The following is a 57,671-nucleotide window of genomic DNA, read 5'->3' as shown; positions in this document are numbered from 1 at the left end:
CAGGCCCGCGCGGTCGGCGACGATCGCCGCCTGCACGCGGTTGATGCCGCCCAGCTTGCCGAGCACGGCCCGGACGTGGTCCTTGACGGTGCTGGGCGCGAGCCCCATGCGTTCGGCGATCTGCGGATTGGCCAGGCCCGCGCCGACCAGCGACAGCACCTCGCGCTCGCGCGGGGTCAGCGCCTGGATCGCCGCGGCGGCCGTGGTCTCGGCCTCGGCGGCCAGATAGCCGCCGATGACCGCGCGGGTCACGCCGGGGTCGAGGACGCTGCCGCCGGCGGCGAGGGTGCGCACGGCCCGTACGAGCTGCTCCGGGTCGGTGTCCTTGAGCAGGAAGCCGGCGGCGCCCCCGCGCAGCGCGGCGGCGAGGTACTCGTCGGCGTCGAAGGTGGTGAGCATGGCCACGGCGGGCGGCTGCGCCAGGGCGCGCAGGCCCCGCAGGACGGTCAGGCCGTCGACGTCGGGCATCCGGATGTCGAGGAGCACGACGTCGGGAGCGCACCGCCGGACGGTGTTCACGGCCTCGCCGCCGCCGCAGTCCGCGACCACGTCGATGTCCGGGGCCGTGCCCAGGATCATCCGCAGCCCGGACCGGACGAGCTGTTCGTCGTCCACCACCGCAACACGGATCACCGATCGCTACCTCTTCTTCCCTGTTCCGCCCGGGGCCGCGACCGGCCCCTGGCCCCTCCAGCCTGCCGCACCGGCGGAGAAAAGCGGAGTTGAGTACTCCACCCCTGGGCAGGCCGACCCCCGCCGACCGGCGGGGGTCGGCCTGGACTCACGGTGGATTCCATTCGGGTGATCCGACCGGCAGAGTGCTGTCCATGCTGCACCATGCGGGGGCCGGCCCCCGGATTCCGGCCCGAGCGCGGCGCGCCCGCGCGCTCGTGGCGGCCGGCGTCTGCACCGCCGCCCTCGCGACCGGATGCGGCACCCCGTCGCAGGCCGCCGCGCCCCCCACACGCGGCGGCCTGTCCGTCTCCTACCAGGCTCCCCGCGGCGGCGACGCCGACGAGCGGTCCTTCCTGCGCACGCGCGGGCTGGCCGAGAAGGTCGTGGAGGACCTCGGCAAGGCCGTGCGGCTGCCCGCCCGGGTGGAGATCGTCGGACGCTCCTGCGCGAAGGACGAGACGCCCGAGTACGACCCGGAGAGCGGGCGGATCGCGCTCTGCTACGGCTTCATCCGCGAGGTCCGCTCGATGTTCGAGGCCGACGGCGACGCCGACCCGCAGGGGCGGACGGCCGGCGTCGTCACCGAGACGCTCTACCACGAGGCGGCCCACGCCCTCATCGACAAGCTGAACCTGCCGTTCACCGGCCGCGAGGAGGACGTGGCCGACCAGTTCGCCGCGTACCGCCTGCTGCGGCAGGGCGCCGGCGGCCGCGCCGCGCTGCTGGCCGCCGCAGACAACTACGACCAGTACGCGCGCGAGAGCGACCCGGCGGACTCGGACCCCTCCGACGAGCACGCCCCCGACGCCGTCCGCAGCGCCAACTACCGCTGCTACCTCTACGGCTCCACGCCCCGGCAGGACCGGGCGAAGGAGCGCCGTCGGCTCGTCGACGGCAAGCGGCTCACCAAGGAGCGGGCCGAGCTGTGCGAGGAGGAGCACCGGAGCCTGCGGCGCGGCTGGGAACAGCTCCTCGCGCCCTACAAAGCCGACCGCTGACCGGCCCCCGTGAGGGGAGGGCCGGTCAGCGGTCCCATCCGCTGCGCGCCTCGGACACGCCCTACGGCCGCGGCCAGGGCGGCGGCGCCGTCGGCGCCGGGCCCAGCGTCGTGGTGCCGGGCGCGGCCCGGTGGCCCAGCCCCGTGCGGTAGGCGTCCAGGGCCGCCTCCGTGCGCCCCGTGCGCCGCAGCAGGTCGCCCAGCAGGCGGCACAGGTCGGCGAGGTCGCCGGCGGCTCCCGTGCGCTCCAGCAGGGACAGGGCGGCGCAGTAGTGCTCCTCGGCGGCCTCGGTGTCCGCGCGCTCCTCGGCGATGAGCCCCAGCAGGCGGTGCGCGCCGCCCGCGTGGACCGCGCCGCGCTCGGCGCCCAGCGCGGTGGGGGACAGCAGCGGGCGCAGCAGCTCCTCCGCCTCGGCGGCCTTGCCCCGGCGCCGCAGCACGTCCGCCAGCTCCACCTCGACCTGCACGGTGAACAGGGCGGCGCGCTTGGACGCCAGCATGTCGCGGGCGGTGCGCAGTTCGTTCTCGGCCTTGCGCAGGTTGCCGTCCTGGGCGTGGACGTAGCCGCGCATCCAGTGGCAGTGGGCCAGTTCGGTCCGTATGTGCAGCTGCTGGTAGAGCTCCTGGGCCTTGGCCAGGGAGGCGTCGGCGTCGGCGATGCGGCCCTCGGCGATCAGCGTGCGGGCGACGCCCCGGTGCATCCCGGCGACGAGGGCGGGGTTGTCCACCTGGGGTGCCAGGGCGAGCGCCAGCTCCGCGGCGTGCGCGGCACGCGCGTGTGCTCCCATGTCCATGTAGGGGGCGATGGAGGCGGTGTAGAGCAGGAGCAGGGCGTCGGGGTCGTGCATGCCGGAGGCGTTCAGCTCGTCGACGGCCGTCTCCAGCAGGTAGCAGGCGTAGCGCAGTTCGCCGGCCAGGAGGTGGGCGGTGGCCCGCCCGCGCAGGGCCGGGACGCGGCGCGGCAGCGGCTGGCCGGCTAGCAGGGCCTCGGCCTCGGCGAAGAGGTCGCGGGCGTCGGTGAGGTCGCCGGTCTCCAGGGCGCAGTCGCCGAGCCCGAGGAGGGCGGTGAACCGCTCGCCCACGAGCTCCAGGGCCGCCGCCTCGTCGCGCAGGGCGCGGAAGAGCGCGGCGGCGTCCTCGGCGTCGCCGGTGGCCAGGGTGCGCCGGGCGTCGGTCAGCCGCAGCCGCAGCTCGGTGGCCAGGTGCGGGGGGCGGCCGGTGGCGAGCTCCTCCACGGTGATGCCCAGGCGCCCCGCGAGATGCCGCAGGGCGGTCTCGGAGGGCCGGACCCGGCCGGCCTCCAGGGTGGAGACGTAGGCGGCCGTGTAGGCGGGCTCCGCCAGTTGCTTCTGGGTCAGTCCCTTTTCGGTACGCAGCCGCAGGACGCGGCGGCCGATGTCGGAGGGCTCGTCCGCCCGTATGCCGTGGGTGCTGTTCTCGGCCACTTCCGCCCCTCGGTACATTGCGCCGTGATTCAAGCCGTTGGGTAAATCTGCTTACGTGAGGATGTAACCGTGTCATCCGTGCCGAAGTTGCCCGGGGTCACCCGGGTGGGGGACGAGACCGTCGCCTTCCGACAGCCTGGCCTCGTCCTGACCGACCGCTTCTTCGACGTCCCGCTCGACCACGCCGACCCCGGGGGCGAGCGCATCCGCCTCTACGGCCGCGAGGTCGTCGCCGCCGGCCGCGCGCACGAGGACCTGCCCTGGCTGGTCTATCTGCAGGGCGGCCCCGGCTTCCCCGCCGGGCGGCCCGTGGGCCGCGAGAACTGGCTCGACCGCGCGCTGGAGGAGTACCGCGTGCTGCTCCTCGACCAGCGCGGCACCGGCCGCTCCACGCCCGCCACCCGGCAGACGCTGCCGCTGCGCGGCACCCCGGAGCGCCAGGCCGACTACCTCACCCGCTTCCGCGCCGACTCCATCGTCCGCGACTGCGAGTACATCCGCCCCCGCCTCACCGGCGGCCGGCCCTGGACCGTCCTCGGGCAGAGCTTCGGCGGCTTCTGCGCGGTCACCTACCTCTCGCTCGCGCCGGAGGGGCTGGAGCGGGTGCTGATCACCGGCGGCCTGCCCTCCCTGGACGCCGACGCGGACGCCGTCTACCGCGCCGCCTACCCGCGCATGGAGCGCAAGTGCCTCGCGCACTACGCCCGTTACCCCGGGGACGAGGAGGCGGCCCGGCGTATCGCCGAGCACCTCGCCGAACGGGAGGAGACCCTGCCGGACGGCTCCCTGCTGACCGTCGAGGCCTTCCAGCAGCTGGGCATCCTGCTGGGCACGGGGGACGGCTCGCACCGGCTGCACTACCTCCTGGAGGACGCGTTCGTGCCCACGCCCGGCGGGCCGCGCCTGTCCGACGCGTTCGGCGAGCAGGCCGCGGCGGTGCTCTCGCGCGCCGCCAGCCCTCTGTACACCATCCTCCATGAGGCCATTTATGCCCAGGACGGCCGGGCGACGCACTGGTCGGCGGAGCGGATACGGTCGGAATTCCCGCAGTTCGAACGTCACTTCGAGCCCGGTGGCCGCTTCCTCTTCACCGGCGAGACCGTCCACCCCTGGATGCTGCGCACCCAGCCGGCCCTGCGCCCGCTGCGCCGCACCGCCGAGATCCTCGCCGAACGCACCGACTGGGCGCCGCTGTACGACGCCGGGCGCCTGGCCCGCACCACCGTGCCCGTCGCGGCCGCCGTCTACCACGACGACCTGTACGTCGACACCGCGCACTCGCTGCGCACGGCGGGCTCCGTGGCGGGCCTGCGGACGTGGGTCACGGACGAGTACGAGCACGACGGCCTGCGCGCGGGCGGCCGCACGGTGCTGGACCGGCTGCTGCGGCTCGTGAACGACGAGGCGTAAGACACCACTTCGGCAACACCACACACCTCAGCCATTGTCATGAACCTCCCGAGCCTCTACGTTGAGCGGCACCTTAACGCGACTTAACTCGCCACTTGAGTGGCGGGTTTCGGTTTCGGGAGGAACCCCCCATGCACAGACGAATATCCGTCGCGGCAGGCGTGGCCGCCCTGGTCATGCTCGCCGCCGCCAACGGCGCCTCGGCGGCCGGTCCGACAGTCGGCCGGCCGCCGCAGCCCAAACCCACCCAACGGGTGGAGTACTTCCCCGACCCCGACGGCCACCCACGGCACACCACCGTCCCCGCCCCCAGCGGCCCGCCCCGCTCCCTGCGCCCCTGGACCAAGGGCGACGGCGAGGTGACGTCCATCGTCGACAACGGCCCGGTGGGCACCAAGCTCGACGTCGTCTTCATCGGCGACGGCTACACCGCCACCCAGCAGGACGCCTTCCACGCGGCCGTCCGCACCAAGTGGGCGAAGATGTCGGCGGTCGAGCCCTACGCCTCCTACCGCGGCCTCTTCAACGTCTGGGCCGTCGACGCCGTCTCGCACGACTCCGGCGTCTCGGGCGACCCGGTCCAGGGCGTCACCAAGGACACCGCGCTCCGCTCCGGCTTCTTCTGCGACGGCGTCGAGCGCCTGCTGTGCGTCGACACCGCCAGAGTCGAGTCGTACGCCGCCAAGGCGCCGGCCGCCGACCTGGTCGTGGTGCTGTCCAACTCCACCAAGTACGGCGGCGCCGGCTACAACGACGTCGTCTCCCAGGTGGGCTACGACGGCGTCGCCACCGCCTCCTCCGACCACGAGAAGTCCGACCAGGTCGCCGTCCACGAGACCGGCCACTCCCTGGGCAAGCTCGCCGACGAGTACCAGTACGACGAGTACGGCACCTACACCGGACCCGAGCCCGCCGACGTCAACACCAGCACGTTCGACTCCGGCCGTATGACCGGCGAGCGCGCGAAGTGGTACCGCTGGATCGGCCGGACCTCCCCCGACGGCGGCACCGTCGGCACGTACGAGGGCGGCGGCTACTACCCCCGGGGCCTCTACCGGCCCACCGAGGACTCGATCATGCGATCGCTGGGCCGCGAGTTCAACCTCCCCGGCCGCGAGGCGATGATCGCGGGCTTCTACCGGCACGCGAGCGTGCTCACCAAGGCGGCCGGCTCGGACGGCCCCACGGCCGGCCGCGGGCAGCGCGTCGCCGTCCGGCTCCCGGTGGCCACCACCGAGATCCGCTGGTACGTCGACGGCCGCGAGGCCCGCGCGGTCCGGGGCCGCACCTCGGTCGTCCCCCGCACGCTCGGCGTCCCCGCCGACGGCCGCCCGCACACCCTGACCGCGGGAGGGGCCGACCGTACGGACGCCGTCCTCGACCCGCAGCTGTCCAAGCGGCTGCAGGGCCAGGTGTCGTGGCAGGTCACGCGCTGACGGGGCGGAGCGCCCAGGCCGTCCCCGGGCGCGGTTCGCGGCCGGCCTAACGGACCAGCTCGCGCTCCAGCGGGGTGCGGAATCGCGGCGTGACGCGCGTTTCGCCGATCCACGAGGACAGCCGTCCGGCTTCCGCCGCGATCGCCGCCCCCGCCTCCCGTCCGGCGTCCTCCAGGAGCCGCCAGACGATCTCGCCGTTCGCCCGCTGGGCCCACCCGCCGACGACGCGGCCGTTCCACCACACCGTGGGCCCGACGTTGCCCGCTCGGTCGAAGAGGAAGGGGACGTGCTCCGGGTCCAGGTACCAGTCCCGCTCCCGCCACCCCATGGCCGTGGGGTCGAGTCCCGGAAGCAGCGCGGCCCAGTCCCCGGCGGGGGCGTCGTCCTCGAGGTCGCCGGGCAGCGCGAGGCCCGCGCCCGCCCCGAGCCGCACGTCCACCGCTCCCACGTCCGCCAGGGCCGTCCGCGTGTCCCGCAGCGTCCAGCCCGTCCACCACTTCAGGTCGGCCTCCGTGGCGGGCCCGTAGGCCGCCAGCCAGCGCCGCACGAGCTCCGCCCGAGCCTCGCGCACCGGCATCTCCGGCAGCGCCGGCGACGGCGCCCACGCGTAGAGGCTGCTGGTCCACGAGCCGCGCGGCCGGCCGCGCCGCACGTGCCCGTCCGAGGCCAGCATGCGCAGCACCCGGCTGCCGACGCTCTGCCGGGACTCGTAGGGCTTGCCGGGCGACATCAGGAGCGTCTCCTTGAGCGCGGGGACGTCCCGGCCCAGCTCGGCCGTCGTCGCCTCGCCGCGCGCGGCCAGCGCCTCGAGCGCCGCGCGTTCGGTGGCGGCCAGCCGGTGCTCGTCCCAGGGCGCGCCGCCCTCGGCGTTCTCGCGCAGGGACTTCAGCAGCGTCGCCCGTTCCCGCCGGGCGATCTCGCGGGCGGTGGAGGAGCCGACGCAGGGGGCGACCTCGGTGGTCACCGCGAAGAGCGTGCGCCGCATGGACAGCAGTTTCACCAGCGTGACGTGCTCGTACAGCGCCCGGTCCACCGCGCCGGGCGACGGCTCGGCCAGGCGGGCGCAGGCGGACAGGTAGACGGTCGCGGCGTCGGTGGCGTGCAGGGCGACCAGGGCGTCGGCCACGGCCTCGACGGAGGCGGCGCGGCGGGCGGGGGCCAGGAGGTGGCGGGTGCCGAGGCGGGCGCGGCGCTGCTCGTCGCCGATGCGGGGGCGGTGCTCATGGGGCGACCGTAGAGGGGGATCAGGTCGGGTGGTGTCCTACATCGGGACACGAAGAAGGGGAGCCGGATCGATCCGGCTCCCCTTCTCAGGATGTGCGCTCGGCAGGATTCGAACCTGCAACCTCTTGATCCGTAGTCAAGTGCTCTATCCGTTAAGCTACGAGCGCTCGGCCCCCGGTGGTTTTCGGCCATCCGGTCGGCGTTGCGGGAACAACTGTACATGAAATGTTCCGGTGCTCTTGCGCGTGCAGGGTGAAGCCGTCGGCACGACCACGGCTCGGCCCCGTGCCGTGGGGCAATATGTGCTCATGGGCACCTTCGCTGCACACGGCGGTCTCATCGCCGGGCGGTATCGGCTCGTCCGGAAGATCGGGCGCGGCGGGATGGGCACCGTATGGCGTGCCACCGACGAGCTGCTGGCCCGCGAGGTGGCGGTCAAAGAGCTGCATGTGGACGATCAGCAGTCCGCCGAGGCCGTCAGAGTCCAGTACGACCGCATGCTGCGCGAGGCCCGCGCGGTGGCGTTGATCAAGCATCCGAACGTGATCGTCATGCACGACATCGTCGAGCAGGACGGGCGGCCCTGGATCGTCATGGAGCTGATCGAGGGCCGGTCGCTGTCGGGCCTGCTCTCGGCCGAGGGCCCGGTCACCCCGCGCGAGGCCGCCCGGATCGGCGTGGCGATGCTGGGCGCGCTGGGCGCGGCGCACGCGCGCGGGGTGCTGCACCGGGACATCAAGCCGCCGAACGTCCTGATGGAGGCCGCGACGGGCCGGGTCGTGCTCACCGACTTCGGCATCGCCCGGGTGTCGGGGGCGACGACGATCACGGAGGCGGGCGCGTTCGTCGGCTCGCCGGAGTACACCGCGCCGGAACGGATGTCGGGCGGGCCCGCGGGGCCGCAGTCCGACCTGTGGTCGCTGGGGGTGCTGCTGTGCACGGCCCTCAGCGGGGAGTCGCCCTTCCACCGCGACTCCCTGGGCGGCATCCTGCACGCCGTCGTCTACGACGAGATCCGCCCGCCGGAGGCGGCCGGGCCGCTGCTGCCGGTCGTCCAGGGGCTCCTGGAACGCGACCCGGCCCACCGGATGAGCGCCGACGAGGCGGAGCGGCTGCTGCGGGCGTACCTGGACACCGGCCGCCTGCCCGCCGTCCCGGAGCGCCGCACCCCCACGCGTACGGACCTGCCGGCCGCCCCCGGCCCCCGGGGCCCGCCGGTGCCGCCCCGGCCGGCCTGCGGGCGCGTACGGCCCTGCTGGCGGCGGTCACGCTGGTGGCGCTGGCCGGCATGGGCGCGGGTCTCGCCGCGCTGCTGATCGACCGGGGCGCCGGTCCCGGCGCCGGGACCGACACCAAACCCGGCCGGTCCGTCGTCGCCGGGCCGCCGGAGCCGCCGAACGTGCCCGACGCGCCGGTCAGCGCGTCCGTCACCGCGCCCTCCGGCTATCACGCCGTCCAGGACCCGGCGGGCTTCGCGCTCGCCGTCCCCGACGGCTTCACCCGCTCCTTCGAGCCGCCCCGCGTCTTCTACTACTCGCCCGGAAAGGAGTTCCGCATCGGCGTGCTGATCCAGGACGTGCAGGAGGGCGGCCCGATCGGCGTGATGCGCAGCTCCGCGGCCCTCGCCCCGGACCGCTATCCCGGCTACCGCGACGGCAAGGTGGAGCGCACGGTGCACAAGGGACACCGGGCCGCCTCCTGGGAGTTCGGCTGGGACGGCTTCGACGAGGGCGCGACCAAGGCCCCCGCCGGAGCGCGGCACACCTACGACCTCGCGTGGGACGAGGGCGAGAAGATGTACGACCTGTGGGTGTCCTCCCCGGTGGACAGCGCGGCGGAGGGGCGCCGCCACTTCGACACCGCGCTGTCCACCTTTGTCAGGACGAGGCCGGTCTCGTCCCCCTGACCACCGGCTTTCGATGTGCGGCCGCGGTGGGGCGCTCGGTAATGATGGGGCCATGACGAACGACGGGGGATGGGCGAGCGGGCCCACCAGTTACGAACTCCAGCCGCCGGCACCCGCGGGCACCCCTCATGTCCCCACCCAGGCGAACACCGCCGCCCCCGAGCCCGGCACCGGCCGGGTCGTGGGCGGCCGTTACCGCCTCATATCCCGCCTCGGTCACGGCGGCATGGGCACGGTCTGGAAGGCCCGCGACGAGGTCGTCGACCGTGACGTCGCCGTCAAGGAGCCGCGCGTCCCGGACGGCGTGCCCGAGAGCATGCGGAAGAACGTCCACCTGCGCATGCAGCGCGAGGCGCGCGCCGCCGCCCGGATCGACCACCCTTCCGTCGTCACCGTCCACGACGTGGTCGTGGAGGACGGCCGCCCGTGGATCGTCATGGAGCTGGTGCGGGGGAACTCGCTCGCCGACCGGCTCGCCGAGGGCACCCTGGACCCGCGTGAGGCGGCCCGCGTCGGGCTGGCCGTGCTGGGCGCGCTGTCCGCCGCCCACGAGGCGGGGGTGCTGCACCGCGACGTGAAGCCCGACAACGTCCTGCTCGGGCGCAACGAGCGCGTCGTGCTCACCGACTTCGGCATCGCGCAGATCGAGGGCGAGCAGGGGCTGACGGAGACGGGCGCGTTCGTCGGCTCGCCCGAATACGTCGCTCCGGAGCGGGTGCTGGGCCAGCGGCCCGGCCCGGCGTCCGACCTGTGGTCGCTGGGCGTGGTGCTCTACGCGGCCGCCGAGGGCATGTCGCCCTTCCGCCGCTCCAACACGCAGGCCACGATGCAGGCCATCCTCTCGTCGGATCCCCAGGTTCCGGCGCGCGGCACGGGGGCGTTCTCCGAGATCGTCATGCAACTGCTGCGCAAGGACCCCGCCGCCCGCCCGACGGCCGCCGAGGTGCGGCAGGCGCTGGAGGCCGTGGCCCACCCGCAGGCCCCGCGGCCGGCGTTCACCGCCCCGGGCGCGCGGCCCGCCGGCAGCAAGTGGGTGCCGCCCGTGCTGCACGGCAACCGCAAGGCCCAGTGGGGGCTCGGGGGCGGCGTGGTGGCCGTGGCCGTCGCGGCGGCGCTGCTCGTCGTGAACCCCTTCGCGGTCGGGCCGGCCGTTCCGCTGCACTGGAAGGTGCGGGACGAGCCCGAGATCGTCAAGGCGTCGCTCGCGGTCCCCGAGGAGTTCACCAAGGAGGTGAACGCGGACGAGGGCTGGGTGGCGTTCCGCGACCCCAGCGGGGTGTTCAACATCGCCCTCACCCGTAGGACCGAGGAGCCCAAGAACAAGTACTCCTCCGAGCACGTGGAGATCGGCTCGGCGGAGGAGGAGGCCGGGAAGCTGGCCAAGTCCTACAAGGACGGCAAGGTGTCCGGGGTCAACGACCCCACGTCGAAGACGTCCGAGGCCGCCTCCTTCCAGGGCATGGAGGCGGCCGAGACCGTCACGGTCTATCGCAGGTCGGGAGACGACGAGAAGGACCCCAAGCGGGCCTACCGCGAGCGCGTCATCGTCAACAAGGCCGGGACCGCCTCCTGGACTCTGAGCCTCCGGATGCCCGCTGCCGGTCAGGGCCGCAAGGACGGCGACAAGCTCTTCGACGACGTCCTGAAATACCTCAAAATCCAGGAGCAGTGACCCATTTGATGTTACCGGCGGGTACCCAAAGCGTCCCACCCGTCATACGCTCACCCGCATGACGGACACGCAGGACACTGGAACAGTCGCCGATGGCAACCCCGTCGCCCCGACGGGTACCCGCACCGCCGCCGATGTCGTCACCCCCGAGCTCGTCGCCCGCCTCACGCGCGCGGTGGTCAGCTCCGGCGGCAGCACGGCCAACCACACGCCCTTCACCGGGCACAAGCTGGCCGATCTGCCGGAGTCGGGCCCCGAGGACGTCGCCACGGCCTTCGAGCGGGCACGGCGGGCGCAGCGGGCCTGGGCCGCGGAACCCGTACGGCGACGGGCGGCCGTCCTGCTGCGCTTCCACGACCTCGTACTCGCCCGTCAGCCGGAGATCCTGGACCTGATCCAGCTGGAGACCGGCAAGGCCCGGCTGCACGCCCACGAGGAGGTCCAGGCGGTCGCCGTCGTCGCCCGGCACTACGGTCTCGCGGCGGCGTCGTACCTGCGGCCGAAGGCCCACACGGGCGTCCTGCCGGTCCTCACCAAGGCCACCGAACTGCGCCTGCCCAAGGGCGTGGTCGGTCACATCGCACCCTGGAACTACCCCTTCGAGCTGTCGGCCGGCGACGCCCTGCCCGCCTTCGTCGCGGGCAACGCCATCGTCATGAAGCCCGACACCAAGACGGCCCTGACCGCCCTGTGGGCCCGTGAACTCCTCATCGAGGCCGGACTCCCCGAGGGCGTCTGGCAGATCGTGCTCGGCGAGGGCCCGGTCGTCGGCCCGGCGGTCGTCGCGCACGCCGACTACGTCTCCTTCACCGGCTCCACGCGCACCGGCCGTGAGGTCGCCCAGGCCGCGGCGGCCCGGCTCGTCGGCGCCACGCTCGAACTCGGCGGCAAGAACGCCATGCTGGTGCTGCGCGACGCCGACCTCGACAAGGCGGCGGCCGGCGCCGTCCGCGGCTGCTTCTCGTCCGCCGGCCAGCTGTGCATGGCCATTGAGCGGCTGTACGTGCACTCCTCCATAGCCGACGAGTTCCTGCGGCGCTTCGCCGACCGCACCAAGGCGCTGCGCCTGGGCACGGGTCTCGCCTACGGCGCCGACATGGGATCGCTGGTGTCCCAGCAGCAGCTGGACACCGTGACCCGGCACGTGGAGGAGGCCGTCGCCAAGGGCGCCACGGTCGTCGCCGGCGGCAGGCCCCGGCCGGACGTCGGCCCGCTCTTCTACGAGCCGACCATCCTGGACGGCGTCCAGCCGCCGATGGCGGTGTGCACGGAGGAGACCTTCGGCCCGGTCGTCTCCGTCTACCGCTTCGAGGACGAGGACGAGGCGGTGCGCCTGGCCAACTCCTCGCCGTACGGCCTCAACGCGAGCGTATGGACGCGGGACGGCCGGCGCGGCCGCGCGGTCGCCGCACGCGTGCGTGCCGGCACGGTCAACGTTAACGAGGCGTACGCGGCCGCCTACGGCAGCGTCGGAGCGCCGATGGGCGGCATGGGAGCCTCGGGCCTGGGACGCCGGCACGGCGCCGAGGGCATCCTGAAGTACACCGAGGCCCAGACGGTCGCCCAGCAGCGCATCATGCCGATGGGGCCGGCCTTCGGACTGGACGACGAGCAGTACGCGCGCGTGATCAGCGGCGGGATGCGGGTGCTGAAGGCCCTGCGGCTGCGCTGACCCACGGAGGGTGTGGCGCAGGTTGTGACGGAAGTTGTGATGGCACCGTACGGAGGTTGTCGTGGCACCGTTTGACTACGACGTCATCGTCGTCGGCTCCGGCTTCGGCGGTTCGGTCTCCGCCCTGCGGCTGACCGAGAAGGGCTACCGCGTGGGGGTGCTGGAGGCGGGCCGGCGCTTCACCCGCGAGACCCTGCCCAGGAACTCCTGGGACCTGCGCAACTACCTCTGGGCGCCCGCCCTCGGCCTCTACGGCATTCAGCGCATCCACCTGCTGGGCAACGTCATGGTCCTGGCCGGGGCGGGGGTGGGCGGCGGTTCGCTCAACTACGCCAACACCCTCTACGTGCCGCCGAAGGCGTTCTTCGACGACCCCCAGTGGGCCGGGATCACCGACTGGGAGCGGGAGCTGCGGCCGTACTACGACCAGGCGCGGCGCATGCTCGGCGTACGCCTCAACCCGACCATGACGCCGTCCGACGAGCACATGAAGGCGGCGGCCGGGCGGATGGGCGTGGGGGAGACCTTCCACCAGGCGCCGGTGGGCGTCTTCTTCGGCGACGGCCGGGACGCGGACGGCACGTCCCGCGCACGGCCGGGCCAGGAGGTGCCGGACCCGTACTTCGGCGGCGCGGGCCCGGACCGCACGGCCTGCCGCGAGTGCGGCGAGTGCATGACGGGCTGCCGGCACGGCGCGAAGAACACCCTCACCGAGAACTACCTCCACCTCGCCGAACGGGCCGGCGCCGCCGTGCACCCGATGACGACCGTCGTGGCCGTCACCGAGGACCCCGGCGGCGGCTATCGCGTGCTGACCGTGCCCACCGACCGGCGCGGCCGGGCCCGCAAGGCGCCGCCCCGGGTGCTCCGCGCCGAACGCGTGGTGCTCGCGGCCGGCACGTACGGCACGCAGACGCTGCTGCACACCATGCGGGACCGGGGCCTGCTGCCCCGGATCTCCGGCCGGCTCGGGGTGCTGACCCGTACGAACTCCGAGGCCCTGGTCGGCGCCGCGACCACGGGCCGCCGCTACCGCACCGCGCACGGGCGCGACCCGGACTTCACCCGGGGCGTCGCGATCACCTCGTCGTTCCACCCGGACGCCAACACGCATGTGGAGCCGGTGCGTTACGGCAAGGGCTCCAACGCCATGGGGCTGCTGTCGATCCTCCAGGTGCCGGCCGGCACGCGCGCACCGCGCGCGGTGGCCTTCGCCGCGCACTGCGCACGGCATCCGGTGCAGCTGCTGCGATCGCTGTCCAACCGCCGCTGGTCGGAGCGCACGATCATCGGGCTCGTCATGCAGTCCCTGGACAACTCGCTCACCACGTACCGGCGGCCCAGGGGGCCGGGCAAGGGCCTGCTCACCGCCCGGCAGGGGCACGGTGCGCCCAACCCGCGGCAGATCCCGCAGGCCGCCGAGGCGGCCGCACACGTGGCGAGCGAGATCAACGGCTTCCCCGGCAGCAACGTCGGCGAGCTGATCGGCACCCCGCTCACCGCCCACTTCATCGGCGGCTGCCCCATCGGCCCCGACGCGACGCGGGGCGTCATCGATCCGTACCACCGGCTCTACGGACATCCGGGCATCTCGGTCGTGGACGGTGCGGCGGTCTCCGCGAACCTGGGCGTGAACCCGTCCCTGACGATCACGGCCCAGGCCGAGCGGGCGATGTCGTTCTGGCCGAACAAGGGCGAGGCCGACCCGCGCCCCGCGCCGGGGAGCCCGTACCGCCGCCTGGCGGCGGTCGAGCCCCGCGAGCCCGCGGTGCCCAAGGACGCCTTCGCGGCGCTGCGGCTGCCGTTGCTGCCGGTGCCGGAGGTGCCGCCGAGGGGGCAGCGGCCCGAAGAGGCGTAGGAGGCGGCGCAGGAGACGTCGCGGTCACGGCGAAGGGCCCCGGGCCGGCTCCGCGGGGGCATGCGGGCGGCCTCGGGGCCCTTGACTGCCGGCACCGAGGTCAGGGCAGGGTCGGTGCCGCGGAGCGGCGCCGGGGGGAGCGCCGCGGGCTGGAGGGGTGAAACCTGGTGATTGAACTCTTGGTTGAACCGGGTGGTTGAACCAATGGCAATGCGGGACAAGGGATTTGGCGTGCCCCTGTGTTCCCTTTGCATCGTGCGGGATACCACGCTCCGGGCGCAACCGTTTCGACCGGATACGGTCGGTTCCAGGCGTCCCTGGAACCGACCGCCCCTTGGGGTGGCGGCCGGGCTGCTGTCCCCTGCTGACCGGTCGCCTCGCCGCCCGAGTGAGGTCCCACGACGCGCGTGCTCGCGCGTCTCGCACTCCGGCGGATCCGCCCTGTCGTGCCGGGCGCCCAGATGAACAGGGACGGAAGCCACGCGTGGATTTCGGTGGGCCGCTCCTGGCTGGTGCGGACACCGGAATCAACGAAGATGATCAGTTCGCGGTCACGCTCCGTACGGGTGACGACCGCCGAACTCGGGTGCGGCTGTTGATCAGACGCGCCCGCTGATCAGACGTGTCCGCGTGATCAGACGCGCCCGCGGCAGAGCTCCAGCAGGGTCATGGCGAGGGCGGTGCCGGGCTTGCCGAGCTGGTCCCGGTAGTGGCCGAGGATCTCCATCTCGCGCGAGAGGTTCACCCGGCGGCCGCCGGAGCCGATGCGCTCGCGCTGGATCACCGCCGATACGGCCATCCGCTCCTGCACGAGCCCGATGATGCGGCCGTCGAGATCGTCGATCCGCTCCCGGGCGTCGGTGATCACGCCGGCGGCCTCGGCCGTACGGGCGCCGGTGTCGGGGCTGACGGCGGCGGGCCGGGCGGTGGCGGGCTGGGTGGCGGCGGGCCGGGCGGTGGTGGTCTTGGCGCTCATGTGTGTTTCTCCAAAAAGGGGACGCGGCCCCAGGAGCGGCAGGACCCGGGAAACGACAGGCGCCCCGGGCCTTGTCGGCCCGGGGCGCCTGGGAAGTCGCTCGTCAGTTGCTAAGCAGCACAACCGCCTACGACACCCCAGCCGGCGGGCCGGGTGCCATAGGTAAAGACGAAGGTCAGCTGCTTGCGCATGGCGCACAGTATGGCCCCGGAGCGAGGCCGGGGCAAAGACGCATTCGGATGGTGAGACAAAAGCAAGCACCCGCGCCCCGGTAGAATCGACAAATACAGACCCCCAGCTCCGATCGCCGGAAGGCCGCTCCCGTGTCAGCAGCACCCCCCGCCGCCGCCCACGACAACACCGCGGAACCGGTGCTCGTTGTCGACTTCGGCGCGCAGTACGCCCAGCTCATCGCCCGTCGCGTCCGTGAGGCCCGGGTCTACAGCGAGGTCGTGCCCAGCACGATGCCCGTCGCCGAGATGCTCGCCAAGAAGCCGAAGGCGATCATCCTCTCCGGCGGCCCCTCCTCGGTCTACGAGGACGGCGCCCCGCGCCTGGACGACGCCCTCGGCCTCTTCGAGTCCGGTGTCCCCGTCTTCGGCATGTGCTACGGCTTCCAGCTGATGGCCACCACGCTCGGCGGCACGGTCGACAACACCGGAGCGCGCGAGTACGGCCGTACGCCCCTGCACGTCACCAAGTCCGCCTCGACGCTCTTCGAGGGCACCCCGGTCGAGCAGTCGGTGTGGATGTCGCACGGCGACGCCTGCTCGGCCGCTCCCGAGGGCTTCGCCGTCACCGCGTCCACCGACGTCGTGCCGGTCGCCGCCTTCGAGAACGACGAGAAGCGGCTCTACGGCGTCCAGTACCACCCCGAGGTCATGCACTCCACGCACGGCCAGCTGGTCCTGGAGCACTTCCTCTACCGCGGCGCGGGCATCGAGCCGACCTGGACCACGGGCAACGTGATCGAGGAGCAGGTCGAGGCCATCCGCGAGCAGGTCGGCACCAAGCGCGCCATCTGCGGCCTGTCCGGCGGCGTGGACTCCGCCGTCGCCGCCGCGCTCGTGCAGAAGGCCATCGGATCCCAGCTGACCTGCGTCTACGTCGACCACGGCCTGATGCGCAAGGGCGAGACCGAGCAGGTCGAGAAGGACTTCGTGGCCGCCACCGGCGTCCAGCTGAAGGTCGTCGACGCGCAGGAGCGCTTCCTCGCCGCGCTCGCCGGGGTCTCCGACCCCGAGGAGAAGCGGAAGATCATCGGCCGGGAGTTCATCCGGGTCTTCGAGCAGGCGCAGGCCGAGATCGTCGCCGAGGGCGCGGCCGACGGCGAGGACGTCGCGTTCCTCGTCCAGGGCACGCTCTACCCCGACATCGTCGAGTCCGGCGGCGGCACCGGCACGGCCAACATCAAGTCCCACCACAACGTGGGCGGCCTTCCCGAGGACCTGGAGTTCAAGCTCGTCGAGCCGCTCCGCCAGCTCTTCAAGGACGAGGTCCGCATGGTCGGCCAGGAGCTCGGCCTCCCGGACGAGATCGTCCAGCGCCAGCCCTTCCCCGGCCCCGGCCTCGGCATCCGCATCGTCGGCGAGGTCACCAAGGAGCGCCTGGACCTGCTCCGCGAGGCCGACGCCATCGCCCGCGAGGAGCTCACCGCGGCCGGCCTGGACCGCGAGATCTGGCAGTGCCCCGTCGTGCTCCTGGCCGACGTCCGCAGCGTCGGCGTCCAGGGCGACGGCCGCACCTACGGCCACCCGATCGTGCTGCGCCCGGTCTCGTCCGAGGACGCCATGACCGCCGACTGGACGCGCATGCCGTACGACGTCCTGGCCCGCATCTCGACCCGCATCACGAACGAGGTCGCCGACGTGAACCGCGTGGTGCTGGACGTGACCAGCAAGCCGCCGGGGACGATCGAGTGGGAGTAGTCCCACCGGTCCTGTCGTAGGGCCTCAGGTCAACGCCACCGCCGTCGCTCATTCGTTTGAGCGGCGGCGGTGGCGTTTGCGGTGGTGTTTTCGGAGGAGGAACCTGACCGCCGCTGTATACCTCTAGCCTCCTCCGAAACCCGGCGGTAGCTTCCGACCCGTAGCCACGGATCACGGAGGAGGCCCGTCATGCCCGAGGCCGGCGTCGGCGCCAGCACCCCCGAGCCCATACCCACCGACCAGCTGCACTTCGCCATGCCGCCGAAGCACGAGTCCGTCGAGGACGAGCGGCGGTACCGCAAGGAGCGGCTCGCGGCCGCGCTCCGGCTCTTCGGGCGGCTCGGGTTCGAGGAGGGCGTCGCGGGGCACATCACCGCGCGCGACCCGGAGTTCACCGATCACTTCTGGGTCAATCCCTTCGGGATGTCCTTCAAGCACATCACCGTCTCCGACCTGATCCTCGTCAATCACCGGGGGCAGGTCGTCGAGGGCCGGTACCACGTCAACCAGGCGGCGTTCGCGATCCATTCGCAGATCCACAAGGCGCGGCCCGACGTCGTGGCCGCCGCGCACAGTCATTCCACCTACGGGCGGGCGCTGTCCGCGCTGGGGGAGCTGCTCGAGCCGATCACGCAGGACGTGTGCGCGTTCTACCAGGACCACGCGCTCTTCGACGACTACACGGGCGTCGTCGTGGACGAGGAGGAGGGCCGACGCATCGCGACCGCCCTCGGGCCGCACAAGGCCGTCATCCTGCGGAATCACGGTCTGCTGACCGTCGGCGACTCGGTGGACGCGGCGGCGTGGTGGTTCATCACGATGGAACGTTCCTGCCAGGTGCAGCTGGCCGCGAAGGCGGCCGGCAAACCGGTGCCGATCGACCCGGCGCACGCGGCGCACACCCGCGAGCAGCTCGGCAACGACCTGGTGGCGTGGATCAACTACCAGCCGTTGCACCAGCAGATCACCCGCAGCGAGCCGGACCTGCTGGGCTGAGCGGTCGCCGCGTCGCGCAAGCCCTGTGGACAACCTCCGGCGGGCGCCGAGAGGGTTATCCACAGGGCTGAACGCGTTTTTCCCTCCGCACGTATCGTCGAGGAACGGCGAGAGGAAGGCGGTGGGCGGCATGTCACTCAGGACGGGGCTCAGGACGGGGCTCAGGACGGGGCTCGGAACCGGGCTTGGAACGGGGCTCGGGGCAGGCCCCGGGAGCGCGGGGGACGCGGAGAGCCGGCGGATCCGGTATGCGCTGATTCCACTGCGGCTCTTCCTGGGGATCACGTTCGTCTACGCGGGACTCGACAAGCTCACCGACCCCGCCTTCCTCGCGGCCGACGGTCCGGGCTCGATCGGCGAGCTGATGCGGGCGGCGCGCGACACCGCCGGGCTCCCGGGCCTGGTCGACCTGGCGTTGAAGAACCCGGTGGGCTTCGGCTGGGCGATGGCGCTGGGCGAGCTCGCGGTCGGCATCGGCACGCTGCTCGGGATATGGGCGCGGGTCGCCGCGGCCGGAGGCGCGCTGATCTCGCTCAGCCTGTGGCTGACCGTCAGCTGGGCCGCGACGCCCTACTACTACGGCAACGACCTGCCCTATCTCATGGCCTGGCTGCCGCTGATCGTCGCGGGCGCGCCCCTGCTCTCGGTGGACGGGCTGTCGGCCCGCCGCCGACGGGAGCGTGCCCGGCGCGACGCGTCGTTCAGCTGAGGCCCTCCGGCTGCCGGTCCGTGCCGCGGGCGCGGTGACGGCGGATGGCGTAGGCGAGGGAGGAGACCGCTCCGGCCACGCAGAAGCCGGCCACCATGACGGGAAGCAGCAGATAGGAGGGGAAGTGCCACCAGCCGTCCGCCGCTGCCAGATACGCCAGGCAGCCGCCGATGAGGACGAGTCCGACGACGACCTTTCCCGGCTCGAAGTCATGACGCCACACGGGTCACCTCCACCTGGCCGACACCGGCCTTGAGCTCGAGTTTCAGGGTGCCGTGCGAGGGCTGCCCGGAGGCCGGGGACAGGGTCAGCCGCTGGTGCCGGCGGGGCTGGACGTCGACGTCGTCGCGGGCCTCGCCCGGGAGGCGGATGTCGCCGACGCCGACCTCGATGTCCAGCTCCGCGGTGACGTCCTCGGGCAGGACGACCCTGAGCTGTCCGGCGCTGACCTCCGCGTGGACGGTGACCGGCGCCGCGCCGGGGTCGGGCGCCGTGCGGGACCAGGGGACGCCGGTCAGGTCCAGCGTCCCCACGCCGGTGCCCAGGGCGTAGTGGTCGCGCAGGGCGGCGCGGTCCGAGGGGCGCCAGGTGGAGTTGGTCCAGTCGGCGGTGACGGACTTGGGCAGCGCGGCGGCGCCCGTGAGCAGCGCACCGGTCAGCACGGCGGCGACGATCGTGCCGCCGCCCGTGCGGCCGTAGCGCGAACTGACCGTGATGCCCAGGCCGAAGACGCCCAGCGCACAGGCCAGGCCGATCTCGAGGGAGGTGCCCAGCGGCCGGTGATGCCAGGTCAGACCCGTGCCGAGGCCGAGGGCGGCCAGGGCCAGCAGGAAGGTCCAGCCGCCCAGGTGCCGGGTGGTGGGGGACACGGGGCGGGCGGCCGGTGTGCGGGCCGCGACGCCCGTCGCGTACGGCGCGCGGGCCGGGGAGTCGTCGGGTCCCCACAGGTATCCGGTGCCGTGGGCGATCGTGGTGGCGGCGGCGGTGTCCTTGGCCGGGTCGCGCCACCATGACGGGGAGCCGAAGGTGGGAGGGGCCTGCGTCTCCGGCGGCGCCTCCATGGTCTTGTGAGCGCGGTGCGCCTTCGGGGGCTTGTGCATGCCGTGGGCGCCCGGTTCGGCAGCGCCGTCCGGACGCTCGTCCTCGGCGGCCCCGTCCGGCCGGCGGTGCCGTGACCAGTACGTGGAGCCGGTGACGGCGAGCAACAGCAGCAGTGCGAAGGACATCACGCCGCTGTTGTTGAGCATGGACAGGAACAGTCCGCAGCCGACGAGCGCACAGAGCACCGCCGTGAGCGCCGGCCCCTCGACGCGGCCCGACAGCATGCGCCGGGCCTCGTTCTCGTCCTCGCCCTCGAGGGGGATCAGCAGCCAGGCCAGGCCGTAGGCGATCAGCCCCAGGCCGCCGGTGACGCCCAGCACGCCCAGCACCACGCGGAAGATGACCGGGTCCATGTCGAAGCAGCGGCCCAGGCCGCCGCAGACACCGGAGATCACCTTGTGCTCGCGGCTGCGGCGCAGCGGCGGGGTGGCCGCGTGCTCAACGGGGGGTGCGTCGGTCATGAGGACATCGTGTCAACCGGAACGCCTGTGCGGCATCCGTGGCGACCCTGGACGTTCCCTGAGATCGTCCCTGAGACCCGGCCGGTTAGGGTGGCGCATCGAACACCAGCGGGGGAACCGGAGGAACGTGCGGTGCACGGGGCAGTGCCTGAGACAGGTCGGCTCATCGCCGGGCGGTACCGGCTCGCCGAGCAGATAGGCCGCGGTGGCATGGGCACCGTCTGGCGCGCCGAGGACGAGTTGCTGGGCCGTCAGGTGGCGGTCAAGCGGCTGCACGTCTCTCCGGGACTGGAGGAGGACGAGCTCGCCACCCTCTACGAGCGCACCCGCCGCGAGGCGCGCAGCGCAGCCCGTATCGCCCACCCCAACGTCGTGGTCGTCCACGACGTGGTCGAGGACGGTGGCCTGCCCTGCATCGTGATGGAGTACGTGCCCTCCAGGACGCTCGGCGACGTCCTCAAGCGCGGCACGGTCACCCCCGAGGAGGCCGCCAGGGTCGGCCGCGGCATGATCGCGGCGTTGCGCGCGGCGCACGCCGCCGGGGTGCTGCACCGCGACGTCAAGCCCGGCAACGTCCTGCTCGGCCACGACGGCCGGGTCGTGCTCACCGACTTCGGCATCGCCCACTCCACCGGCACCTCGACCCTGACCAAGACGGGCGAGATGGTCGGGTCCATCGACTACATAGCCCCCGAGCGGGTCAAGGGCGCCAAGCCCGGACCCGCCTCGGATCTGTGGGCGCTGGGCGCGACCCTCTATCAGGCGCTGGAAGGGCACCCCCCGTTCCGTCGGGACACGGCGGTCGAGACGGCGTACGCCATCGCCATGGACCCCCTCCAGCCGCCGCGTCACGCGGGACCGCTGGCCAAGCTCATCGAGACCCTGCTGGCCAAGGAGCCGGACCTGCGGCCCCCGGCCGAGCTGGCGGAGCAGATCCTGCGCGAGCCGGCGGCCGAGCCCGAGACGGCGCACCTGGTGATCCCGCCGCTGGAGCCCCGCCCCGAGCCGCCGACCGTGCCCGCCTCCGTCGCCCCGCGGCCCGCGGCCGCCGGGACGGCCCGCCGGGGTCGTGCGGTGTGGTGGGTCACCGCCGCCGCGGTCGTCGGAGTGGGGCTCGCGGCCGGCGCGTACGTCCTGTTCCCGGGCGACGGCCAGGAGGACGACCGGGCCGTGCCGACGCCCGCCCGCGACGCCTCGGCACCGCCGACGTCCACCGCGCCGAGCGCACCGCCGCCCGTGCCGGAGGGCTATCACCTCGTCAAGGAGCCCCGGCTCGGCGTCTCCTTCCCCGTGCCCGACGGCTGGAAGCGCAAGGACGAGACGGACAAGGCGGATACCGAGGTCAACTACGTCGATCCGTCGGGGCTGCTCGGCATCAAGGTCAACGTCCTGGACTTCGCGAGCCCGAGCCACCTCCAGCACTGGAAGGACGTCGAGGAGCAGCTGCGCAAGAGCGTCAGCGGCTACGAACGGCGCCGGATGCAGGAGACGCGGTTCCGGGGCGAGCCGGCGGCCGTGTGGGAGTTCACCTTCAAGGGCAGGGCGCGCGACTGGCAGGCCATCGATCTGGGGTTCGGGCGCGAGGGCGGCAACGAGTACGCCATCTACCTCTCGGCGCCCAAGGCCGACTGGGACCGCCACAAGCATGTCTTCGACGTGGTCCGCGACGGCTTCCGCCCGGCCGGCACGTCCTGAGGCCCGTGGCCCGCTCCTGAGACCCGTGGCCCGGCCTCAGGCCCGTGGCCCGGGGGTTTCCCCGGGTCGGTTCAGGGACGACCCTGATGCCCGGAAGGACGCGCTCATGTGACGATCAGTGGCATGACCGCCCCGACCCCGCCGCAGCTCCCCGACGGCCCGCCCCTGCGCAAGCTCTACCGCAGCGCCGACGGGCGGATGCTCGGCGGCGTGGCGCGCGGCCTCGCCGGGCACTTGGGCGTGCCGGTGTCCTGGGTGCGGCTGGCATTCGTGGCGCTGATGATGACTCAGGGCATGGGGGCCCTGCTCTACGCCGTGTTCTGGTTCGTCGTCCCCCTCGGCATAGGCGGCGTGGAGGCCCCCAAGGCCGTGGCCGTGGAGACGTCCGCCGACGGGCGGCGTCCGCTCTTCGCCCGCAAGCCCGACCGCGGTCAGGTCTTCGCGCTGCTCGCGGTCGTCATCAGCGCGGCGATCTTCCTCGACCGGCTCCACCTCGGCCGCGCCAACGCCTACATCTGGCCGCTGGTGCTCATAGGGGCCGGCGTCGCCCTGGTGTGGCGGCAGGCCGACAACGCCCGCCGGGCCCACTGGATGGAGGTCGGACGCCGCAAGCGCGTCCTGCCGGTCGCGCGCGGCGCGGCCGGTGTGCTGCTGGTGGGCGTCGGAGCGACCGGCATCGTCGTCCTCCAGGGGTCCGCGGAGCACCTGGGCACGGTCCTGCAGGCCTCGCTGGCCGTGCTGGTGGGCATAGCGCTGCTGGCGGGCCCCTCGGTCGTCCGGATGACCCAGGACCTGTCCGCCGAGCGGACCATGCGCATCCGCGCCCAGGAGCGTGCCGAGGTCGCCGCCCACGTCCACGACTCCGTCCTGCACACCCTCACCCTCATCCAGCGCAACGCCGACGACCCCCGCGAGGTCGCCCGTCTCGCCCGCGCCCAGGAGCGGGAGCTGCGCAACTGGCTCTACAACCCCGAGGGCCGGGGCAAGGACGAGGCCGAGGAGCCGCGGACGCTGGCGGAGGCCGTCAAGGCCACCGCCGCCGAGGTGGAGGACCACCACGGCGTCCCCATAGAGGTCGTGGTGGTCGGCGACTGCCCCCTGGACGAACGCCTGGACGCCCAGCTCCAGGCCGCCCGTGAGGCCATGGTCAACGCGGCCAAGTACGGTGGCCAGGGCGGTGCCGTGCAGGTGTACGCCGAGGTCGAGGGGCGTACGGTCTTCATCTCCGTACGCGACCGCGGCCCCGGCTTCGACCTGGACGCGGTGCCGGACGACCGCATGGGCGTCCGCGAGTCGATCATCGGCCGGATGCAGCGCAACGGCGGCACGGCGCGCCTGCGCTCGGCGCCCGACGGGGGGACGGAAGTGGAGCTGGAGATGGAGAGGGCGGAGAAGGCGTCATGACGACCGAAGAGGTTACGGAGCGCCACGTCAGGGTCGTGCTGGTGGATGACCACCGGATGTTCCGCACGGGCGTGCAGGCCGAGATCGGCACCACCGCCCGCACGGGCGTCGAGGTCGTCGGCGAGGCCGCCGACGTCGACCAGGCGGTGACCGTCATCACCGCGACCCGCCCCGAGGTCGTCCTGCTGGACGTCCACCTCCCCGGCGGCGGCGGTGTGGAGGTGCTGCGCCGCTGCGCCGCGATGATGGCCGACCAGGAGGCGCCGGTCCGCTTCCTGGCCCTGTCGGTCTCCGACGCCGCCGAGGACGTCATCGGCGTCATCCGGGGCGGGGCGCGCGGCTATGTCACCAAGACCATCACCGGTACCGACCTGATCGACGCGATCTTCCGGGTCCGGGAGGGCGACGCGGTCTTCTCGCCCCGCCTGGCCGGCTTCGTCCTCGACGCCTTCGCCTCCACGGACGCGCCGCCGGTCGACGAGGACCTCGACCGGCTGACGCAGCGCGAGCGCGAGGTGCTGCGGCTGATCGCGCGCGGCTACGCCTACAAGGAGATCGCCAAGCAGCTCTTCATCTCGGTGAAGACGGTCGAGTCCCACGTCTCCGCCGTGCTGCGCAAGCTGCAGCTGTCCAACCGGCACGAGCTCACCCGCTGGGCGACGGCGCGGCGCCTGGTCTGACGCGGACGGCCCGCCGGGGTTCGGCGCGCACACCGGGCCGAACCCCTCGGGATCTCGCCGCACCTCTCGGGACCTCACCGGACCCTCGGGACGTCACGGAACGAACCTCTCCGGCCCTCACGGAACCTCTCGGCGAGCCTCGCCATCTAGCTCAGGCGAGAAGCACAGCACCCGAAACGAGAGCCGCCGCCCGATGAGCCTGACGGGAACACCGTTCTTCCTGACCACGATCGTCCTGGTCGTGGTGGCCCTGGCCCTGCCGCTCACGCTGTGGGGCAAGGTCGGCGGCCCGAAGCTCGTACGCCATGTCACGCGCTTTTTCATGCTGTTGTTCGCGCAGGTCACGGCCGTCGTGATGGTCTTCGTCGTCGTCAACAACGCCAACGGCCTCTTCGACACCTGGGCCGACCTGCTGGGCACCGGCAACCACGTCAGCGCGGCCGCCGACCTCGGCCCGGACGGCACCGGCGGCACGTCGCCGGACCAGCAGCCCAAGGTCGCGCAGAAGTTCAAGCCCGCCTCCGACAAGCGCATGGGGCCCGGGGTCCAGGAGACCCAGCTCAAGGGCCGTATATCCGGCGTCGAGGGCGAGGTCTACGTCTGGCTGCCGCCGCAGTACGACGACCCGGCGTACAAGAACAAGACGTTCCCCGTGGTGGAGGTGCTGCCCGGCTTCCCCGGGTCGGCCAAGGCCTGGTTCGGCACCCTCAACGTCAACACGCAGCTCAAGCCCATGATGGAGAAGGGCGAGGTGGCCCCGTTCATCATCGTGGCGCCCCGCACCACCCTCCTCGGCGACGTCGACACCGGCTGCGCCAACACCACCGGCAAGGTCAACGCGGACACCTGGCTCAGCGTGGACGTCCGCAAGATGGTCGTCGACACCTTCCGCGCCACCGACAAGCCCGACGGCTGGGCCGTCGCCGGCTACTCCGCGGGCGCCCACTGCGCGACCAAGCTGGCCATCGCCCACCCCGACCGCTACCGGGCCGGGGTGAGCCTGTCCGGCTACAACGACCCCGTCGGCGAGCCTGCCTCCCTCACCGCGAAGACACCGGAGCTCCGGGACGCGAACAACCCGCTGAAGATGCTGCAGCGCGCCACGACCCCGCCGCACGTGGCGCTGTTCCTCTCGGGCGCGGAGGGCGACGGCTACCAGGGCGGCGTGGCGATCAAGGAGGCCGCGAAGGCGCCGACGACCGTGCAGGTCAGCATGGTCCCGGCGGGCGCGGGCGGCCACGGCACGGCCGTATGGAAGCGGCAGGTACCCGACGTCTTCAGGTGGCTGACCAAGCACGTCGCCCACTGACATACCGGCGCCGGGACGCTCCCTGGGCAGGTCGGGACGCTCAGGCGGGCCGGGAGGCTCCCACGAAGGGCATCTCGTCGATCGGCGCGATCCTCACCGGAGCCCCGGGATGCGGGGCGTGGATCATGCGGCCGCCGCCGATGTAGAGGCCGACGTGGCTGACGCCGGGGTAGAAGAACACCAGGTCGCCGGGGGCCAGCTGGCCGCGGGCGATGCGTCGCCCGGCGGCGATCTGCGTATAGGTGGTGCGCGGCAGGGAGACCCCGGCCGCCTGCCACGCCGCCTGCGTCAGCCCCGAGCAGTCGAAGCCCGACGGGCCGGTCGCGCCCCACACGTAGGGCTTGCCGATCGCGGAGTAGGCGAAGGCCACCGCCCGCGCGGCGCGCCCCGAGACGGCGGCCGCCGGGGCCTGCTGCGCCGCGGAGCCCACGGAGGCGAGGGTGGAGTCCGCCGCCTTCGCGACGGTGCCCGTGGCCCGCTCGCCGGCCGCGACGGCCGTGCGCTCCTCCTTGGGCAGCTCGCGCAGCAGCCGTTCGGCCCGGCCGAGCTTGGCCTCGACCGCGCGCTTGTGCCGGGCGAGGGCGGCCTCCTCGTGCCGGAGCTCGGCGAGGCGGGTGTCGGCGGCGCTACGGACCTGCTGGACGCCCCGCAGCTCGTGCCGCACCCGGGCCACCGCGCCGGCCTGCCGTTCGCCCGCGCGGCCGGCCAGCGAGGCGCCCTGCAGGTAGCGGTCGGGGCTGGCGGAGAGCAGCAGCCGGACGCTGGTGGGCATGCCGCCGTCGCGGTACTGGGCGGCGGCGAAGGAGCCGAGGGCGTCGCGGGCGGTGTTGAGGCGCTCGGTCTTGCGGGCGGCCTCGTCCTGGAGCCGGTCGAGGGCGGAGCGCGCGCGGTCGGCCTTCTCCTTGGCGCCGTTGTACTTCTCGGTGGCCACCTCGGCCTGCTGGTAGTACCGGGCGACCTCGGCCCTGGCCTGCTCGGGGGTGAGGGCCGGGGCGGCGTGGCCGGTGCCCTCGAGAGCCGTGGCCGCGGCGGCGCCCGCGAGGGCGAGGGCCGCCGCCGCGCGGGCGGTGCCGCCTGCGAGGGGGCTCTGTTTGGGCTTGCGGTGGGACGCCACGATCGCCGTCACTTCCTTCCGGTCCGGCAGGGGAGCCGGGCGGCGGCCCGCACGAGGGGGAGGGGCGGGCCACCGCCGTTCTGGAGGAGGACGCTAGGCCTCGGGGAGATCCCGAAACGGCCATGACCGCTATTGCCCCTATTCGGCGGTTTGGTGACTGCTCGTGGTCGGGCGATCCCTCCCCGTGGAGAGGGATGCGGACGGCGACTGACCGAAGCCGTGTTCCTTCCCCACCTCCCGGCCGGGGGCTGGTATGGCCCCGGCTAGGGTCGGTCCCCATGGACGTACTGATTCACGCCCTCGTGGGCCTGCACATCATCGGCATCGCCTGCCTGCTGGGCGGCTTCCTGACCCAGACGAAGGCCATGGGCCGGGGCGAGGCCCGCATGGTCCCGGCGATGCTGCACGGCGCGCTGACCATGCTGGTCACCGGCGTCGCGCTGGTGGGCCTGCACCAGGCGCAGGGCCACACCGTCAACACCGTCAAGATCGGCGTGAAGCTGGCGCTGCTGGTCGTCATCCTGGGCCTGGTGTACGTCAAGCGGGACGAGGAGAAGGTCGAGGCCGCGGCCTTCGGCACGGTCGGGGCGCTGACCACCGCGAACGTCTTCATCGCCGTGCTCTGGGTGTGACCGTGCGGTGGGGGTGACCACTGCCGGGTCTGTGGGGGTGGCCACTGTTGGCGGGATCGGGGGCCGCCTGTCAGTGCGGCCGCCTAGACTCGGGAGGCGATGAGCAGCCTCTTTGACGACAGCTTCCTGGCGGACCTGGCCCCCTCCGACGAGGAGCACCCGCCTCCCCCGGAGGACGTGGCCCCCGAGCCGCTGCCGGACGACCTGTTCGGCGGCGCCTTCGACGTACCCGTCCCCCGGGAGGCGTACTACCGCGACGGCGCCGCCCGCCCCGTCGTGGACCCCGCGGCCCTGCTCGAGGGGATGAACGACCAGCAGCGCGCCGCCGTGGTGCACACGGGCTCGCCGCTGCTGATCGTCGCGGGCGCCGGCTCCGGCAAGACGCGCGTGCTCACGCACCGCATCGCTCATCTGCTGGGCTCGCGCCACGTCCACCCGGGGCAGATCCTCGCGATCACGTTCACCAACAAGGCCGCCGGCGAGATGAAGGAGCGCGTCGAGCAGCTCGTCGGCCCGCGCGCCCACGCCATGTGGGTGATGACGTTCCACAGCGCGTGCGTGCGGATCCTGCGCCGGGAGAGCAAGAAGCTGGGCTTCACGTCCTCCTTCTCGATCTACGACGCGGCCGACTCCAAGCGGCTGATGGCCCTGGTCTGCCGCGACCTGGACCTGGACCCGAAGAAGTTCCCGCCGAAGTCCTTCAGCGCGAAGATCTCCAACCTCAAGAACGAGCTCATCGACGAGGAGGCCTTCGCGGCGCAGGCCGCCGACGGCTTCGAGAAGACCCTCGCCGAGGCCTACGTGATGTACCAGTCGCGGCTGCGCGAGGCCAACGCCCTCGACTTCGACGACATCATCATGACCACGGTCCACCTGCTGCAGGCGTTCCCGGACGTGGCCGAGCACTACCGCCGCCGCTTCCGGCACGTCCTGGTCGACGAGTACCAGGACACCAACCACGCGCAGTACACGCTGGTGCGCGAGCTGGTGGGCACGCCCGAGAACGCGGGCGAGGAGGGCGTCGCCGAGCTGTGCGTCGTCGGTGACGCCGACCAGTCGATCTACGCCTTCCGCGGTGCCACCATCCGCAACATCCTCCAGTTCGAGGAGGACTATCCGGACGCCACCACGATCCTGCTCGAGCAGAACTACCGCTCCACGCAGACGATCCTCAACGCCGCCAACGCCGTCATCGAGCGCAACGAGAACCGCCGCCCCAAGAACCTGTGGACGCAGGCCGGGGCCGGCGCCTCCATCACCGGCTACGTCGCCGACACCGAGCACGACGAGGCGCAGTTCGTCGCCGACGAGATCGACCGGCTGACCGACGCCAAGGACGCCAAGGCCGGCGACGTCGCCGTCTTCTACCGCACCAACGCCCAGTCCCGCGTCTTCGAAGAGATCTTCATCCGCGTCGGCCTGCCCTACAAGGTCGTCGGCGGCGTGCGCTTCTACGAGCGCAAGGAGGTCCGTGACGTCCTCGCCTACCTGCGGGTGCTCGCCAACCCCGAGGACACCGTCCCGCTGCGGCGCATCCTCAACGTGCCCAAGCGCGGCATCGGCGAGCGCGCCGAGGCCATGATCGACGCCCTGTCGCTGCGCGAGAAGATCAGCTTCGCGCAGGCGCTGCGCCGCGTCGACGAGGCCTACGGCATGGCGGCCCGCTCGTCCAACGCCGTCAAGCGCTTCAACACGCTCATGGAGGAGCTGCGCACCGTCGTCGAGTCGGGGGCCGGGCCCGCGACCGTCCTCGAGGCCGTCCTGGAGCGCACGGGCTACCTGGCCGAGCTGCAGGCGTCCACCGACCCCCAGGACGAGACCCGCGTGGAGAACCTCCAGGAGCTCGCCGCCGTCGCCCTGGAGTTCGAGCAGGAGCGCGACGAGGACGAGCCGGGCACCCTGGCGGACTTCCTGGAGAAGGTCGCGCTCGTCGCCGACTCCGACCAGATCCCCGACGAGGACACCGAGGGATCGGGCGTCATCACGCTGATGACCCTGCACACGGCGAAGGGCCTCGAGTTCCCGGTCGTCTTCCTCACCGGCATGGAGGACGGCGTCTTCCCGCACATGCGCGCCCTGGGGCAGGCGAAGGAGCTGGAGGAGGAGCGGCGGCTCGCCTATGTGGGCATCACGCGCGCCCGCGAGCGGCTGTACCTGACCCGTGCGAGCATGCGCAGCGCGTGGGGACAGCCGTCGTACAACCCGCCGTCGCGCTTCCTGGAGGAGATCCCCGGGCAGTACCTGGACTGGCGCCGTACGGGCCCCGCGACGCCGTCGGCGTCCTCGCTGGGCGCCGGTTCGGGCGTCACCTCGGGATTCTCCTCGGGCTTCGCGTCCTCGCGCGGCGGCGCCAAGGCGGGGCCGAGCGGCTTCGCGACGCGCCGCGCCAAGGACCGCCCGGTGGTGGCGCTCGCCATCGGCGACCGCGTCACGCACGACTCGTTCGGGCTCGGCACGGTCGTCGCCGTCAAGGGCAGCGGTGACAACGCCGAGGCCACGGTCGACTTCGGCGAGGAGAAGCCGAAGCGGCTGCTGCTGCGCTACGCGCCGGTCGAGAAGCTGTAGCGCGGCGCCCGGCTCGACGCCCTGGCGACCCGCGCCCCTGATGGGGGCGCGGGTCGCGTCAGGTCACGTCGGGTCGAGGTCGTGGCCGCGCAGCCACGGCAGGGGGTCGACGGCCGAGCCGCCGGGCCGGACCTCGAAGTGCAGGTGCGGGCCGGTGGAGTTGCCGGAGTTGCCGGAGTAGGCGATGACGTCGCCGGCCTTGACCGACCCGGAGCGGACCTTGGTGCTGCTGAGGTGGCAGTACCACGTCTCGGTTCCGTCGGGTGACGTCACTATGGCCATGTTGCCGTAGGCCACGTTGTACTGCGTACGGACCGTGCCGTCCGTGGCGGCCATGACGGGCGTGCCGTAGGCGACGGGGAAGTCGATGCCGGTGTGCACCGACATCCAGTTGACGCCCGCCTGGCCGTACATCGCGCTGAGTCCGTGCTGGGTGACCGGCAGCGCGAACTTGGGGCGCTCGCGCTCCTTCTTGGCGGCCTCCTCGGCCTTGCGCTTGCGCTCGTCCTCCTGCCGCGCCTTGAGGTCGATCCGCTCCTGGGTGCGGTTGGCGCGGCTGGCGAAGTCGTCGGCGCCGCGGCTGAGGCCGGCGAGCTGGGTGTCGAGCTTGCTGTTGGCCGCCGAGAGCTTGACGGTGGTGTCGGGGGCTGCGGCGGCCGTGGGCTTCGGGGCCTCCTTCTCGCCGCCCGTCATCACGGAGGCGGCGGCGATGCCGGCGACGCCCATGACGGCGACCGAGGGGACGGCGACGGTGAGCAGGGCCTTGCGGCGCGGCCGGTAGCCGGTGCGGGCGGGGGCGCCCTTGCGACGGCTGGCGCGGGCGCGGCCGGGGACGTCGTCGTCACCGTGCGGCCGTGCCTGCGCCGGTACGGACGCGGACGCCTCGGCGGCTTCGTCGTCGTGGGCGTCGAGGGTGCCGAGGGGGTCGAAGTCCGGCTCGTCGGCCGGCTCCGGCTCCTCGATGATCATCATGGCCCGGGTCTCGGCGTTCGCGACCGACTGGGCCCGGTTCTCCTCGGGGACGGGCGCGGGCGCGGCGGCGGTCATGTCGACGCCGGACAGGTCGACCATGAGGGTGGGAGCGTGGCCGCCCTCGGGCGTCTGCATCGCCGCGTAGGCGCTGGCGTCCCAGGTCTGCGTCTGCTGGGCGCTCATGTCCCACTGGCCGGAGGCGTCCTGGCCGGGGGTGTTCCACTGCTGGGCGGGGTACTGCCCGCTGGTGTCCCACGCCTGCTGGTGCGCGCCGGTGTCCCACTGGCCCGAGGCGTGCTGTCCGGTGTCGTACGAACCCGCCGGGGAACCGGCCGCGCTCCACGCGCCGGTGTCCCACTGGCCGGACGCCGCGGCGCCGGGAACGTCCCACTGGCCGGAGGTGTCGGGGGCGGCCCACTGGTTGGAGGCGTGCTGACCGGTGGCATGCTGACCGGTGGCGTTCTGGCCGCCGAGGTCGTAGCCGCTGAAGTCCCAGGTCTGCGTCTGTCCGGTGACGCCCCATTGGTTGTTGGTGTCCCAATGGCCGGAAGTGCCGGAGGTGTCCCATTGGCCGGTGCTGTAGCCGTCGTACCCGGCGAAGCTCTGCGGGGAGGCCTGCTGCTCGTACGACGTGTAGTGCCCGTGCCCATAGGAGGCACCGGGAGCGGGAACGGACTGATCCGGGCCCGCCTGCGGGTGACGGTCGTTCACCACCACTTCCATTTCGCCTTGGCAGCAGGAGAATTAGCGGCGACTGTACCCGGCGGTATGCGGCAACGACAATCTTCCTCACGTTTCATGGGGTGAGGGCTCGGGCATTTAGCCGCCTTTCGGCTGACTGGGGCCCGACGGGTCGACCCGGCGTTCGATATCCGTTCGATCCGCTATCGGATGCAGGGGCGTCAAAGGGACGCCCGGACAGCGACCTCCGCAGCGTGAAACGGGGGCCCGGTTCATGCGACCGAGGCGGCCCCTCGCGCACCGGCCATGGCTTCTTCCGTGGTCAGCGCCTGCCGGATGCCCGCCGCCACGGCCCCGTGCACCGGCAGTGCCAGATGGCCGACGCCGCTGACGCGGACGTTCCGCGCCATCAGGTCGGGATGATCGATACGGGCGGTCTCCACCGGCACCATGATCTGATCCAGGTCGCTCCAGAAACCGATGAATTGCGTCGCGCAATGCGGTGCGGGCTCGGCCAGTTCCGCGATGACATCCGAATCCGGGCGCATCTGGCGCACCAGGGGATGGGCCGACATAAGGGGCGCCACGCGCGTGCCGCCGTGCGGCGTGCCGAGGGTGACGAGGGTGCGCACGCGGGCGTCGCCGCCCAGCCGCTGGATGTAGTAACGGGCCACCAGTCCGCCGAGGCTGTGCCCGACCATGTCCACCCGTTCGTGTCCCGTGGCCGCGCAGACCTCCTCGACGTGCCGGGCGAGGAGGGTGGCCGCCGTGCGGAGGTCGCACGTGAGGGGGGAGTAGTTCAGCGACCACACGTGCCGCCAGCCGTTCCGCAGCAGCGAACGGCGCAGCAGGAGGAACACCGAGCGGTTGTCGATGAAGCCGTGGAGAAGAAGAACCGGCAGATGGGTGACATTTCCGGCCCCGGGCGTGTCGTCCGCCCCGGCCGCGTCCGGTCCCTCCTGCCCCTCTCGCCCCTCCAGCACCTCCCGTGCCTCCCGTGTCTCCCGCGTGTCCCGGGCCTCGGTCGGGGCCGGCGGCAGGGGCGGGGGCGGCGGACGGCGTTCCTGTGTCATGCCGGTGGGGTACATCAGCACATGCGCGGTAAGGATCGCCAGCTCCAGGACCGTGGACCGCAGCAGCGCGGCCGACGGGCGCACAAGAGCACAAGGGCGTAAGAGGGTGCAGAGAAAGGGCAAGGCCCTCATGGCCGACCGACCTCCCGAACGGCACACAGTCAAGGCGGCCCTTGTCCCCCGTGTGCCCTCGCGGGCAGCTGTGCGCGGCAGCCGCACCGCTGTGCCGGGCGGCTGCCGGCGTAGGGTGCGGGCCTCGTAGCGGCTCCCCTCGCGACCGCTTCGTGGTCCGGCGACTCGGAACGGATCGGGCGCATGTGGCCCGTGAGACGCGGGTTACAGAAGCAGTGCGTAGCGAACGTGGTGTCCCACGTGTGATTTCCCCCTCGCTCTCCACCGCGAAACGGCCGCTTGCGGGATGCTGGAGATAACGTTCGTTCACGTCCCCGGGCCCCTTGGGTACGGGGCCTCGCGGCCGGTTGACGGCTCGTACCTGGAGGCAGTGATGGGAGTGACCGGTCCGATCCGCGTGGTGGTGGCCAAGCCGGGGCTCGACGGCCATGATCGCGGAGCCAAGGTCATCGCGCGTGCGCTGCGCGACGCCGGCATGGAGGTCATCTACACGGGGCTCCACCAGACGCCCGAGCAGATCGTCGACACCGCCATTCAGGAGGACGCCGACGCCATCGGCCTGTCGATCCTCTCCGGCGCCCACAACACGCTCTTCGCCAAGGTGATCGAGCTCCTGCGCGAGCGCGACGCGGCCGACATCAAGGTCTTCGGCGGCGGCATCATCCCCGAGGCCGACATCGCCCCGCTCAAGGAGCAGGGCGTCGCCGAGATCTTCACCCCGGGCGCCACGACGACGGCGATCGTGGCGTGGGTCAACGCCAACGTCCGTCAGACGGCGGAGGCGTAGCCGAGGCCGTACCCCTCCGGTTCCTCTTCCGGCACGCGCTCCCCGGCGGGGGCGTCTCCTACGGTCCCGCCGGGCAGCGGGACCGTACGGGGCCGCGGCACCGCGACCGTACGGGCCCGCGACCGTACGGCCCCCGCCCGCTCGGGGCTACGGTCCCGTGACCACGGCGTCCGCTTCCTGCCCGGCGAGCTCCGCGCTCATCGCGGCCCGCAGGCGCAGCGTGCCTATGAGGCGCTGGAACGCCTCGACCCAATAGCCCGCGGCGCCGGCGGCGGCGCCGTCCGCCGGCCCCTCGGGGACGGTGGTGAGCGCCGCCAGCCGGTCGGCCTGGGCCGGGTCCAGACAGCGCTCGGCCAGGCCCATCACCCCGCTGAAGCTCCACGGATAGCCGCCCGCGCGCCGTGCGGCGTCCAGTGCGTCCACCACCGCCGCGCCCAGCGGCTCCGCCCAGGGCACGGAGCACACGCCCAGCAGCCGGAACGCCTCGGACAGGCCGTGGGCCGCGACGAACTCCGCCACCCACCCGGCCCGTTCCGCCGGGGGCAGCGCGGACAGCAGCCTGGCCGGGTCCAGCCACGAGGAGTTCGCCGGGGCGGGCGGTGACGTCGCGGGGCCGAGCAGGGCCCGGGACCACTCCGCGTCCCCCTGCCGGGCGGCCGCCCGGCACCAGGCGGCGTGCAGGTCCGGCTGCCAGCCGTCGGCGACCGGCAGGGCCACGGCCTCCGCCGCGCCGCCCACGCCCAGCCGCTCGCACCAGATCGCCAGCGGGGCCGCCTCCACCAGCTGGCTCAGCCACCACGACCGTTCGCCGCGGGCCGCCGGCGGCTTGGCCACCACGCCGTCCCGCTGCATCCCGCTGTCGCACTCGTGCGGCGCCTCGACCACGACGCGCGCGCCGCCGTCGGCCGTACGGTCCAGCGCCACGCACGCCCGTGCGCGCTCGGCCATCCGGGCCGTCAGCGCCGAACCGGGCAGGGCCGTCAGCAGCTCCGCCGCCGTGGCACGGACGTTGCGGCTCCGGTCGGACAGGGCCTGTTCCAGGAACGTCTCGTCCCCGGCCGAGAGCTCCGCGCGCAGCGAGTCGAGGAGCATCAGCCGGTCCTCCGCCGGCTCCTTCGCCCAGGTCGAGGCCAGCAGCTCCCGCCCGGCGTCGGGATCGCGGCGCCGTACGGCCGCCAGCACGGCGACCCGCTCCGCGAACAGCCCCTCCTGCCAGACGCGCCCCTCGTCCTCGGGGCTTCTCGCGGGCGCGGCGGCTCCCGGGAAACCAGACGCCGTACCGCCGCGCAGGGCGTACTTCCACTGCGGGTTGAGCCGGGCCAGCCACAGCGCCCTCGGCCCGCCGAGGGCCAGCGCCGCCGGCCGCAGGTCGCTGCGGGCCCGCGCCGCCTCGAGCAACGCGGGCAGCAGCGCCTCGGGCACGCGGTAGCCGTGGCCGTTGGCCGTCGCCAGCCATTGGGGGAGCAGCTCGGTGAGGTCCGGTGCGCCGCCCCGGCGTCCTCCGCCGCCGGGCGCTGCCCGGTCGGCGAGCAGCAGCGCGAGCCGTCGCCGGGCCGCCTCGGGCAGGGCGGGCCGGTCGTCCCGGGGGGCCGCCCCGGGCCGAGCCCGGGCGGGGGCCGGCAGCAAGGCGGCCCGTCGTCGCACGGTCCGCAGCGCGGCGGCGTCCAGCAGCACCCCGGCGGCGTCCTGCCCCGGCCGCGGCCGCGCGGGCACCGCCCGCCGCTCGGTGCCGAGGAGGGCCGTGGTGAGGAGATCGTCCCAGCCGGGCCCGTCCCAGGCGGGACCGCTCGTGCCGGGACCGCTCGTCTCGGGGCCGCTCGAGTCGGTGCCGTGGGCTGCGGCGGAGCCGGTGTGGGGGATGGGGCTGCTGTGAGTCGCGGGAGTGGTGATGGAGCTGGTCACGGGCGTGCCCTTCCTGTGCGGTGACCGCCCGGGCCGGATGAGGCCGGGCGGATGAGACGGATGAGACGACTGAGGAGACGGCTGTGACTGAGGCGACGTCTGCGACGGCTGAGGCGTGCGAGAGACCGCGCGGACGACCCGCTCGTACGGGCGTGCGTCAGAGCGCCACCGGCTCCGGCGCCCATGTGGTCAGCGGGGTGAAGCCCCGGTGTCCGCACTCGCCGAAGACCGGCACCGGGCCGCCGCCGGATATCGCCGTCAGCCGCCACAGGCCCATGTCGTCCCCGCCGCCCCCGGGCGTGACGGGAAGCGCCGACTCCCCCGGAGCGTCGGCCACTTGCCAGCCCTTGCCGTCCGCGTCCGGCACCGGAGTCACCGCCGAGAGGACCACCGGCCAGGACTCCAGCCAGGGGTCGTCCCGCAGGACCTCGCCATAGGCGCGCAGCGCCGCCTCCGTGTCGCCGCCGGGCGGCGGTGCCGGGCTGGGCTCGGGCGGGCCGTAGCGCCTGCCCAGCACCGCGCGCAGCGGACGCGCGGAGGGATGGAAGGCCAGGTCGGCGTCCAGGGCGAGGCCCACCGGAAGGGAGAGCTCGGGCGCGCGGCCGGCGGCGCCGTAAGAGAGGAGGAGGGCCATCCGGCCCGTGCTCCTGCCGTACAGCCAGATGCGGCGCGTGGTCAGGCGGCCGTCGTCGGCGTCCCGCTGGGCCAGGACCAACCAGCGGTCCCGCACGGGCGGGACGGAGGCCAGCAGGGCCGCCGCGTCCGACGTGATGCCGACGCGCGTGCGGACCGTCGCCGCCAGGGCCTCCGGCAGCTCCTCCACCCGCAGATACCCCTGTCCCAGCGTGTGCAGCAGCGCGCACTCCTCCAGCAGCCGTGAGGCCCGGTCCGTCCCCTCCACGGACCCGGCCCCCGCCACCGACGCCAACTCCCGTACGCGCGCCGCCAGTCCCGGCGCCTGCGCGTCGACCATGCGGGCCGCCGTCTCGTCCCACTGCCCGTACGCCGCCCCCTCGACGGCCGCGAGCCCGCCCCGCAGCAGATCGGCCAGCCGCCGCTCCAGCTCGGCCGCCCCCTCGGCGATCCGCCGCGCGCGCCGCTCGGCGCGGCGCCGGGCCGCCTCGGCGTCCACGGGAGCGGGAGCCGTCCCCCGTCCGGCCCACCCCCCGCCGCACGCTCGGCGCGCTGCCGGCGCCGCTCCAGCCACTGCCCCGCCCACTCGGGCGGCGTCGCGGCCGAGGACGGCACGGCCGCCTCCCCCCCTCCGACCACAACAGCAGGAGTCCCAGGGCGTGTTTGCACGGGAACTTCCGGCTCGGGCAGCTGCAGTGGAAGGCCGGACCCCCGTCCCCCACGAGGTCCACGACCGTGCGGTACGGCGTGCTGCCGCTGCCCTTGCACTCCCCCAGACCGCGGCCGTGCCCCCGTCCGTCCCCCCCGTCCGTGTGCGCGCTCGCGCCCGACCACGGACCGGGCGCCGCGAGCTTCGCGCCCGCCTTGCGTGATGCGGCGTCAGGAGCCAGCGCGAGCACCTGTTCCGCCGTCCATCGTTCCCCCTGCGGATTCATGCCGACGACGTTACGACCCCCCACTGACAATCGCCCTGACCTGCGGTTTCCACACGTCGGGGCCGATTGTCAGTGGTGTGGTGCAGGGTTTTGGACGTAACCCGGAACCGCACGACGAGGGGGACTTGAACCGTGCCCGGAATCTCCACAGAAGCCCTGCGCCCGCATGCCGAGGACGCCTTCGCCGACGAGCTGAAGGCCCTCGCAGCGGCCGACGACCGCCCCAGGCCCGCGCGTTGGCGCATGTCGCCGTGGGCCGTCGCCACCTACCTGCTCGGCGGCACCCTGCCCGACGGCACGATCATCACGCCGAAGTACATCGGCCCGCGCCGGGTCGTCGAGGTCGCCGTCACCACGCTCGCCACCGACCGCGCCCTGCTCCTGCTCGGCGTGCCCGGCACCGCCAAGACCTGGGTGTCCGAGCATCTGGCCGCCGCCGTCAGCGGCGACTCCACCCTGCTCGTGCAGGGCACCGCCGGAACGGCCGAGGAGGCCATCCGCTACGGCTGGGACTACGCCCGCCTCCTCGCCCACGGCCCCGGCCGCGAGGCGATCGTGCCCAGCCCCGTCATGCGGGCCATGGCCGAGGGCATGACCGCCCGGGTCGAGGAGCTCACCCGCATCCCCGCCGACGTCCAGGACACCCTGATCACCGTCCTGTCCGAGAAGACCCTGCCCATCCCCGAGCTGGGAGAGGAGGTGCAGGCCGTGCGCGGGTTCAACCTGATCGCCACGGCCAACGACCGCGACCGGGGCGTCAACGAGCTCTCCAGCGCCCTGCGCCGCCGCTTCAACACCGTCGTACTGCCGCTGCCCGCCAGCCCCGAGGCCGAGGTCGACATCGTCGCCCGCCGCGTCGACCAGCTCGGCCGCTCCCTCGACCTGCCCGCCACGCCCGACGGCATCGACGAGATCCGCCGCGTCGTCACCGTCTTCCGCGAGCTGCGCGACGGCGTCACCACCGACGGCCGTACGAAGCTCAAGTCGCCCTCGGGAACGCTCTCGACGGCCGAGGCCATCTCCGTCGTCACCGGCGGCCTCGCGCTCGCCGCGCACTTCGGCGACGGCGTCCTGCGCGCGGGGGACGTGGCCGCCGGCATCCTCGGCGCGGTCGTCCGCGACCCGGCGGCGGACCGCGTCGTCTGGCAGGAGTACCTGGAGACGGTCGTCCGTGAGCGCGACGGCTGGAAGGACTTCTACCGCGCCTGCCGCGAGGTGTCCGTATGAGCGGCCCCGCCCCGGCCCTGCTGGGAGTGCGCCACCACGGGCCGGGCTCCGCACGGTCGGTGCGGGCGGCGCTCGAGCAGTGCCGGCCGGCCGCCGTGCTGATCGAGGGGCCGCCCGAGGCGGATGCCCTCGTCCACCTCGCGTCCGACGAGGGCATGCGGCCTCCGGTGGCGCTGCTGGCCCACGCCTCCGCCGACCCGGGCCGGGCCGCGTTCTGGCCGTTCGCCGAGTTCTCCCCGGAGTGGGCCGCCATCCGCTGGGCGCTCGCCCACGACGTGCCGGTCCGCTTCATCGACCTGCCCGCCGCGCACACGCTCGCGCTGGACGAAGAGAGCGGCGAGGGCGGGGCATCCGGCACACCGGGCGACGAGGACGACGAGGGCGACGAGGCCGGCGAGGAGGACGAGGCCGGCCGCGCGCCGCGGCTGGACCCGCTCGCCGCGCTCGCCGGGGCCGCCGGCTACGACGACCCCGAGGTGTGGTGGGAGGACGCCGTCGAGCACCGCCGCGGCGCCGGACGCGTCGCACCGGACGGCGACGCGCTCGCGCCGTTCGCGGCCATCGCCGAGGCGATGGCCGAGCTGCGGGCCTCCTTCGGCGACGCCGCCGACGACGGCCCCCGGGCCGGCCGCGACGCCGTCCGCGAGGCCCACATGCGGCTGCGGCTGCGCGAAGCCCGGCGCGAGTTCGGCGACGGCATCGCGGTCGTCTGCGGCGCCTGGCACGTCCCCGCCCTCGCCGAGAAGCGGACCGTGGCCGCCGACCGGCAGGCGCTCAAGGGCCTCCCCAAGGTCAAGACGGAGATCGGCTGGGTGCCCTGGACCCACCGCAGGCTCGCCCGGCGCAGCGGCTACGGCGCCGGCATCACCTCACCCGGCTGGTACGGGCACCTCTTCCGCGCCCCCGACCGGCCCGTCGAGCGCTGGATGACCGATGTCGCGCGCCTGCTGCGCGACGAGGACCACCCGGTCTCCTCCGCGCACGTCATCGAGGCCGTGCGGCTCGCGGACACGCTCGCCGCCATGCGCGGCCGGCCGCTCGCCGGCCTCGGCGAGACCACCGACGCGGTGCGCGCGGTGATGTGCGACGGCTCGGACGTGCCGCTCGCCCTCGTCCAGGACCGGCTGGTCATCGGCGACGTCCTCGGCGAGGTCCCCGAGTCCGCGCCGGCCCCGCCCCTGCAGCGCGACCTCGCCCGCCTCCAGCGCAGCCTGCGGCTCAAGCCCGAAGCCGCCTTCCGCGACCTCGAGTTCGACCTCCGCAAGGACACCGACGCGGCCCGCAGCAGGCTGCTGCACCGGCTGCGCCTGCTGGGCGTCGGCTGGGGCGAGCCGCAGCGCTCGCGCGCCGGTCTCGGCACGTTCCGGGAGACCTGGCGGCTGTGCTGGGAGCCGGAGCTGTCCGTACGGCTCGCCGAGGCGGGGGTGTGGGGCACGACGGTGGAGGGCGCGGCGACCGCGAAGGCCGAGTCGCTGGCGCGGGGCGCCACCGCCCTCGCCGAGGTCACGGCCCTCGCCGAGCAGTGTCTGCTCGCGGGCCTGCCCGACGCCCTGCCCGTCGTCATGCGCGCCCTCGCCGACCGCGCCGCGCTCGACTCGGACGTCGGGCACCTGGCCCAGGCGCTGCCGGCCCTGGTCCGTTCCGTGCGCTACGGCGACGTGCGCCGCACGGACACCGCGGCCCTCGGCGAGGTGGCGGAGGGCCTCGCCGAACGCGTCTTCGTCGGCCTCCCGGCCGCCTGCTCGGGGCTCGACGCGGACGCGGCGGCGGAGATGCGCGGCCACGTGGACGCCGTCCACCGGGCCGTGGCCCTGCTGGCGGAGGCCGACGCGGGGACGGACGCGGGGGATGCCGAGGGCGACGCGGAGAAGACCGGCGAGACCGGCCCCCCGCGCGAGGATCCCCTCCGTGACCGCTGGGCCGCCGTCCTGGCGACGCTGGCCGAACGGGACGGGCTTCCGGGCGGGATACGGGGCCGGGCCGCGCGACTGCTGCTCGACGACGAGCGGCTGACGCACGAGCGGGCCGCCCGGCTGATGGGGCTCGTGCTCTCGGTCGGTACGGCGCCCGCCGAGGCGGCCGCCTGGATCGAGGGGTTCGTCGGCAGTGGCGGTTCCGGCGGGATGCTGCTCGTCCACGACGAGCGGCTGCTCGCCCTCGTCGACGCCTGGCTGACCGGCGTGGCGCCGGACGCCTTCACGGACGTACTGCCCCTGCTGCGCCGCACCTTCTCCGCGTTCGAGCCGGGGGCGCGCCGCACGCTCGGCGAGCGGATACGCCGGGGCGGGACGGGGGACGCGGGGCGGCGGCCCCGGGCGAGAAGGCGGTACGCGGCTTCGGGGCGGCCCTCGACGAGGAGCGCGCGGCGGCGGTGCTGCCGACGATGCGCCTGCTGCTGGGCATGGCACACACAGGGGGATGAGAAGCGGATGACGACGACCACGCACACCACGGCGGCGGACAACACCGCAACGGACACCACTGTCCCGGCCGCCGACGCCGACGACGCCGCCGAGCGGCTTCGCCGCTGGCGGCTCGTGCTCGGCGGGGACGGCGGCGACGGCACGGGCTGCGCCCTCGCCGGCACGGACGCCGCCATGGACCGCACCCTGGAGGCGCTCTACGGCTCGGGACCGGGCGACGGCAGCGGGCGCGGCGGCCCGCGCGGGGCCGGCCTCGGCGGCTCGGCGCCGCGCGTCGCCCGCTGGCTGGGGGACATCCGGACGTACTTCCCGACGTCCGTCGTTCAGGTGATGCAGCGCGACGCCATCGACCGGCTGGGGCTGTCCGCCCTGCTGCTCGAGCCGGAGATGCTGGAGGCGGTCGAGGCGGACGTGCACCTCGTCGGCACGCTGCTCTCGCTCAACAAGGCGATGCCGGAGACCACCAAGGAGACCGCGCGGGCCGTCGTCCGCAAGGTGGTCGAGGACCTCGAGAAGCGTCTGACGACGCGCACCCGCGCCACGCTCTCCGGCGCCCTGGACCGGTCGGCGCGCGTGAGCCGCCCCCGGCACCACGACATCGACTGGAACCGCACCATCCGCGCCAATCTCAAGAACTACCTCCCCGAGTACCGCACGGTCGTCCCCGAGCGCCTCATCGGCTACGGGCGGGCCTCGCAGGCGGTGAAGAAGGAGGTGATCCTCTGCATCGACCAGTCCGGTTCGATGGCCGCCTCCGTCGTCTACGCCTCCGTCTTCGGTGCGGTCCTCGCCTCCATGCGCGCCCTCACCACTCGTCTGGTCGTCTTCGACACGTCCGTCGTGGACCTCACCGACCAGCTGACCGATCCGGTCGACGTGCTGTTCGGCACCCAGCTCGGCGGCGGCACGGACATCAACCGCGCGCTCGCCTACTGCGAGTCCCGCATCACCCGCCCGGCCGAGACCGTTGTGGTCCTCATCAGTGATCTCTATGAGGGCGGAATCCGCGACGAGATGCTCAAGAGGGTCGCCGCCATGAAGGCGTCAGGGGTGCAGTTCGTGACCCTGCTGGCCCTGTCGGACGAGGGCGCCCCCGCCTACGACCGTGAGCACGCGGCGGCCCTCGCGGCCCTCGGCGCACCCGCCTTCGCCTGCACCCCGGACCTCTTCCCGGACGTGATGGCGGCCGCCCTGGAGAAGCGTCCCCTGCCCATACCGGAGGCCGCCGTCTGACACGCCGCGGCGCGCCGGAAGCGTACGGGCACCGTCGCGATCTGTGAGCGTAATCACGGCCCGAGTGTGACCTGCGATTTAAGGTCACACCCCCCTCGGGGATAACCTGCGAGACGGACATGCCGCGTCAACGGTGACCGTGTGCCGCCCTCGTAAAAGATCGCGTCGTCACGCTGCCTGCGGCACGCCCGCGCAGACAACGAACCGCGATATCCATGGAAAAGGGACGGACGCGCGTGGACCTGTTCGAGTACCAGGCGAGGGACCTCTTCGCCAAGCACGGTGTACCGGTGCTGGCCGGTGAAGTCATCGACACGCCTGAGGCGGCGCGCGCCGCGACCGAGCGTCTCGGTGGCAAGTCGGTCGTCAAGGCCCAGGTCAAGGTCGGTGGCCGTGGCAAGGCCGGTGGCGTGAAGCTGGCCGCCACCCCGGACGAGGCCGTCGCTCGCGCGACGGACATTCTCGGCATGGACATCAAGGGCCACACGGTCCACAAGGTGATGATCGCCGAGACCGCTCCCGAGATCCTCGAGGAGTACTACGTCTCGTACCTCCTCGACCGCACCAACCGCACCTTCCTGGCCATGGCCTCGGTCGCCGGTGGCATGGACATCGAGGAGGTCGCCGCGACGACCCCCGAGAAGCTCGCCAAGGTGCCGGTCGACGCCAACGAGGGCGTCTCCATCGAGAAGGCCCGCGAGATCGTCGCCCAGGCGAAGTTCCCGGCCGAGGTGGCCGAGAAGGTCGCCGAGGTCATGGTGACCCTGTGGAAGACCTTCGTCGCCGAGGACGCGCTCCTCGTCGAGGTCAACCCGCTCGCGAAGGTCGCCAACGGCGACGTCATCGCCCTCGACGGCAAGGTCTCGCTCGACGAGAACGCCGACTTCCGCCAGCCGGAGCACGAGGCGCTCGAGGACAAGGCCTCGGCCAACCCCCTCGAGGCGGCCGCCAAGGCCAAGGGCCTGAACTACGTCAAGCTCGAGGGCCAGGTCGGCATCATCGGCAACGGCGCGGGTCTGGTCATGTCGACCCTCGACGTCGTCGCCTACGCCGGTGAGAACCACGGCGGCGTCAAGCCCGCCAACTTCCTCGACATCGGTGGCGGCGCCTCCGCCGAGGTCATGGCCAACGGTCTCGAGATCATCCTCGGCGACCCGGACGTCAAGTCCGTCTTCGTCAACGTCTTCGGTGGCATCACCGCGTGCGACGAGGTCGCCAAGGGCATCGTCCAGGCCCTCGAGCTGCTGAAGAACAAGGGCGAGGACGTCACCAAGCCGCTGGTCGTGCGCCTCGACGGCAACAACGCGGAGCTGGGTCGCAAGATCCTGTCCGACGCCAACCACCCGCTGGTGCAGCGCGTGGACACCATGGACGGCGCGGCCGACAAGGCCGCCGAGCTGGCTGCGGCTAAGTAAGGGACGAGGACTCCACAACCATGGCTATCTTCCTCACCAAGGACAGCAAGGTCATCGTCCAGGGGATGACCGGTGCCACGGGCATGAAGCACACCAAGCTCATGCTGGGTGACGGCACCAACATCGTCGGCGGCGTGAACCCGCGCAAGGCCGGCACCGAGGTCGACTTCGACGGCACGGCCGTCCCGGTCTTCGGCTCCGTCGCCGAGGCGATGGAGAAGACCGGCGCCGACGTCACCGTCGTCTTCGTGCCGCCGGCGTTCGCCAAGGCCGCCGTGGTCGAGGCGATCGACGCCGAGATCGGCCTGGCCGTCGTCATCACCGAGGGCATCGCCGTCCACGACTCGGCCGCCTTCTGGGCGTACGCCTCGTCCAAGGGCAACAAGACCCGCATCATCGGTCCGAACTGCCCCGGTCTGATCACCCCGGGCCAGTCAAACGCCGGCATCATCCCGGGCGACATCACCAAGCCCGGCCGCATCGGTCTGGTGTCCAAGTCGGGCACGCTGACCTACCAGATGATGTACGAGCTCCGTGACATCGGCTTCTCCTCCGCCGTCGGCATCGGTGGCGACCCGGTCATCGGCACCACGCACATCGACGCGCTCGCCGCGTTCGAGGCCGACCCCGACACCGACCTGATCGTCATGATCGGCGAGATCGGTGGCGACGCCGAGGAGCGGGCCGCGGACTTCATCAAGGCCAACGTCACCAAGCCGGTCGTCGGCTACGTGGCCGGCTTCACCGCGCCCGAGGGCAAGACGATGGGCCACGCCGGCGCCATCGTGTCCGGCTCCTCCGGCACGGCGCAGGCGAAGAAGGAGGCCCTCGAGGCCGCGGGCGTGAAGGTCGGCAAGACCCCGTCCGAGACCGCCCTCCTCGCGCGCGCCGCGCTGGCCGGCTGACCCTTCTCCGGGTTTCCCGGCGGCTCCTCCGGTTCTCCGGCGGACGCCAAGGCTCCACGACGTGGGCCCGCACCCCTCAGGGGGTGCGGGCCCACGCCCGTATACGGGCCGCCTCACCCGCCTGCGCCGCGTACGGCCCTGTAAACCCGCATAAACCCCCGTACAGCCGCATAGGCGCATTCATCCGGCGCAAGCGACACGACGGGCATGTGACGGCTACCCGCACCAAAGCCGCGTTCTTGGCAGCATGGCCCCGTGAGTGAGTACGCCGATCACGGCCCGTCGTCGCCGTCGCGCCCGCGGCCTGCCGTGAGCGGGCCGTCCGCGACGACCTCGGTGTTCTTCGGGGGGGTGCTCGCCGCGGGCCTGGGGCTCGGCGCCTTCGCCATGATCGTGCTGGCGCTGTGGATCATCTCCCCGTACCCCGACGGCGGCCCGGCGAGCGCCCTGCGGGTGGCCGCCGACCTCTGGCTGCTGGCCCACGGCGCCGACCTCGTGCGCATCGACTCCCTCTCCGGTGACCCCGTCCCCATCGGGCTCACCCCCCTGCTCCTCGCCCTCGTGCCCTGCACCCTGCTCTACCGCGCCGCCCGGCACGCGCTCGAACCCCCCGAGGGGGCGCCGCCGGACGCGCCGGGCCCGGCGCCGCGCACCGCCTTCACCGCGATGCTCGGCGGCTATCTGCTGGTGGCCCTGGCCGCGTCGGCCTACGCGTGGGACGCGCCGGTGCGCCCCTCGCCCCTGAGCGTGCTGCTGTGTCTGCCGCTGGTCGCGGGAGCGTTCGTCGCGGCCGGGATCTGGACGGCGGCGGGGCGCCCCGGGCTGCCCGCGCCGTCACTGGTGCGGCGTGCGGTGCCCGAGGGCGTGCGGTGCTGGTTCACCGGCGCCCATCTGGCCGAGGTGGTCCGGGCCGCCGCGGCGGCCACGGCCGTGCTGCTGGGCGGCGGCGCGCTGCTGGTGGCCGTGTCGCTGGCCCTGCACGCGGGGGTGGCCGAGGAGGCGTTCGCCCAGCTGTCGCCGCGTTGGTCGGGCCGGGTGGCGATCGGGCTGCTGAGCGCTGCCCTGCTGCCCAACGCGATGATCTGGGCCGTGGCGTACGGGCTCGGGTCCGGCTTCACGGTCGGCGCGGACAGCGTGGTCGCCCCGCTGACGGCGGTCCCCAGGCCGCCCGCGCTGCCGCGCTTCCCGCTGCTCGCCGCGCTGCCGTCGCCCGGCGAGGCCGGGCCGCTGGTGCTGGTGGGTGCGGCGGTGCTGGTGGGCGCGGCCGGGATCGCGGTGGCGTTCGCCGCCGTTCCCCGGCCGGGGGACGCGGACTCCGCCTCCGGTTCCGCTCCCTCGCCGTCCCTGCCGGGCTGGCTGGACGCGGCGGTGACGGCCGCCCTGGGGGCGCTGCTGTGCGGGGTGGTGATGACCGTGCTGGGGTACGCGGCGTCCGGCCCGCTCGGCAACGGCGCGCTGGCGGACTTCGGGCCGCGGTGGTGGCGTACGGGCGCGTCGGCCGCCGCCTGCACGGTGGCCGTGGGGCTGCCGGGAGCGATGCTGGTGCGGTGGCGGCTGGGGGTTGCGGTGCGTGGCGCCCGTGAGGAGCGGACGAGGCTGACGGGATGGCGGAGTGGGGGGGAGCTGCTGGGGCTGGCGGTGGCCCCGCCGCCGTCGACGACTCCCGCCTCACCGGCCCCGCCCGAGGCCATGACCGGCGGCACAACCGACGCCACCCCGACCCGGCCGCCCTCACCGACCCTTCCGACACCCCCACCCCAGCCGGATCCCCAGCCTCAGCCGACGCCCCGGTCGACGCCCCGGCCACCCCCGCCGAGGAGCCCGGACCGGCCCCCTCCCGGTCCTGGTGGCGGGCGGTCGCGGCGTGGTTCGGGTTCGCCGCGGGCGGCGCGACCGTACCGGCGACGGAGAGCGTGGCGTACGAACCGGAGACGCTGCCGGTGATGCCCACGCCGCACAGCGAGGCGCTGCCGGAGGCGGAGGCGACCCCGCGCAGGGCCGAGCGGCGGCGCTGGTGGAAGCCCCGGCGGCGCAAGGGGACGCGTCGCAAGCCGCGCTCGGCGAGTCGCCCGGGCACGGCGTTCGCCCAGCCGCCGGTGCCGGCGTGGCACGACGCGGCGTCCCGCCGGGGCCGGTGGGCCGCGCTCAAGGACTCGAGCGGCGGGCTCATGGCGGACTTCGCGCCCCGCGACCTGACGCTGCCGGCCCGCGAGGACCGGCCCGACTTCCCGCCGCCCCACCCCTCCCCATGACCGGGGCGGGTGACGGTGACGGGGGCGGGGCCCGGCGGTGGCCTCAGTCCTGGTTGCCCAGCAGCGGCCGCAGCTGCTTCGGCAGGTGGTTCTCGCACGCCTGCTGGGAGGTCTGGGTCAGGGCGTCGTCCACGCACGTGTAGTACTCGCGGTAGACCAGGTGGAACGAGAACGTCGCCGCGACGATGGCCAGCGCCAGGCCGCCCGTGACCAGGCCGCTGACCGCGGCCGTGGTCTGGGGGCGGAAGCCGCCGGGGCCCGGGGCGGTGGACGGGGCGGGCGTGTCCGGGTCGCGGGGCCTGGCCTTGGCGCGCAGCGAGCTCACGCCCCAGTACAGGGAGAGCGCGCCCAGCAGCAGGGCCACCTGCGGAATGCTGAAGAGGGCGAAGAAGAAGCCCCACATGCCCGCGAGCAGGGCGTAGCGGGCGCGCCGCTGCGCCGGGTCCGTCGGATCCCAGCGCAGGCCGCCGCCGGGGCCGCCCGGGCCGCCGCCCGACGGGCCCTGGCCGCCGCCGAAGCCGCCGTCCTGGCGGCCGGGCTGCCGGCTGCTCCACTGGCTGCCCCACACCGGCCGCTGGTCGTCCCCGGAGCCGCCTTCGCCGTCCCCCTCGCCGCCGCCCGTGGGCGTCCGCGGCTGCCAGGGCCGGTCCGGCTGGCCCTTCGGCGGTGCCGCGAAGGGGTTGTCCCGCTCCTCCGGGCCGGCGGGCGGCGGCGACTGGCGCTCGCGCAGCACGGGGCGGTGGGCAGCGGGGGCGGTGAGCCGCGTGGCGGCGTCGGTCCGGCATGTGGAGTGTGTCTTCCCCTTGTGTCGTCGGCCTGCACCTCGAGCGTACGGCGCCGCGTCCGTTTTCCCGTTTTCCCGCGTCGCCGTCCGGTCCGGTCCCGACGCTACCTCCCGTGCGCGCCCCCGTCCCGTGGGGGCGGTTCGGTGTGCCGGTATCGTTGCTGGCGGTCGACGGCTTCGTAGGGATCCCCGTATCCGGCGCCCCTTCGGTTTCGTACGACCATACAAACCGCACCACCCGCGAGAAAGGGCCCCGCCGTGGAGCCGCCGCCGAACCGTCCCGCCCGCGTCGTCGCGCTCGTCTCCGGTTCCGGCACGAACCTGCAGGCCCTGCTGGACGCCGTCGCCGCCGACCCGGACGGCTACGGCGCCCGGATCGTGGCCGTCGGCGCCGACCGCGAGGACATCGTGGGGCTCGAGCGCGCCGAGCGCGCCGGGCTGCCGACGTTCGTGTGCCGGGTGAAGGACCACCCCACCCGTGACGCCTGGGACCGGGCGCTGACCGAGGCCACGGCGGCGTACGAGCCGGACCTGGTGGTCTCGGCGGGCTTCATGAAGATCCTGGGCAAGGAGTTCCTCGCCCGGTTCGGCGGGCGGATCGTCAACACGCACCCCGCCCTGCTCCCCAGCTTTCCCGGCGCCCACGGCGTGCGCGACGCGCTCGCGTACGGCGTGAAGGCGACCGGGTGCACCGTCCACTTCGTCGACGAGGGCGTCGACACCGGCCCGATCATCGCCCAGGGCGTGGTCGAGGTCCGGGACGAGGACGACGAATCCGCGCTGCACGAGCGGATCAAGGAAGTCGAGCGAGCGCTGCTCGTCGAGGTCGTGGGGCGTCTGGCCCGCGACGGCTACCGCATAGAGGGACGAAAGGTGAAATTCCTGTGACCGCCGAAGGCACGAAGCGGCCCATCCGACGGGCGCTGGTCAGCGTCTACGACAAGACCGGGCTGGAGGAGCTGGCCCGTGGTCTGCACGATGCGGGCGTCGAGCTGGTCTCGACCGGTTCCACGGCCGCCCGGATCGCCGCCGCCGGCGTCCCGGTCACCAAGGTGGAGGAGGTCACCGGCTTCCCCGAGTGCCTGGACGGCCGGGTGAAGACCCTGCACCCGCGCGTGCACGCCGGCATCCTCGCCGACCAGCGTCTCGAGGCGCACCGCGATCAGCTCGAGCAGCTGGACGTCCGCCCCTTCGAGCTGGTGATCGTCAACCTCTACCCGTTCCGCGAGACCGTCGCCTCGGGCGCCTCGCCCGACGAGTGCGTCGAGCAGATCGACATCGGCGGCCCCTCGATGGTCCGTGCCGCCGCCAAGAACCACCCCTCCGTCGCGGTGATCGTCAACCCCGGCCGCTACGACGACGTGCTCAAGGCCGCCGCCGACGGCGGCTTCGACCTCGCCGCCCGCAAGCGCCTGGCCGCCGAGGCGTTCCAGCACACGGCCGCCTACGACGTGGCCGTGGCGTCCTGGTTCGCGGCCGACTACGCGGCGGCCGACGACAGCGGCTTCCCCGACTTCCTCGGTGCCGCCTTCTCCCGCTCGAACGTGCTCCGCTACGGCGAGAACCCCCACCAGCCCGCCGCCCTCTACACCGACGGCAGCGGCACGGGCCTGGCGGCCGCCGAGCAGCTGCACGGCAAGGAGATGTCCTACAACAACTACGTGGACACCGAGGCCGCCCGCCGCGCCGCCTACGACCACGCCGACCCCTGCGTCGCGATCATCAAGCACGCCAACCCGTGCGGCATCGCGACCGGCCAGGACGTCGCCGAGGCCCACCGCAAGGCCCACGCCTGCGACCCGCTGTCCGCGTTCGGCGGCGTCATCGCCGTGAACCGGCCGGTGTCGGTGGCGATGGCCGAGCAGGTCGCCGAGATCTTCACCGAGGTCATCGTCGCCCCCGGCTACGAGGACGGCGCGGTCGAGGTCCTGGCCCGCAAGAAGAACATCCGCGTCCTGCGCTGCGCCGACGCCCCCTGCGCCGTCAAGGAGGCCCGTCCGGTCGAGGGCGGCCTGCTGCTCCAGGAGAAGGACCGCCTCCAGGCCGAGGGCGACGACCCGGCCGAGTGGACGCTCGCCACGGGCGAGCCGCTGAGCGCCGAGGAGCTCGCCGAGCTGGCCTTCGCCTGGAAGGCCTGCCGCGCGGTGAAGTCCAACGCCATCCTGCTGGCCAAGGACGGCGCGACCGTCGGCGTCGGCATGGGCCAGGTCAACCGCGTGGACTCCGCCAAGCTCGCCGTCCAGCGCGCGGGCGAGGAGCGCGCCCGTGGCGCGTACGCGGCCTCGGACGCCTTCTTCCCCTTCCCCGACGGGCTCGAGGTCCTCACCGCGGCCGGCATCAAGGCCGTGGCCCAGCCGGGCGGTTCGGTCCGCGACGAGCAGGTCGTCGAGGCGGCGAAGGCGGCGGGCGTGACGATGTACTTCACCGGCACGCGCCACTTCTTCCACTGACCGGTCTTCCACCGACCGGAACGGTCGTACGGACGCGCGCCCGCCCGCGTCCGTACGGCCGTACGCCCATGGGTGCGGCGACCGTGCCGCACCGTGGGCGGTTCACACCCCACGCCATTGGCACACCGCGGACCCGACCTGAGTGGAAGGCGGGCCGCACGATCCGGGAGGATGGCCCCCATGACCGCCAAGATTCTCGATGGCAAGGCCACCGCGGCCGCGATCAAGTCCGAGCTGACCGTCCGTGTGGAGGCCCTGAAGGCCAAGGGCGTCACGCCCGGCCTGGGCACGCTCCTGGTGGGCGACGATCCCGGCAGCAAGTGGTACGTCGCCGGCAAGCACCGCGACTGCGCCGAGGTCGGCATCGGCTCGATCCAGCGCGAGCTCCCCGGGACCGCCACCCAGGAGGAGATCGAGGCGGTCGTCCGGGAGCTCAACGACAACCCCGAGTGCACCGGCTACATCGTCCAGCTCCCGCTCCCCAAGGGCATCGACACCAACCGTGTGCTCGAGCTGATGGACCCGGCGAAGGACGCCGACGGCCTCCACCCGATGAGCCTGGGCCGCCTGGTGCTCAACGAGCCCGGCCCGCTGCCCTGCACCCCGAACGGCATCATCGAGCTGCTGCGTCGCCACGACGTCGAGCTCAACGGCGCGCACGTCGTGGTCGTCGGCCGCGGCATCACCGTCGGCCGCTCGATCGGCCTGCTGCTCACCCGCCGGACCGAGAACTCCACGGTCACCCTCTGCCACACCGGCACCCGCGACCTGTCCGAGCAGCTGCGCAAGGCCGACATCGTCGTCGCCGCCGCCGGCGTCGGTCACCTGATCAAGCCGGAGGACGTCAAGCCCGGCGCGGCCGTCCTGGACGTCGGCGTCAGCCGTGACGGCGAGGGCAAGATCATGGGCGATGTGGCCCCCGAGGTCGCCAAGGTCGCCGGCTGGGTCTCCCCGAACCCGGGCGGCGTGGGCCCCATGACGCGCGCGCTGCTGCTGGTGAACGTGGTGGAGGCCGCCGAGCGCGCCGCCGCCGGAGTCGCCGATGCCGGCTGAGGCCGAGTCCCGCGAGCCGGGCACGCCGGGCATGCCGGGCGACGGAAGCGGCGACTCCGGCGCAGGCCGGAGCGCAGGCCAGGACGCCGGCCGTGCCTCGCGCCGCCCCCCGCGGGTCACCCGCGACACCGCCCGCCCCGAGGGGGGCGGGCGCGCCGCGCCCGGCGACGCGCCCGCGCCGGCGCGTCAGTGGCCGCTGCTGGCGGTGCTGGGCGCCACCGGCCTGGGCCTGCTGATCGTCGCGTTCGACGCCTTCCGGGTGGGCACGATCGTGATCGGCCTGGCCATGATCGGCGGCGCGGTGCTGCGCTGGGCGCTGCCGGACGTCGGCATGCTGGCCGTGCGGTCCCGGTTCACGGACATGTTCACGTACGGCGGCCTGGGCGCGGTGATCGTCCTGCTCGCCCTGATGGCCCAGCCGCACGCCTGGCTGAAGCTCCCGTTCCTGGACGACGTGCTGCACTTCACCGTGCAGTGACCGTCCCGCTGGACATGACGGCGGCCCGTCCTCTCCCCCGTGGGAGGACGGGCCGCCGTCGGCTTTTTCAGCGGTGTACGGGAATGACTCTGATGCGCCACATCCGCACCCGCCAGACGATTTCGGGGAGTTGGGTCATCGTGGGACGTCCCACACCCTGACCTGTGGAGAAGCCGGGTCCCACGACGTCGTGGTGGGACGGTGGGGGCATCGCGCGCGTGGCCGGAAGTCGCACTCGCCTCTTGAAGTGGGCGGAACCGGTGCGCGGGCGTCGCCATCATGTGCGGCAGGAGGCTTGTTGCCTCGGGGGGCGACCGTGACGCGTATGGGGTGGAGCATGCCGCGTTGGAAGGAATTACCCGCATCGCTGGACGAGCGCGTGCGGCAGCTGGTCGTACAGCTCAGGAGACTCAAGGACCGCAGCGGGCTCAGCCTCGCCTCGCTCGCGGTCAAGACGTCCTACAGCCGTTCGTCCTGGGAACGGTACTTCAACGGCAAGCAACTGCCGCCGCGTGACGCCGTCGAGGAGCTGGCGCGGGTGTGCGGTACGGACCCGACCCGCCTGCTGGTGCTCCACGAGGTCGCGGCGGACGCGTGGACGGAGGAGGCAGCGGCCGGCGACCCGGCGGACGACGGCGGGACCGCCCCCGTGGCGGAGCGGCGGCGGTGGACTACATGGGTGCTCTCGGGCGCGGTGGTCGTCCTGGCGGCCGCCCTGGCCGCCACCCTGCTGACCACCCACCCCTGGCGGCACGACGACGACAGGCGGCCCGCCGGCACCGGCAACACCGAGGCCACGTTCGTCTTCGTCCAGGGCCGGGGCCGCCCGTGCGACATACGGCGCCAGGAGGGCGAGCTGCGCGCCGGGTACAGCGCGACGCACAGCACGCTGATGGACCTCAAGACGTCGGGCTGGGAGGTCGTGGAGGCCCAGTGCCTGCTCAAGCACCACGGCTTCGACCCCGGCATCACCGACGGCTCCTACGGCGAGCGCTCGAAGAAGGCGGCCAAGGACTTCCAGAAGGACCGAGGGCTGGTCGTCGACGGCATCGTCGGCCCGGACACCTGGGGGGAGCTGCGCCGGTGAGCGGTGAACGACTCCTTCCGGGGGAGTGCGCCCGGCTGGCCTCCGAGCTGCGCGAGCTGAGGGAGCGTACGGGGCTGAGCCTGGCCGCGCTGGGCGGGTGCACGCCCTTCAGCAAGTCGTCCTGGGAGCGCTATCTCAACGGCAAGAAGCTGCCGCCGAGGCAGGCGGTCGAGGCGCTGTGCGAGCTGACGGAGGAGCCCGCCGGGCGGATGGTGGCGCTGTGGGAGCTGGCCGAGCAGGCCTGGAGCGGACGCTCCAGTTCCGCGACCGCCGGGGCCACTGCGACGGATGGGGCAGCCGCGACCGGGCCGGCGCCCGAGGACGCGTCCCCCGGAGAGCCCTCCGGGGGGAAGGCGGGCGGCGGCGTACGCGGACTGTCCGGCCGCTCCACCAGGGCTCTGGTCCTGTACGGCGCCGCCGCGCTCGTGGCCGCCCTCTCCCTGGCCTTCTTCCTCACAGGGGGCCGGAACGCCTCCGGCGAGCGGCGGCCCGACAGCCTCGCCGCCACCACTCCCGCGTCCCAGCAGAAGCAGGAGCCGGCCTGCCATGACACGGAGTGCGACGGCGCCTACGCCTTCACCATGGCGTGCGGCCTGCCGCAACCGATGACGCTCCTCAGCCGCAGGGCGGCCGGAGGACAGCGGTTGGAGATCCGCTACAGCAAGGACTGCGGGACCGTGTGGGCGCGCGGCACGAATCTGCGCCTCGGCGACCGGATCGAGCTGGCCGTGCCGGGAGCCGACGACAAGGGGGCCACGGCCGCGACTCAGCGGGACACGGAGCAGTACCTCGCCACCGCCATGACGGTGGTCAAGGACCTTCACACACCCCGGGTCTGTCTGCGCCCGGCCGCCGGCGGCGCCCCCGAGTGCTTCACGGTGCCACGAACACTGGTGCTGCCGTCGGATGGCGGTTGACGCGGCACGTGGTGTGTCGGCGCCGCGTCCGCGTAGGAAGCGTGCAAATGGGTAGTAACGGGGTGGAGGAGAGCCGGCGACCCGTCCTCCACCCCCGTGAGAGGACGGGCTGCCTGCTCACCATTGAGGATCATGGCGGGAAACGGCATGATCAAGATCCGCCGCGGCCCTGTGGCGCGGAGGTGACCGTTCCGATACGAGTTCGCCTTTCCGTATCAAGTTGGCAGGTCGCGTCACCGCGGAGTGACGCACCGTCAACCGGCGGAGGCGCCGGGCATGCCCCAGGGGCGTGCGCCCCATGGGCTTGATCAACCCCAAATGCCACCGTGCGCCGCCCCTTTGGGAACTGACATGCTGGTATCGGGCATCCCCGTGGGTAGCCGCAAGCGAGGCTGTGGAGGGGACGCGCAGCGATACGGGGACACCACACCGTTCGTACCGGGGGACAGGGGAGGGCAATGCCTCGTTGGAGGGCGCTACCGGAAGAACTCGACCCACAGGTGCGCGAGTTCGCCGAACAACTGCGCAGACTCGTCGAACGCAGCGGTCTGAGCATCGCCGCCGTCGCAGACCGCACCGGTTACAGCAAGACGTCCTGGGAGCGCTATCTCAACGGCCGGCTGCTGCCGCCGCGCGGCGCGGCGGAGGCGCTGGCCGAGGTCACGGGCACCGACGTCGGCCATCTGGGCATCCTGTGGGAGCTGGCCGAACGGTCCTGGAGCCGGTCGGAGCTGCGGCACGACGTGACGATGGAGGCCATCCGGGTCGCCGAGGCCCGCGCGGCGCTGGGCGAGTTCGGCCCGTCGCCCGCCGCCGAGGGCGACAAGGGCGATCGGCGCGCCGCGCCGGGCCGGATGCGTACCGCCCTGCGCAGCGAGGGCGCCCCGCCGAAGGAGCCGGCGGACGAGCCGGCGGCGCCCCGTGACCCCGCTGCGTCCGTCACCGGCCTGCCCAAGGGGCCGGAGTCGCGCGACGTACGGGCCAAGGCGATCCCCCTCCAGGCCCCCAAGGCTCCTAAGGGCCCCAAGGCTCCCCGCCGCCCCCGCCGTAACGCCGTGCTGTTCGCCGTCGGCGCAGTCGGCGCCCTCTTCGTCATCGCCGCCGCCGTCCTGCTGCTCGGCGCCGACGACGAGAGCCGGACGGCGCAGGGGGCGGTCCCCACGCCGAGCGCGACCAGTCCCGCGCTCCAGGCGCCCGACGGGGTGAAGTGCGCCGGAAACGACTGCGCGGGCAAGGACCCGGAGACCATGGGCTGCGGCGGCAAACACGCCACCACCGCCGGCTCCGCGACCGTCGGCGCCTCCTACCTGGAGGTGCGCTACAGCAAGGCCTGCGGCGCCGCCTGGGCCCGCATCACCCAGGCAGCCCCCGGCGACACCCTGCGCATAAGCGCCACGGGCGCCCAGGCCCGTGCCGAGAGCGGCACCGTCGACCGGGGCGCCGACGGACACACCCGGATGATCGCCGTCGCGGACTCGAGCCAGGCCTCGGCGTGCGCGCAGCTGATGTCCGGCCGCAAGGGCTGCACCCTGCCGCGCGCCGCCCGCCCGGTCCGACCGGGGCCCACCGGCTGAGCGCGGAGGCCGGGCCCGGGCGGGGTCCGGCGGCCGGTGGCGGCGCGCGGACGGCCGGTGGTTGAGGCGGCGCGGGTGGACGGTGAGGCGTCCCACACCGGGTCGGGGGACCGGGGCGTGCCCGGTCGGATAGCCTGAGCCCGATCTCTTGACACCAAGAGAGATCGACCCATGGGCAGGGACACCCACCTCAGTTCGCAGCAGGAGATCGCCATGACCCGCACTCCCGTCAATGTCACCGTCACCGGCGCGGCCGGTCAGATCGGCTACGCGCTGCTCTTCCGCATCGCCTCCGGTCACCTTCTCGGCGCGGACGTGCCGGTCAAGCTGCGCCTGCTGGAGATCCCGCAGGGCCTGAAGGCCGCCGAGGGCACCGCCATGGAGCTCGACGACTGCGCCTTCCCGCTGCTGCGCGGCATCGAGATCACCGACGACCCGAACGTGGCCTTCGACGGTTCCAACGTCGCGCTGCTCGTCGGCGCCCGCCCCCGCACCAAGGGCATGGAGCGCGGCGACCTGCTCGAGGCCAACGGCGGCATCTTCAAGCCGCAGGGCAAGGCCATCAACGACCACGCCGCGGACGACATCAAGGTCCTCGTCGTCGGCAACCCGGCCAACACCAACGCCCTGATCGCCCAGGCCGCCGCCCCGGACGTCCCGGCCGAGCGCTTCACCGCGATGACCCGCCTCGACCACAACCGCGCCATCTCGCAGCTGGCCAAGAAGACCGGCGTCGCGGTCTCCGAGATCCGCCGCCTGACGATCTGGGGCAACCACTCCGCCACCCAGTACCCGGACATCTTCCACGCCGAGGTCGCGGGCAAGAACGCCGCCGAGGTCGTCAACGACGAGCAGTGGCTGGCCGACACCTTCATCCCGACCGTCGCCAAGCGCGGCGCCGCGATCATCGAGGCCCGTGGCGCGTCCTCGGCCGCCTCCGCCGCCAACGCCGCCATCGACCACGTCCACACCTGGGTCAACGGCACCGCCGAGGGCGACTGGACCTCCATGGGCATCCCCTCGGACGGCTCCTACGGCGTCCCCGAGGGCCTCATCTCCTCCTTCCCCGTCACCTGCAAGGACGGCAAGTACGAGATCGTCCAGGGCCTGGACGTCAACGACTTCTCCCGCTCCCGCATCGACGCCTCGGTCCAGGAGCTGGTGGAGGAGCGCGACGCCGTCCGCGGTCTCGGCCTCCTCTGACCCGACCCGATCGGACCCGATCGCCCGACCGACCCCGGTCCGAGCCGATCGCCTGATCGCACACGCGCGACGCCCCCGGCGGCCCATGGCCACCGGGGGCGTTCGCATAGGCGTACTCGATTAGTCCGCCGGCGTGAGCTGCTCGGTCTCCTCCCGGTCCTCGCTGTACGGATCGGGCAGCAACGGCACCGGCATCACGAACGCGGCGAAGAGGATCTGCACTGCGATTTCCACCCACAGAGTGAACGGCATCGCTGTGTCGACGAACCACACCGGCCACAAGGGAGGCAGGAGCAGCAACATCATCAGGGCGCGGAATTCCTGGTACCCCTTCTTCAGCCGCACCATTCCGGCGACAACGACGATCAGGAGCGAAGGGACGCCGCTCAGCAGGAACATGCCCGCCCCGAGCTCGAGGTGCGCCCCGAACGATTCCCAGAAGGAAAGCGTCCTACGACCTTCCGGCTCCAGTGTCACTATCCGGGGAGACGCCACCGCGATGATTACTCAGCCGGCGGCGAAGAGGAGCGTATACCCCAGCACGCATCGCCCGAGCCTCCGCAGAATGACACGCAGCAGGCGCAGCGGGGACGCTTGGCTCATCGCCCGCACCCCGAGGTGCAGCGCCCGTCGGTCCACTTGCGGTCGATGTTCGCTGTGTAGAGCGGCCAGTGGTCGAACTTCACGGGTGCCGAGTCGAGGGCGTGTTCGTTCCGCATACTGTCCCGGGCGACCACCTTCGGGGATCGGTTCCGCGCGTACTGCATCACTTCCATGTCCGGATAGGCATCCCCGCTTCGAGCAACGCTGATCGGCGAGCTCCGTGCCGACACGGACAGTTGGTCATCGACCGCGAAGACCGGGAGCAGACTGTCTCGCGCGTTCTCTGTCATCTTCGGTGGAGCACCTTGGATGAGCGGCACCGGCATGAGCACGGTGGCGAACACCACCTGAACCACCGTTTGAACGCCCAGATACAGCGGAGTGCTCGCGCCTACGAGCGGCCACATGGGCGGCAGGAAAGCCAGCGCCATGATGGCGCGGAACTGGCCGCTCTCCGTCGTTCGCCACGCGAGTCCGGCGAGGAGGGCGATGAGGATCGTCGGGACGCCGATCAGCAGGAACATCGTGAGCCCCGTGCGGAGAGATTCCTCGAAGGACTCCCAGAACGGCAGGGTCTCGAAGGAGTCCGACCGCGGATCGAGTTCCCTGGGCCCTACCAGGGCGATGACCAACCACCCCGCGGCGAAGGCAAGGATGTAAGCCAGAAGGCAGCGGCCGATGCTGCGGAAGACGACGGCCGGCCGGTGTACGGGGTATGTCTCGCTCGTCATCGGCACCCCCAGGTGCAGCGTCCGTCGGTCCTCGCGACTGAATCACTTCGATGTCAGGGTACGCGCCGCCCGGCCAACTCGGCCGGCCGCTCGTGCGACCGCCCGCACCACCGCCCCCCGCGCACACGTTCGGTGACGCTTTCGGGCCCGTAAAAGCGGTTCAGGGCGGGGTCGGGTGCGGCCCTTGTGGCTTATTCTGAGTACTTCCGAAATTACGTCAACTCATGTAATCCGCAAGTGAGTTCGACGGATCGGGGGATTGCTCATGAGCAAGTCCGTCCACGAGTCCCCTACAGAGGCCACACGGTTACTCTGCGCGGGGACCTACCTCGACATCGAGTTCCGCCGCCGGGTCA

Annotated in this window: 47 protein-coding genes, 1 tRNA gene and 2 pseudogenes (2 of these 50 only partly in view); 35 read left to right on the top strand and 15 right to left on the bottom strand. The window is 73.2% G+C overall.

The window, feature by feature from the left end:
• Window positions 1-633, bottom strand: the 5' portion of a protein-coding gene (locus J1792_RS09600; RefSeq protein ID WP_086572936.1) for a response regulator. Its footprint begins 45 nt before the window's first position; the window shows 633 of its 678 coding nt (coding positions 1-633); its start codon is at window positions 631-633; its stop codon lies off the left edge, out of view.
• A gap of 194 nt (window positions 634-827) precedes the next feature.
• Between J1792_RS09600 and J1792_RS09595 the strand changes: the two genes are divergently transcribed.
• Entirely contained in the window at window positions 828-1,673 is an 846-nt protein-coding gene (locus J1792_RS09595; RefSeq protein WP_143587769.1) for a DUF4344 domain-containing metallopeptidase, read from the top strand.
• A 61-nt stretch (window positions 1,674-1,734) separates the two neighbouring features.
• On the opposite strand, the gene J1792_RS09590 is transcribed toward J1792_RS09595, so the two are convergent.
• Complete coding sequence (locus tag J1792_RS09590) at window positions 1,735-3,117, bottom strand: helix-turn-helix domain-containing protein (protein WP_242705375.1); 1,383 nt, start codon at window positions 3,115-3,117, stop codon at window positions 1,735-1,737.
• A 78-nt stretch (window positions 3,118-3,195) separates the two neighbouring features.
• Between J1792_RS09590 and J1792_RS09585 the strand changes: the two genes are divergently transcribed.
• Window positions 3,196-4,527: an alpha/beta fold hydrolase gene (locus J1792_RS09585; RefSeq protein WP_242705374.1), complete on the top strand. Its 1,332-nt coding sequence runs from the start codon at window positions 3,196-3,198 to the stop codon at window positions 4,525-4,527.
• Between the two features lie 131 nt (window positions 4,528-4,658).
• Window positions 4,659-5,963, top strand: a complete 1,305-nt coding sequence (locus J1792_RS09580) for a M64 family metallopeptidase (protein ID WP_207247014.1) — start codon at window positions 4,659-4,661, stop codon at window positions 5,961-5,963.
• A gap of 46 nt (window positions 5,964-6,009) precedes the next feature.
• On the opposite strand, the gene J1792_RS09575 is transcribed toward J1792_RS09580, so the two are convergent.
• A complete protein-coding gene (locus tag J1792_RS09575) occupies window positions 6,010-7,125 on the bottom strand; it encodes a winged helix DNA-binding domain-containing protein (RefSeq protein ID WP_242645852.1) in 1,116 nt (371 codons plus the stop codon).
• Here J1792_RS09575 and J1792_RS33950 point away from each other — a divergent pair.
• Complete coding sequence (locus J1792_RS33950; RefSeq protein ID WP_242645494.1) at window positions 7,063-7,200, top strand: hypothetical protein; 138 nt, start codon at window positions 7,063-7,065, stop codon at window positions 7,198-7,200. The genes J1792_RS09575 and J1792_RS33950 overlap by 63 nt on opposite strands.
• Window positions 7,201-7,281: 81 nt before the next feature.
• Here J1792_RS33950 and J1792_RS09570 read toward each other — a convergent pair.
• Window positions 7,282-7,354: transfer RNA gene (locus J1792_RS09570), tRNA-Arg, on the bottom strand.
• Window positions 7,355-7,495: 141 nt separating this feature from the next.
• Here J1792_RS09570 and J1792_RS33945 point away from each other — a divergent pair.
• The 5 genes from J1792_RS33945 to J1792_RS09550 all read left to right on the top strand — a co-directional run bounded on the left by J1792_RS33945 (window position 7,496) and on the right by J1792_RS09550 (window position 14,295).
• Window positions 7,496-8,503: a serine/threonine-protein kinase gene (locus J1792_RS33945; RefSeq protein WP_242645493.1), complete on the top strand. Its 1,008-nt coding sequence runs from the start codon at window positions 7,496-7,498 to the stop codon at window positions 8,501-8,503.
• Entirely contained in the window at window positions 8,476-9,093 is a 618-nt protein-coding gene (locus J1792_RS33940) for a serine/threonine kinase C-terminal domain-containing protein (protein WP_242645492.1), read from the top strand. The genes J1792_RS33945 and J1792_RS33940 overlap by 28 nt, the downstream gene beginning before the upstream one ends.
• Window positions 9,094-9,145: 52 nt before the next feature.
• Window positions 9,146-10,765, top strand: coding sequence for a serine/threonine-protein kinase (locus J1792_RS09560; RefSeq protein WP_207247013.1), 1,620 nt, complete (start codon window positions 9,146-9,148; stop codon window positions 10,763-10,765).
• Between the two features lie 58 nt (window positions 10,766-10,823).
• Entirely contained in the window at window positions 10,824-12,437 is a 1,614-nt protein-coding gene (locus tag J1792_RS09555; protein WP_086572267.1) for a succinic semialdehyde dehydrogenase, read from the top strand.
• A 61-nt stretch (window positions 12,438-12,498) separates the two neighbouring features.
• Window positions 12,499-14,295 carry a GMC oxidoreductase gene (locus tag J1792_RS09550; RefSeq protein WP_207247012.1) on the top strand — a complete coding sequence of 599 codons (1,797 nt, stop codon included), beginning with the start codon at window positions 12,499-12,501 and terminating at the stop codon, window positions 14,293-14,295.
• Between the two features lie 634 nt (window positions 14,296-14,929).
• Here the strand turns inward: J1792_RS09550 and J1792_RS09545 are convergent.
• Window positions 14,930-15,271: a chorismate mutase gene (locus tag J1792_RS09545; protein WP_207247011.1), complete on the bottom strand. Its 342-nt coding sequence runs from the start codon at window positions 15,269-15,271 to the stop codon at window positions 14,930-14,932.
• A 323-nt stretch (window positions 15,272-15,594) separates the two neighbouring features.
• On the opposite strand from J1792_RS09545, the gene guaA reads away from it, so the two are divergent.
• The 3 genes from guaA to J1792_RS09530 all read left to right on the top strand — a co-directional run bounded on the left by guaA (window position 15,595) and on the right by J1792_RS09530 (window position 18,904).
• The gene (guaA, locus tag J1792_RS09540) at window positions 15,595-17,199 is read left to right on the top strand and encodes a glutamine-hydrolyzing GMP synthase (RefSeq protein WP_086572273.1); all 1,605 of its coding nucleotides are present in this window, start codon (window positions 15,595-15,597) and stop codon (window positions 17,197-17,199) included.
• Between the two features lie 189 nt (window positions 17,200-17,388).
• Window positions 17,389-18,195, top strand: coding sequence for a class II aldolase/adducin family protein (locus J1792_RS09535; RefSeq protein ID WP_207247010.1), 807 nt, complete (start codon window positions 17,389-17,391; stop codon window positions 18,193-18,195).
• 130 nt (window positions 18,196-18,325) lie between these two features.
• Complete coding sequence (locus J1792_RS09530) at window positions 18,326-18,904, top strand: DoxX family protein (RefSeq protein ID WP_086572305.1); 579 nt, start codon at window positions 18,326-18,328, stop codon at window positions 18,902-18,904.
• On the opposite strand, the gene J1792_RS09525 is transcribed toward J1792_RS09530, so the two are convergent.
• Entirely contained in the window at window positions 18,897-19,127 is a 231-nt protein-coding gene (locus J1792_RS09525) for a hypothetical protein (RefSeq protein ID WP_086572277.1), read from the bottom strand. The genes J1792_RS09530 and J1792_RS09525 overlap by 8 nt on opposite strands.
• Entirely contained in the window at window positions 19,114-20,466 is a 1,353-nt protein-coding gene (locus tag J1792_RS09520) for a PspC domain-containing protein (RefSeq protein ID WP_086572279.1), read from the bottom strand. The genes J1792_RS09525 and J1792_RS09520 overlap by 14 nt, the downstream gene beginning before the upstream one ends.
• A gap of 144 nt (window positions 20,467-20,610) precedes the next feature.
• On the opposite strand from J1792_RS09520, the gene J1792_RS09515 reads away from it, so the two are divergent.
• From J1792_RS09515 to J1792_RS09500, 4 genes are all read left to right on the top strand, one after another.
• A complete protein-coding gene (locus J1792_RS09515) occupies window positions 20,611-22,161 on the top strand; it encodes a serine/threonine-protein kinase (protein ID WP_086572281.1) in 1,551 nt (516 codons plus the stop codon).
• Between the two features lie 123 nt (window positions 22,162-22,284).
• On the top strand, window positions 22,285-23,565 hold the full coding sequence (locus J1792_RS09510) for an ATP-binding protein (RefSeq protein ID WP_086572283.1): 1,281 nt from the start codon (window positions 22,285-22,287) through the stop codon (window positions 23,563-23,565).
• Window positions 23,562-24,245 carry a LuxR C-terminal-related transcriptional regulator gene (locus J1792_RS09505; protein ID WP_207247009.1) on the top strand — a complete coding sequence of 228 codons (684 nt, stop codon included), beginning with the start codon at window positions 23,562-23,564 and terminating at the stop codon, window positions 24,243-24,245. Before J1792_RS09510 ends, J1792_RS09505 begins: the two co-directional genes overlap by 4 nt.
• A gap of 193 nt (window positions 24,246-24,438) precedes the next feature.
• Window positions 24,439-25,554: an alpha/beta hydrolase gene (locus J1792_RS09500; RefSeq protein ID WP_207247008.1), complete on the top strand. Its 1,116-nt coding sequence runs from the start codon at window positions 24,439-24,441 to the stop codon at window positions 25,552-25,554.
• Window positions 25,555-25,594: 40 nt separating this feature from the next.
• Here the strand turns inward: J1792_RS09500 and J1792_RS09495 are convergent, their stop codons facing one another.
• The gene (locus J1792_RS09495) at window positions 25,595-26,668 is read right to left on the bottom strand and encodes a C40 family peptidase (protein WP_207247007.1); all 1,074 of its coding nucleotides are present in this window, start codon (window positions 26,666-26,668) and stop codon (window positions 25,595-25,597) included.
• A 278-nt stretch (window positions 26,669-26,946) separates the two neighbouring features.
• Here J1792_RS09495 and J1792_RS09490 point away from each other — a divergent pair, with 278 nt between their 5' ends.
• Together J1792_RS09490 and pcrA are read left to right on the top strand one after the other, a co-directional pair.
• Window positions 26,947-27,300, top strand: coding sequence for a hypothetical protein (locus J1792_RS09490; protein ID WP_207247006.1), 354 nt, complete (start codon window positions 26,947-26,949; stop codon window positions 27,298-27,300).
• Between the two features lie 99 nt (window positions 27,301-27,399).
• Window positions 27,400-29,865, top strand: a complete 2,466-nt coding sequence (gene pcrA / locus J1792_RS09485; RefSeq protein ID WP_086572292.1) for a DNA helicase PcrA — start codon at window positions 27,400-27,402, stop codon at window positions 29,863-29,865.
• 63 nt (window positions 29,866-29,928) lie between these two features.
• On the opposite strand, the gene J1792_RS09480 is transcribed toward pcrA, so the two are convergent.
• Both J1792_RS09480 and J1792_RS09475 read right to left on the bottom strand, forming a co-directional pair.
• Window positions 29,929-31,551, bottom strand: coding sequence for a M23 family metallopeptidase (locus tag J1792_RS09480; RefSeq protein WP_443742775.1), 1,623 nt, complete (start codon window positions 31,549-31,551; stop codon window positions 29,929-29,931).
• Between the two features lie 239 nt (window positions 31,552-31,790).
• Window positions 31,791-32,723 (bottom strand): esterase/lipase family protein, encoded by a 933-nt coding sequence (locus J1792_RS09475; RefSeq protein ID WP_207247004.1) that lies wholly within the window; start codon window positions 32,721-32,723, stop codon window positions 31,791-31,793.
• 373 nt (window positions 32,724-33,096) lie between these two features.
• On the opposite strand from J1792_RS09475, the gene icmB reads away from it, so the two are divergent.
• Complete coding sequence (gene icmB, locus J1792_RS09470) at window positions 33,097-33,510, top strand: coenzyme B12-dependent isobutyryl CoA mutase small subunit (RefSeq protein WP_086572297.1); 414 nt, start codon at window positions 33,097-33,099, stop codon at window positions 33,508-33,510.
• A 147-nt stretch (window positions 33,511-33,657) separates the two neighbouring features.
• On the opposite strand, the gene J1792_RS09465 is transcribed toward icmB, so the two are convergent.
• Entirely contained in the window at window positions 33,658-35,412 is a 1,755-nt protein-coding gene (locus J1792_RS09465) for a DUF5691 domain-containing protein (RefSeq protein ID WP_207247003.1), read from the bottom strand.
• Between the two features lie 157 nt (window positions 35,413-35,569).
• Window positions 35,570-36,980: pseudogene (locus tag J1792_RS09460) on the bottom strand (SWIM zinc finger family protein).
• A 132-nt stretch (window positions 36,981-37,112) separates the two neighbouring features.
• Here J1792_RS09460 and J1792_RS09455 point away from each other — a divergent pair.
• From J1792_RS09455 to J1792_RS09425, 7 genes and pseudogenes are all read left to right on the top strand, one after another.
• A complete protein-coding gene (locus tag J1792_RS09455) occupies window positions 37,113-38,207 on the top strand; it encodes an ATP-binding protein (protein ID WP_207247002.1) in 1,095 nt (364 codons plus the stop codon).
• Window positions 38,204-40,629 (top strand): annotated as a pseudogene (locus tag J1792_RS09450) (DUF5682 family protein). The gene J1792_RS09455 and the pseudogene J1792_RS09450 overlap by 4 nt, the downstream one beginning before the upstream one ends.
• 7 nt (window positions 40,630-40,636) lie before the next feature.
• Window positions 40,637-41,863, top strand: a complete 1,227-nt coding sequence (locus J1792_RS35740) for a VWA domain-containing protein (protein ID WP_207247001.1) — start codon at window positions 40,637-40,639, stop codon at window positions 41,861-41,863.
• A gap of 236 nt (window positions 41,864-42,099) precedes the next feature.
• The gene (sucC, locus tag J1792_RS09440; protein WP_086572655.1) at window positions 42,100-43,278 is read left to right on the top strand and encodes an ADP-forming succinate--CoA ligase subunit beta; all 1,179 of its coding nucleotides are present in this window, start codon (window positions 42,100-42,102) and stop codon (window positions 43,276-43,278) included.
• A 20-nt stretch (window positions 43,279-43,298) separates the two neighbouring features.
• Complete coding sequence (sucD, locus tag J1792_RS09435) at window positions 43,299-44,183, top strand: succinate--CoA ligase subunit alpha (RefSeq protein ID WP_086572652.1); 885 nt, start codon at window positions 43,299-43,301, stop codon at window positions 44,181-44,183.
• A gap of 255 nt (window positions 44,184-44,438) precedes the next feature.
• A complete protein-coding gene (locus J1792_RS09430; RefSeq protein WP_207247000.1) occupies window positions 44,439-46,127 on the top strand; it encodes a cell division protein PerM in 1,689 nt (562 codons plus the stop codon).
• The gene (locus J1792_RS09425) at window positions 46,097-46,435 is read left to right on the top strand and encodes a hypothetical protein (RefSeq protein WP_207246999.1); all 339 of its coding nucleotides are present in this window, start codon (window positions 46,097-46,099) and stop codon (window positions 46,433-46,435) included. Before J1792_RS09430 ends, J1792_RS09425 begins: the two co-directional genes overlap by 31 nt.
• A 43-nt stretch (window positions 46,436-46,478) precedes the next feature.
• Here J1792_RS09425 and J1792_RS09420 read toward each other — a convergent pair whose 3' ends face one another.
• Complete coding sequence (locus tag J1792_RS09420) at window positions 46,479-47,168, bottom strand: hypothetical protein (protein ID WP_207246998.1); 690 nt, start codon at window positions 47,166-47,168, stop codon at window positions 46,479-46,481.
• Between the two features lie 309 nt (window positions 47,169-47,477).
• Here J1792_RS09420 and purN point away from each other — a divergent pair, with 309 nt between their 5' ends.
• The 8 genes from purN to J1792_RS09380 all read left to right on the top strand — a co-directional run bounded on the left by purN (window position 47,478) and on the right by J1792_RS09380 (window position 55,981).
• Entirely contained in the window at window positions 47,478-48,107 is a 630-nt protein-coding gene (gene purN, locus J1792_RS09415; protein WP_086572892.1) for a phosphoribosylglycinamide formyltransferase, read from the top strand.
• Window positions 48,104-49,669, top strand: a complete 1,566-nt coding sequence (gene purH / locus J1792_RS09410; RefSeq protein ID WP_086572890.1) for a bifunctional phosphoribosylaminoimidazolecarboxamide formyltransferase/IMP cyclohydrolase — start codon at window positions 48,104-48,106, stop codon at window positions 49,667-49,669. The genes purN and purH overlap by 4 nt, the downstream gene beginning before the upstream one ends.
• Window positions 49,670-49,849: 180 nt before the next feature.
• A complete protein-coding gene (locus J1792_RS09405; protein ID WP_207246997.1) occupies window positions 49,850-50,722 on the top strand; it encodes a bifunctional methylenetetrahydrofolate dehydrogenase/methenyltetrahydrofolate cyclohydrolase in 873 nt (290 codons plus the stop codon).
• Complete coding sequence (locus J1792_RS09400) at window positions 50,712-51,200, top strand: DUF3017 domain-containing protein (RefSeq protein ID WP_086572887.1); 489 nt, start codon at window positions 50,712-50,714, stop codon at window positions 51,198-51,200. Before J1792_RS09405 ends, J1792_RS09400 begins: the two co-directional genes overlap by 11 nt.
• A 337-nt stretch (window positions 51,201-51,537) precedes the next feature.
• Window positions 51,538-52,287, top strand: a complete 750-nt coding sequence (locus tag J1792_RS09395; protein WP_086572895.1) for a helix-turn-helix domain-containing protein — start codon at window positions 51,538-51,540, stop codon at window positions 52,285-52,287.
• Window positions 52,284-53,204, top strand: coding sequence for a helix-turn-helix domain-containing protein (locus J1792_RS09390; RefSeq protein WP_179199010.1), 921 nt, complete (start codon window positions 52,284-52,286; stop codon window positions 53,202-53,204). Before J1792_RS09395 ends, J1792_RS09390 begins: the two co-directional genes overlap by 4 nt.
• 458 nt (window positions 53,205-53,662) lie before the next feature.
• Entirely contained in the window at window positions 53,663-54,778 is a 1,116-nt protein-coding gene (locus J1792_RS09385) for a helix-turn-helix domain-containing protein (protein ID WP_207246996.1), read from the top strand.
• Between the two features lie 213 nt (window positions 54,779-54,991).
• Window positions 54,992-55,981, top strand: a complete 990-nt coding sequence (locus J1792_RS09380) for a malate dehydrogenase (protein WP_207246995.1) — start codon at window positions 54,992-54,994, stop codon at window positions 55,979-55,981.
• Window positions 55,982-56,101: 120 nt separating this feature from the next.
• On the opposite strand, the gene J1792_RS09375 is transcribed toward J1792_RS09380, so the two are convergent.
• Both J1792_RS09375 and J1792_RS09370 read right to left on the bottom strand, forming a co-directional pair.
• Window positions 56,102-56,380: a hypothetical protein gene (locus tag J1792_RS09375; RefSeq protein ID WP_207246994.1), complete on the bottom strand. Its 279-nt coding sequence runs from the start codon at window positions 56,378-56,380 to the stop codon at window positions 56,102-56,104.
• A gap of 200 nt (window positions 56,381-56,580) precedes the next feature.
• The gene (locus J1792_RS09370; protein WP_207246993.1) at window positions 56,581-57,315 is read right to left on the bottom strand and encodes a hypothetical protein; all 735 of its coding nucleotides are present in this window, start codon (window positions 57,313-57,315) and stop codon (window positions 56,581-56,583) included.
• A gap of 265 nt (window positions 57,316-57,580) precedes the next feature.
• Here J1792_RS09370 and J1792_RS09365 point away from each other — a divergent pair, with 265 nt between their 5' ends.
• Window positions 57,581-57,671, top strand: the 5' end (the start) of a protein-coding gene (locus J1792_RS09365) for an AbeC-like domain-containing protein (protein ID WP_086572880.1). It continues 1,511 nt past the right edge of the window; only the first 91 of its 1,602 coding nucleotides appear in the window; it begins with the start codon at window positions 57,581-57,583; its stop codon lies off the right edge, out of view.

This window comes from Streptomyces triculaminicus (assembly GCF_017349075.1).
GTDB classification, from domain to species: domain Bacteria; phylum Actinomycetota; class Actinomycetes; order Streptomycetales; family Streptomycetaceae; genus Streptomyces; species Streptomyces triculaminicus.
This window is presented reverse-complemented; position numbering and strand designations above follow the sequence as displayed.

Bases quoted from the DNA above. Each gene is read 5' to 3' on its own strand.
- J1792_RS09580 (WP_207247014.1), top strand. From the start codon at position 4,659: ATGCACAGACGAATATCCGTCGCGGCAGGCGTGGCCGCCCTGGTCATG.
- J1792_RS09595 (WP_143587769.1), top strand. From the start codon at position 828: ATGCTGCACCATGCGGGGGCCGGCCCCCGGATTCCGGCCCGAGCGCGG.
- J1792_RS09380 (WP_207246995.1), top strand. From the start codon at position 54,992: ATGACCCGCACTCCCGTCAATGTCACCGTCACCGGCGCGGCCGGTCAG.
- J1792_RS09405 (WP_207246997.1), top strand. From the start codon at position 49,850: ATGACCGCCAAGATTCTCGATGGCAAGGCCACCGCGGCCGCGATCAAG.
- icmB (WP_086572297.1), top strand. From the start codon at position 33,097: ATGGGAGTGACCGGTCCGATCCGCGTGGTGGTGGCCAAGCCGGGGCTC.
- pcrA (WP_086572292.1), top strand. From the start codon at position 27,400: ATGAGCAGCCTCTTTGACGACAGCTTCCTGGCGGACCTGGCCCCCTCC.
- J1792_RS35740 (WP_207247001.1), top strand. From the start codon at position 40,637: ATGACGACGACCACGCACACCACGGCGGCGGACAACACCGCAACGGAC.
- J1792_RS09395 (WP_086572895.1), top strand. From the start codon at position 51,538: ATGCCGCGTTGGAAGGAATTACCCGCATCGCTGGACGAGCGCGTGCGG.
- sucD (WP_086572652.1), top strand. From the start codon at position 43,299: ATGGCTATCTTCCTCACCAAGGACAGCAAGGTCATCGTCCAGGGGATG.
- J1792_RS09370 (WP_207246993.1), bottom strand. From the start codon at position 57,315: ATGACGAGCGAGACATACCCCGTACACCGGCCGGCCGTCGTCTTCCGC.
- J1792_RS09520 (WP_086572279.1), bottom strand. From the start codon at position 20,466: ATGACCGACGCACCCCCCGTTGAGCACGCGGCCACCCCGCCGCTGCGC.
- J1792_RS09500 (WP_207247008.1), top strand. From the start codon at position 24,439: ATGAGCCTGACGGGAACACCGTTCTTCCTGACCACGATCGTCCTGGTC.
- J1792_RS33945 (WP_242645493.1), top strand. From the start codon at position 7,496: ATGGGCACCTTCGCTGCACACGGCGGTCTCATCGCCGGGCGGTATCGG.
- J1792_RS33940 (WP_242645492.1), top strand. From the start codon at position 8,476: ATGGGCGCGGGTCTCGCCGCGCTGCTGATCGACCGGGGCGCCGGTCCC.
- J1792_RS09490 (WP_207247006.1), top strand. From the start codon at position 26,947: ATGGACGTACTGATTCACGCCCTCGTGGGCCTGCACATCATCGGCATC.
- J1792_RS09555 (WP_086572267.1), top strand. From the start codon at position 10,824: ATGACGGACACGCAGGACACTGGAACAGTCGCCGATGGCAACCCCGTC.
- J1792_RS09545 (WP_207247011.1), bottom strand. From the start codon at position 15,271: ATGAGCGCCAAGACCACCACCGCCCGGCCCGCCGCCACCCAGCCCGCC.
- J1792_RS09530 (WP_086572305.1), top strand. From the start codon at position 18,326: ATGTCACTCAGGACGGGGCTCAGGACGGGGCTCAGGACGGGGCTCGGA.
- J1792_RS09535 (WP_207247010.1), top strand. From the start codon at position 17,389: ATGCCCGAGGCCGGCGTCGGCGCCAGCACCCCCGAGCCCATACCCACC.
- J1792_RS09375 (WP_207246994.1), bottom strand. From the start codon at position 56,380: ATGTTCCTGCTGAGCGGCGTCCCTTCGCTCCTGATCGTCGTTGTCGCC.
- J1792_RS09510 (WP_086572283.1), top strand. From the start codon at position 22,285: ATGACCGCCCCGACCCCGCCGCAGCTCCCCGACGGCCCGCCCCTGCGC.
- J1792_RS09505 (WP_207247009.1), top strand. From the start codon at position 23,562: ATGACGACCGAAGAGGTTACGGAGCGCCACGTCAGGGTCGTGCTGGTG.
- J1792_RS09385 (WP_207246996.1), top strand. From the start codon at position 53,663: ATGCCTCGTTGGAGGGCGCTACCGGAAGAACTCGACCCACAGGTGCGC.
- J1792_RS09560 (WP_207247013.1), top strand. From the start codon at position 9,146: ATGACGAACGACGGGGGATGGGCGAGCGGGCCCACCAGTTACGAACTC.
- J1792_RS09400 (WP_086572887.1), top strand. From the start codon at position 50,712: ATGCCGGCTGAGGCCGAGTCCCGCGAGCCGGGCACGCCGGGCATGCCG.
- J1792_RS09475 (WP_207247004.1), bottom strand. From the start codon at position 32,723: ATGAGGGCCTTGCCCTTTCTCTGCACCCTCTTACGCCCTTGTGCTCTT.